This window comes from Acetobacter sp. KSO5 (assembly GCF_044094635.1).
GTDB classification, from domain to species: domain Bacteria; phylum Pseudomonadota; class Alphaproteobacteria; order Acetobacterales; family Acetobacteraceae; genus Acetobacter; species Acetobacter cerevisiae.
Map to the genome: position 1 here is coordinate 2710161 of NZ_CP172014.1, position 56591 is coordinate 2766751.

Consider the following 56591-nt stretch of genomic DNA (forward strand, 5'->3'; position numbering starts at 1 on the left):
TTGTCAGAGCATGAATCACGCGCCGGACCATTTCGTGCCGGATGCGCTGCTTTATATGCGGTGTGTCCTTTGGTAGGTCTTCGGCCAGCTTGCGGGCATCCCGCAGGGCATCCCCCACCAGCGGCACATCGACCAGATCATCCAGCGAGAGCAGGCCGGATTTCACGCCATCATCCAGATCATGCCCGTGATAGGCAATGTCATCCGCAAGAGCGGCCACCTGCGCCTCAGCCGAGGCATACGTCCCCAGATCCAGCGACCATTGCGCATCAATCTCCCGCAAACGGGCCAAGGGGTTTCGCACCGGGCCATTATGTTTAGCCAGCCCTTCCAATGTTTCCCATGTCAGATTCAGGCCATCAAACGCCAGATAGCGCCGCTCCAGCAGGGTCACCTGCCGCAGGGCCTGCGTATTATGGTCAAACCCGCCCCAGGGCTGCATCTGGGCGGCAAGGGCTTCTTCTCCCGCGTGGCCAAACGGCGTGTGGCCCAGATCATGCGCCAGAGCCACGGCTTCCGTCAGATCCTCATCCAGCCGCAGATACCGCGCCATGGAGCGCGCCACCTGTGCGACTTCCAGAGAATGGGTCAGCCGGGTACGAAAAAAATCGCCCTCATGGTTGATAAAGACCTGTGTCTTATATTGCAGGCGACGAAAGCCGGAGGAATGCACCACACGGTCCCGGTCACGCTGCCAGGGGGAGCGGGTGAGTGATTCCTCTTCCGCATGCAAGCGGCGCCCCCGCTCCGGTGCCATATGCACGGCGTAGGGTGCGAGAGACATCTGTGCGGCAGCCTGTAATCCCATAAGTCTTCCGGTCCTGCTTGCTCTGGTGTGGGCGGTTTTACCCCCGCGTCCATAGAGGAGGCACACTAGGCCATTGCGTGAAAATTGACCATGCACGCCCTCACGGCCCCTTCAAACCAGAGCCCGCGCACGCTATCTACAAAGACATGACCCAGCCCCAGCCCTTTTCCGTCTCCGATGCCGCAGCCGCGCGCATTGCCCGCGTGATTGCATCACGCACCGCTTCTGCTTCTGCAGAGGGGAAAGCCCCGCCTGCAGCGCTGCGCGTGGCGGTGGAAGCCGGGGGCTGTAATGGCTTCCAGTATCAGTTCAAACTGATCGGGCCGGACGATATTGCCCCGGATGACATCAAACTGGACAAGGGCGAAGCTCTGGTGGTGGTAGACCCCGTCAGCCTCGACCTGCTGGCCGGTGCACAGCTGGACTTTGCAGACAAGTTGATGGGCGCGCATTTCACGGTCAACAACCCGAATGCAGCGTCTTCCTGCGGGTGCGGCACGAGCTTTTCCGTCGCATGAAAATCGCCAGCTGGAACGTCAATTCAGTCCGTCAACGGCAAGACCTGATTCTGGACTGGCTGAAACGCCATGAACCAGACGTGCTGATGATGCAGGAAATCAAATGCGAAACCGCGCATTTTCCCGCCGAAATCTTTCAGAACGCCGGGTATAAATGCGCCGTTGTGGGCCAGAAATCCTACAATGGGGTGGCGACACTGGTGCGGGGTGACTTTGAGACCACCACCGACCACCTGCCGGGGTTTGAAAACCCCGCAGCTCGCTATGTTGAAGTGCGCACGCAAGGGCTGACGCTGGGTAACCTCTACCTGCCCAACGGCAACTCTGGTGGGGAAGAGGGCTACGCAACCAAACTGGCGTTTTTCGATGCCCTCGCCTGCCGCGCTCAAAATTTCCTAAATTCTGAAACTGATTTTGTGCTGGCCGGAGATTATAACGTCTGCCCGACAGCAGAAGACTACGCCCCCGGCGCGCTGGGGCCAGATGATGCCCTGGCGCGGCCTGAAAGCCGGGCAGCATGGCGGCGTCTGGTCTGGCTGGGGCTGACCGATGCTCTGCGCGCCGTCCATCCTACTGGCACCGCGTACACGTTCTGGGACTATCAGGCCGGAGCATGGCAGCGCGACTGCGGCCTGCGTATTGACCACGCTCTGCTCTCCCCCCGCGTTGCGGAGCGGCTAATTGATGCCCAGCCTGACAAGGAAGAGCGCGCCATGGAACGCCCGTCCGACCATGTGCCGCTGATTGTAACGCTGAAAGACCCGGCTCCCGCAGCCTGATCGCATACCCACGATTAAGTCGCCCGCCTGACGCGGGACGCAACACGGAGTTTGTCTGTATGAGCACTGCCCCTCAGTCCCTTCTTTCTATGGCAGAGGCTCTGGCGGACGGCAGGCTGCGCAGTCGGGATCTGGTGGAACAGGCGCTGGACCGCGTTGCGGACCCACAGGGTGAGGGTTCCCGCACGTTTGTCGCCGTGCATACCGAAGCTGCTCGCGCTGCGGCGGATGAGAGTGACCGCCTGCGCAAGCAGGGTGTCCCCCTTCCCGCTCTTTCAGGCCTCCCTGCCTCAGTCAAAGATCTGTTTGATGAAGCAGGGTCTGTGACCAAAGCAGGCTCCCGCGTTCTGGAAGACGCCGCCCCCGCCCCACAGGACGCCCCGGCCATTGCCAACCTGCGCAAAGCCGGGCTGATTTCCATTGGCCGCACCAGCATGACCGAATTTGCGTTCTCGGGCGTGGGCATCAATCCGCATACAGGCACACCCGCTAACCCGTGGGAAAGAGCAAATCGTCGCATTCCGGGTGGCTCATCCTCCGGGGCGGCCATCTCAGTCACAGATGGCATGGCTGCGGTCGGTATTGGCAGTGACACAGGCGGCTCCTGCCGTATCCCCGCTGCCCTGACCGGGCTTGTTGGCTACAAACCGACCGCCTCCCGCATTTCCACCGCTGGCACGGTTCCTCTCTCTTTTACGCTGGACTCTACCGGCAGTCTGGGGCGCACCGTGTCCTGCTGCTGGGCAGCGGATCGCGCCTTGTCCGGGCAAAGCATTAACCCGACGGATGCGCCTGTGGCAGACAGCATCAGCGCGCCGCGTCTGGGTGTTCTACGTAACTACGTAACCGTCGGCATGGACAGCATTGTGGCCCGCACTTACGAGCAAGCGCTCCAAAGGCTTGAGCAGGCAGGCGCTATCCTGACAGACGTGACCTTTCCGGAGCTGGACACGCTGCCGGAAATTAACGCGCTGGGCGGTTTCCCCGCACCGGAATCCCTCACATGGCATGAAAAACTTATTCAAGAGCACGGGGATCTTTATGATCCGTTTGTTTTAAAGCGGATTTTGCGAGGCAAAGAACAGAGCGCTGTGGACTACATTACGCTCCGGCTACGTCGCCGCGCCTTGATTACAAAAGCGACTGAAGCACTGGATGCGTATGACGCCATCCTGATGCCCACGGTGCCCGTTATCGCCCCCCGCATTGATGATCTGCACGATGATACCGTTTACGCCACCACCAATCTTCTTCTCCTGCGCAACCCAACGATCACCAATTTTCTGGACCGCTGCGCCATCAGCCTGCCCTGCCATGAGCACGGCTCCGCGCCGGTTGGGATCATGGCGATGGGGCATCACATGCGCGATGAGCATTTGTTTGGTGTTGCCGCGTGGATGGAGCCGGTTTTGGGACAAACTCTCTCTTAAATCAGCCCCGCTCTCCTTATGATTATCAAAAGAACTTTTAGAAAATTCTGTTTTAAAAACGATCAGAAGCACCTGATTACGAAAGGAAAAACTCAATCATGAGATGGTTCAGATCACGCCTCATCTGTCACCTTCTGGGCCACCAGTGGTCCCCGTGGGTGCTCCAGCGTTCATGGGATGGGAAGCAGGATTTTCTCCATCGCCACTGCACGCGACAGGGATGCCTCGCAACCGAGAAAAAAGCACCCTGACCCTGAACAGGAAGAAGCCGTTTCCAGTTCCTCGCCTTACGGCTATCGTCTTCAAAATCCCGCAGGAGGCGAATTTGAAAAGAGTTATCCCGGCAACGCTCACACTTCTTTTGGCGGCATGCGCAACGCAGGAAAAGCCCCCGGCACCTGCGGACGATATGAGCGCGTCTCAGCCTGTCCAGACTGCACCGGCTTCTCCAGAACCGACGGCACAGAACAACGCGGAAGCCACCGTTGTGATGAAGGCCGACATCAGCAGAGACGGCCACAACGTAAACTGCCGGATCATATCAAGCGAAAAGCCTGATCTGGACGATATCTCTCTGGATTATTGCCGCAATGAGCACTATCGACGCCCCATCAAAAACGGTATTCCCGTGATCGAGCATGACCACCTGGTAACCGTTAAATATCACGTGGATAAGTGACGGAGGGATCACCGTTCCCCTTACTCAGGAAGCAGGCTTGCTATCATTATTCGCGTAAGCATACTTCCCTCCTCGGTGCAGGGCGCGCTGATACGCGGGACGGTCATGAATACGGCTTAGGAACGCTTTCACATGCGGCCGACCGTCCGTTGCCTCGGCGCGGGCGGCAGCGGCTTCAAGAGGGAAGCTCATCTGAATATCCGCTGCGGTAAAGTCATTACTGGCAAACCATGCACTGTCTGACAGGCTACGTTCCCAATAATCCATATGCAGTTTGACCTGCGGATTAATGAATTTTGCCTGCGCTCCTTTCGCAATCAGGAATGCAAACGGGCGGAAAGGCAAAGGGGCCTTTTCTGGCAGCATCCCGAATATCAGTTTGAGCAAAAGCGGTGGCATAGCCGACCCTTCTGCATAATGCAGCCAGTAGATGAAGCGGATGTACTCGGGTGTATCGCGCGCAGGTGCCAGGCGGCCATTGCCGTATTTATTGATGAGATATTCGATAATCGCCCCGCTTTCTGCCAGCGTCACATTACCATCGGTATCCGTGATGACGGGAGTCTTGCCCAGGGGATGAGTGGCCCGCAGAGGTTTCGGGGCCATCATGGTTTTGGGATCGCGCTTATAAAACTTGATGTCATAGGGCAATTCCAGCTCCTCCAGCAGCCAGAGAATCCGCTGGGAACGTGAATTGTCCAGATGATGCACGGCAATCATGATAAGCGATCCTTCCTGTGGGTATGAGGCCCCGAGCGCCGCCCCAGACAGTATCTATAAGGACCTGATCATGGCTTTGGTTCCGTGCATCGGATGAGGCCTAGTGGAGGAAGGCGTGCCTTAGACAGCTTAGGTGCAACTCAGGGAAGAAGGACCTTGTCCTGCACGAAGCACTATCAGCTCCCCTGGAAGAAGCGTGTTTTCTCAAACGCCTCAGAAGCCAAAGCACGCCAAAAAACTGCTTTGGTGAAATTTTTCAGTGATGATTTCAGGAATAAGCCTGAAAAGGCTTCTCAAGATAACTCTATCAAAACAGATATTTTTTGAAGTTATCTGGCGGAGAGAGAGGGACTCTCACGCCATGAGCAATTTACCGCAGAAAACCGCCAAAAAACATGTCACTACAGCATTGTATGGCGTAGCTACACACTACAGCCTGTTGTTAGAACTGCCTCATTCACTCCTTAACGCTAACACTGTTCGCCTGTCCACGCCCCTCACAAGAGGCCACTGGCTCAAGCCACAGCCCGAAGGCACCTGTTAACGTGCTGGCGTGTGATGCCAAGCTGACGAGCGATAGCTGTCGCACCCAGCCCCTCCGCCTTCAGTTTCTTCACCTCTTCACGGTCAACCGTTGGCTTGCGGCCTTTGTAGACACCTTTCGCCTTTGCAAGCGCTATCCCTTCAAGCTGGCGTTCTTTCCGTAGGTTGGTTTCAAACTCAGCGAACACTCCCAGCATATCCAGAAAGGCTTTTCCTGCCGCTGTTGACGTGTCTACGGGCTGTTCTGTGCATTGCAGCGCAACGCCTTTGCTCTTTAGCATGCCAACAATTTTCTGAAGATCAGCAACCGAACGGGCAAGTCGGTCTATCCGCGTCACGACCAGCGTATCCCCCTCGCGCATGAATTGAAGGAGGGTTGTCAGTTCATCCCGCCCTTCCATCTTGGTGCCGGTCTTTTGCTCTGCTCTGACTTCATCACACCCAGCAGCTTCCAGCGCCTGCACCTGTGCTTCCGTGTTCTGGTCTATCGTTGAAACGCGGGCATATCCGTAACGCATTGCATGAGTGTCCTGCTGAATTGGAACATTAGGCTTTAGACCTGATGATCTATGTGGAACATAAACCCAAAGTCAATCTAAATGTTCCGCACAATCGCCCCATCATGTTCTAGCACTCACAGGTATACCCCAATGTTCCATACGCATGGACACCAGTCCATTTCAAAGACTCACAGAAGCCCGCACAGAGTCCTATCTGCATTCATGGCTGTCAGATAGCCAGAACAAGGCAGATGCGCCTCTACGGGCTTCTATGACTCTCTCAGAGCGTGGTGAGGAGCGCAGGCTGTATGTCGGTTCTTTGTTATCCAAAGACACTCAGCCTAAGGTTACAGCTAGTTAATGCTTGAGAGGCAACAGGCACACCGTCTGGCAAGGAGCACACCACGGCATCCGGGGCTATGGTCAGAGCGTAACAGGGACTCCAAACGGGCCACCGAGCGCAGTTTTCAGAGGATTTTTGGTTTCAAAACAAAGCCTAAAGTCAATCTTTGTTGCTGTTGTTCGATCGTTGTCGGAAGCGTTCACTCTATGAAAACCGGAGAAAAACCTATGGAGGGAATTTTCACTTCCCCACCCTCAAAGCCCCGTATTTGACTCCTGAGACGCTTCTAGACCTTCTCCGGCACAATGAGAGCAAGGAACCACATGATACCATTCAGCGGGCCTCTGTGAGTCTCTGAGAGGCATGCCCTGCTTTTTGTGGCACATGGCAATCAGGATCTTGATCAGCCAAAAACCTGTCTAAAGATCTCTCTGAAGACCAGTCTTTCTTTGTGTCTTCTCTCTTGAGCGAGAGCGAGAGAAACAGCCACTTTAGGGCACCTATAAAGCCCTGAGTGCAAAAATGCAGCGTATTGATACAGAACGACCTTAGAGGTTCCTAATAGGGGCCTTTAAGACCCTTAAAGGTATCCTATCCTTCTAATATAAAGAATAATAATAAGGATAACTATAAAGGACCCTTTAAGAGGGCTGCCGTGTATCGCCAAATGACTTCAAGTCAATTCATTCCCACAAAAAGGAGATACACCGACCATGACCAGAACTTCCTTACCAGCCATTGAAAGACTTCGCGCAAATTGTGTTGAAACACCTCCGCCGGAAGGCAGTCAGATCACCTCCCCTTGCCTGTCATTCAGAGGGGCAGCCCTCCCACGAGGTGGTCACGTTCGACTTAGGGAGAACGGAAAAAAAGCTCTAGCGCATCGAGTGGCCTACGAAGCCAAATACGGGGCCATCCCAGAAGGTATGGTTGTGATGCACCTTTGCGACAATCCCGCTTGCTGCAATCCTGATCACCTGATGCTTGGCACTCCCAAGGATAATGCTCACGATGCAATCCTGAAAGGCCGTTCCAAGGGTAGTCGTAAGAACGCTCTGCCCAACCTCATTAACCGAGTGTCACTCCTGCAAAAATCCGGCAAGACACCAGAAAAGATTGCTCACGAAATCGGCTACGACCTCACCGCAGTTCGATCACTCTTGGATTTTCTAGAGGACGACGAAGAACTCTACGAAGGGACGCAAGCAAGCTACGGAGACGACCTCGCGGACCACCAAAGGCTGGAGAGGCTGGTTTACGATCAGCACACTTCTACCGCTATCATAGCTATCCCAGAAAGCTATGGTCCACCACTTCCTGTTCATCTGGAATGTAACTTCACCACTCACTAATCCGGCAAGGCCACACGACACAGCCCCACAAGAAATCTTGAAGCGCAACCACGCTCCTTGGCATCTTGTGGGGCTTTTTAGCTGAGGGAAGCCAAGACCTTCTCCGGCAGCCCTTTGTCCACCATGCCCAGAATGGCAGCTTCATAGACCCGCCAAGGCATTTCTGCCTCCATATACGTGGTCTCCGTGATCGTCTGAGGCTTGTGGCCCATCAGCTTCTGAGCAACCGATAACTGGCATTCAGACACACCAGCCACAGCAGCCCTGCGCATGAATGTGCCAAAGCATTTTCTGAAGCTGTGGAACGTCACCAAACCATCCGATGCCGCGCCCAGCACATCCCGCCTGAACTCTGTAAAGCGTTTGGAGAAATAGTAACCCCGCTTCCCTGCTGGCCCTCCGGGCTTGCACTCAGGAAACAAAGGAGCGTCTGGTTCACCTGTGGCTATAGCAGCAGCCAGCCTTCTTTCGATCATGGGTCTGACCAGAGGATGCAGCGGAACCTGCCTGACGGAACTGTCTGTCTTTGCGTCCTCTTCAAGCACAGCAATGCCCAGCAGATCAGCCCCCGGAAGCTGCACAACCTTGTCCACCGTCAGGCTGCACAGTTCGTTCTCTCTGGCCCCAGTCAGGAGAGCCAAGGGCATCAGATCACGGATAGCCTGTCCCCATGTCCATCGCCTCCCTGCATCAGGATCAGCCTGCAAGAGGGCCAGCAGTTCACCTTCTGAGAACTCACGGCGCTTTGGTCTGCTGTTGCCCTGACGTGCTGCCTGCTGTTTCAGGCCTCGGGTGGCACCATCCCACGGGTTCGGGCCAGAGATGATATGCTTGCGAATGCACCAGTCCCAGAACATCTTGAGAGGACTGACCCGGCTTCCCACAGTCTTAGCAGTCAGACCAGCGCTGCCCAACAGCCACTCCGTAAAGCCCCCCAGCACCCTCGGCTCCAGTCTCTCCAGCGCTTTGGCTCTAAGGTGCTTCATAACGTCTGTTATTGGACTGGCGTGCCACTGACTGTCATGTTCGGCAAGATAACTGGCGAAGTGATTGAAAGCAGCCTTGTCCATCGCCCGTGAAGCCTTGCTGACGCTTCTGTCTCTCTCCTGTTCCCAGCGGTCCAGCAAGGGGCCGAGAGGCGTCTCTTCACCAAAGGCAACAGCGGCGAAACGGTCATAATGTGGCCCCACAGGTTTGCCTGCGTCCCGGAGTTCACCCAACTGTTCCGCTATGAGGTCCCGTAGCTGGCTTTCCTTCCGATCGCGGGGGCTTGTCCGTATTGTCGTGGAATGAATGCTTCCGTCAGCGGTCGCTGTATAGAGCTCTTCAGCCTCGTCTTCCCGGTCCGATGCCTTGGTAATCTCCCTCCGGGCCGCAAGCCCTTCTGCTACAGCTTTCTCTTCATCATCCCATGCAAAGGCCCAGTCAGGCTTCCAGCCACCATCAAGAGGCGCAAGACCGATTGCCTGAAGTTTTGCATCGATCTCTGCACGGATAGCCTCAAGAGCCTTTGGACGCCTGCCCATCGCTGCTTTACGGTCTGTGGTGCCCAGAGTTCTCACCACATCAGCCTTATGGCCGCTCTTTGTTCCGTATGCCTTGCCTACGTCAAAACGCCTGTCACGAGGGACATGAAACCGGACGCTCCATGTCTGAGCACCGGTCCGCCGGAATATACTGTGCATGTCTTCCATACCTGCCGATATGTAGCGCTGAGCATGTAACTGCACAATACAATCCTGTCGTGACAGGTTGGCTTAAGTGCTTGTTTTTTCAGGGGAAATTACATTCTGGCGGAGAGAGAGGGATTCGAACCCTCGGTACGCTATTAACGTACACACGCTTTCCAAGCGTGCGCCTTAAGCCACTCGGCCATCTCTCCGGCGCGGGAGTGGTAATAGCAATTCTGACGGATCAGGCAAGAGGGAAAACGAGCGTTTTTGCCCGTCAGGCCGAAAAAGTGACCGATCGGGCATTTTGGATGAAGCGGGCAATGGCATCCGGGCTTTTGATACCGGGCGCACTTTCCACCCCGGAGGACACATCCACCGCGGGAGCGCCGGTTATCGCCACAGCCTGCGCCACATTAGCCGGGTTCAGGCCGCCCGCCAGCATCCACGGAAAAGTCGGCAGCCAGCCCTTCATCAGTCCCCAATCCAGTTGCTGGGCATTGCCTCCTGGGCGCGTCGCGCTGGCGAGCGGCTTTGGCTCAATCAGCAGTCTTTCCACTCCGGCGGGGCAGTGCGCCGGCAAATCAGCGCACGCAGACACTGGCTGAGAGAGCCAGACAGGCAACCCAAAGCGCGCACGCACCTCAGTGGCCCGCTCAAAAGAAGCATAGATCTGCAAAATATCCAGCGAGACACCCTCCAGCACACGGGCGAGAGTCTCATCATCAGGATGCACAAACAGCCCGACGCGCGCAGGGCCTCCGGTATGCCGGGCAGAAAGCGCATGGGCCTGCGCGGCTGTCACGCAGCGGGGGGAGCGGTCAAAAAACACGAACCCCACCCAGTCCGCGCCATGTGCGATGCAGGCATCAAACCCGGCCTCTTCCGTCAGTCCGCAAATTTTAACACCACGAGCACCAGAGGCCGGATCATGTGCCATGTTACGCGGCCAGTTCTGCCGTAATGGCAGCCGCAGCGGCGGCCGGATCTGCTGCCTGCGTGATGGGACGGCCGACTACAATCCAGTCGGCCCCGGCCTGACTGGCCTGCCGGGGAGTCATAATCCGCTTCTGGTCTCCCGCCTGACTGCCAGCGGGCCGGATTCCCGGCGTGACCAGCAAAGGCGCATCACCCAGCGTATCCCGCAGGGGAGCAAGCTCATGCGCAGAGCAGACCAGCCCATCAATCCCGGCCTGCATGGCCAGCTTGCCTAGCCGCAGCACCTGCGCCCGTGCGCCGTCCATCACGCCGGTTTGTTCCAGAGCATGATCATCCAGACTGGTCAGCACTGTAACAGCCAGCAGCGCGGGCCGGGCATCAGCCGGAAAAGCCTCATCACACGCTTTGCGGGCAGCTTCCATCATGGCCAGGCCACCAGAAGCATGCAGCGTCAGCATCTTGGGCCGCAGGCTGGACAGGGATTTAATGGCCGCAGCAACCGTATTGGGAATGTCGTGCAGCTTAAGGTCCAGAAACAGCGGGGTTGCGCCCGCTACGTCGGCCACAGCCTGAAACCCTGCCGCATAGGCAAATTCCAGCCCAAGCTTTACCGCCCCGGCGGATGGCGCCACCGCCTGCGCCCATGCCTGCGCCGTCGCGGCATTTTGTGTATCGAGTGCCGCAATCAGGCCAGTCTTACGCTTCATGTCAGATACGATCTTCCTGCACGGGAGAAGGAGAGGCATGACCAGCCACGGATGGTGCGGGAGCCACAACCTGCGGAGCAACGGCAGACGCCGCCTGCACCTGCGCCAGCTGCGCTTCCAGCTCTTTGATCCGCTGTTCCGCCTTGCGGGCGCGGCGGCGCTGCACCAGCTCGGCTGCCCACAGGCAGAACGCCCCCATGATAAAGCCCGTCGCCGCGACGATCAGGGCCAGCACCCCAGCTGAACACTTCCAGCTATAGGTGAGCAGCCACATATCCAGCGGGTCCTGATTACTGGCGCTGAAAATGACAAGAGCCAGCAGGAAGGGGATAACAACAGTGAGTCTGATCATGGGTTTCTCGTAGCCTTCCAGTGTACGGAGAGCAAGGAATCAGATGAAAGAAAAGACGCAAGAGCCGACTACCTCGCTATACCCCAAATTTTTGTTAAGGTTTGATATTTTAATACTGTTCTCATGGGGCAATAAACGGACTACCCCCTCGCACATCAGGCACTAATCTGTTACTCATCCCGTACTTTGGCGCTTTTCTTCCTTACCCACCATAGATTGAAATTTGACGACAGGAGCCTTTGCACACCATGGCTGACCAGAACGATTTTATGACAGATTCTATTGGCGGTGCTGCAAGTTCCTCCGCAAAACCCGGCGTTTTGATGGGAATCCAATACGTCAAGGCCGTCACATTTCAGGTTATTGGCGCCCCGACCGTTTATGCCCTTGCTCAGGAACGGCCGCAGATTGCCATTATGGTTGATGTCCGCGCCAATCAGATTGGCGAAAACATGCCGAATTTTGAGGTCGAGCTGGTCATGCACTGTCAGGGCCAGACGGCTCCGGGCCCGAATGGTGAAGAGCCGGTGCGTTTGTTTGAAACCAAGATGACCTATGCCGGGATTTTCACACTCAATCATTCGACGGCGGAAACATTTGAGCCGCTCCTGCTGATTGAAGCCCCGCGCCTGCTGTTCCCCGGCGCGCGGAACCTGCTGGTTACGTTAAGTCGTGAAGCCGGCTTCCTGCCAATTGTGGTCCAGCAGATCGATTTTGCGGAACTCTGGCGCAACCGCCGCGCTCAGGGCTGATAAACTCCAGCGCCCTGCTCTTCTCGTTGGTTTGAAGAAAGGCTGATGCGATGACATCTCTCCAGTTCCCTCCCCTGTGGAAAGCCTTTGACCCAGAGTGGTACCGGCAGGAATATAAAACTGTTCTGGGAGACGTCATCTCGCTCCCGGATGCGGATCTCAAGGCATGGTACGAGGATCAGGGGGCGTTTTCCGGTCATTCTCCTAACCGCTATTTTGATGAAGAATGGTATCGGCGGAACTGCTCGGAAGCACTGACTGAGATTGCAGCCAACCGCTGCCGGTCAGGCTTTGAGCATTACTGCCGCAGCGGGTTCAAAACGCAGTCCCCCCACTATCTGTTCTCCGAACGGTATTATACGTCCCGCTCTCCGGATATCAGTCTGGCCAACCTGGAGAAAAACGGGTTTGCCAACGGCTATGACCATTTCCTGCGGTCAGGCGATAAGGAACATCGGTCCGGACATCTGTTTTTCAACCCGGAAATCTATATTCGCAACAGGCCGGAAAACCCGGAACTGGCGCATCTCTCCCCGTTCATTCATCTGCTGCATGCGGACAAGAGCATGCCGGATACGGTGCCGCTTTCCAGCCAGTTTGACCCTGCATGGTATCGCATTACTCAGCCGCAAGCCGTGCAGGCAGTGGAATACGGGTACACGCCCAACCTGCTGTATCAATTTCTGGCTGATTTCACCCCAGACGGTTTCTAACCTTCCCTCTGCCTTCAAATCGTGTGATTGCATGAGCATCACAGGCCGCTGAGCCTGACGTATTTGAGCCCTACGATGCAGAGGATGAAAAAATGACAGAACAGGCCGCTCTTGATCTGGCAGACAAAGGGCTGGATGACAGCCTGAAGCGTCTTTTTGACCTGCTGCGTATTCCCAGCATTTCCACCCAGCCCGACCATGCCCCCGACTGCCGCAAGGCAGCGGAATGGCTGGTGAAGGAGCTGAGCGAGATTGGCTTTGACGCCAGCACGCGTGAAACGCCCGGCCACCCGATGGTTGTGGCGCATGCCAAAGGACCGGAAGGCTCCCCGCATGTGCTGTTCTATGGTCATTATGATGTGCAGCCAGTTGACCCGCTAAACCTTTGGACTTCTGCTCCGTTTGAGCCGGTTCTGATCAAAGGCCCGACGGGTGACATGGAAATCACAGCCCGCGGCGCTGCCGATGACAAAGGGCAGGTGATGACCTTTGTGGAGGCCTGCCGCGCCCTGCGCGCTGCCGACGGCACGTTGCCGCTGAGTGTGACCATGCTGATTGAAGGCGAGGAAGAATCTGGTGGCGTGAACCTGCTGCCGTTTCTGGAAGCCAACCGGGATGAACTGAAAGCCGATGTTGCGCTGATTTGTGACACCGGCATGCTGGGCCGTGGCATGCCCGCCATCACCACCATGCTGCGCGGCATGGTGGGCGAGGAAGTCACCATTACCTGCGCAAACCGTGACCTGCATTCCGGTATGTATGGCAACGCGGCCCGGAACCCTATTCAGCTTCTGTGCGATATCCTGTCTGACCTGCGCGATGGCGCAACGGGCCGGGTCACACTGCAGGGCTTTTATGAGGGCGTGCCGGTCATCCCGGAAGAAACGCGTGCCCTGTGGCGCAAGATCGGCCCGAGTGACGAAGAAGGTCTTGCTCCGGTTGGCCTGAGCCTGCCTGCTGGCGAGATTGGCTATACGGCTCTTGAACAGACATGGTGCCGCCCGAGTTGCGAGATTAACGGTATCAGCGGCGGCTATGAGGAAAAGGGCTTCAAGACGGTTCTGCCCTCCAAAGCCATGGCGAAAGTCTCCTTCCGTCTGGTCGGCGATCAGGACCCGGAAGCCATTCGTGCAGCCTTCCGTGCCCATGTTGAAACCCGCCTGCCGGCAGACTGTAAGGCAGAATTCACGGCACATGGTGGCTCCCGCGCCAGCATTGTCTCTGCGGATATGCCGTTCCTGCCGCCTGCCCTGAAGGCGCTGGAAGAAGAATGGCAACATCCGGCAGCCGTCATCGGCTGTGGTGGCTCCATCCCTGTGGTGACGGAAGTACAGGAAGCGCTGGGCATGGACTCCCTGCTCATTGGCTTCGGGCTGGAAGATGACCGCGTCCATTCCCCGAACGAGAAGTATGACCTGACCTGCTTCCACAAAGGCATGCGCTCATGGATCCGGGTGCTGTACGCACTGGCTGCCCGGAAAACACACTGACAAACCACTGAGGGACTGACCACCATGCTGGTGCTGACACAAGGTGACCCGGCAGGCATAGGCCAGGAAATTACCGTGAAGGCCTGGCAGGCGCTGCGGGAAAGCGGACCGGCCTTTGTGTTTCTGGGAGACCCGGCTCTTCTGGAAACAGAGGCTCCTGTTCGTGTTCTTGGAGACATTCATGAAGCCCGAACGGTTTTTCGGGATGCCATTCCGGTTTTACCGTTATCTCTGGCTGTGCCGGTCACCCCCGGCGCGCCGGACAGCCGGAACGCAGGCAGCGTGATCGACAGCATCACGCAGGCCGTGCGTCTGGTGCAGGCTGGTGAGGCCTCTGCGGTAGTCACTAACCCCATCAGCAAGGACGTGGTGAAGCAGGCCGGGTTCACGCATCCCGGCCACACGGGGTATCTGGCTGAACTCTGCGGCGTGCCCGGTCAGGATGTCATGATGCTGGCGGGCCCGTCCCTCAAGGTTGTGCCGGTAACCGTGCATGTGGCGTTGCGCAAGGCGATTGAACAACTGACGCCGGAGCTGATTATCCGCACGGCCCGCACCACGGTGCAGGGATTAAAGCGCGATTTTGGCCTGACCAACCCGCGCGTGGCAGTTGCGGGCCTCAACCCGCATGCAGGCGAAGGCGGACTGATGGGGCGGGAAGAGCTGGACTGCATCATTCCGGCCATCCGCACCTTGCAGGACGAAGGCATGACCATTTTCGGCCCCCTGCCGCCGGACACCATGTTCACGCCGGACGCACGTGCCCGGTACGATGTGGCGTTGTGCATGTATCATGATCAGGGTCTTATCCCGCTCAAGACGCTGGATATGGCGGAAGGTGTGAATATCACGCTGGGCCTTCCTATTATTCGCACATCTCCTGACCATGGAACGGCTTTTGATATTGCAGGCACTGGAAAAGCTGACCCGAGCAGCCTGCTGGCCGCACTCAGGCTGGCCGCAGAACTGGCCGAAAACCGAAGGAAGGCATCATGACGACCACATCTCGCCCCGCCATTCGGCTTGGAGTGAATATTGACCACGTCGCCACTGTTCGGAATGCGCGCGGCGGTGCCCACCCGGACCCGGTTGCCGCGGCCCTGCTGGCTGTGCAGTCCGGCGCGGATGGCATTACCGCGCATTTGCGGGAAGACCGCCGCCATATTCGGGACGCCGACCTCCTGCGCCTGCGCGCAGAGGTTGAAGCGCCGCTCAATATGGAAATGGCTGCCACGGATGAGATGGTCGCCCTCGCCTGCAAACTGCTGCCGCATGCGTGCTGCATTGTACCGGAACGGCGGGAAGAGCTGACCACGGAAGGCGGCCTGGACGTTGCCGGACAACTCGCCGCTTTGAAACCCCGTGTTCAGGCTTTAGTGGAAAAAGGCATTCGCGTTTCTCTGTTTATTGACCCCGACCCCGCGCAGATTGAGGCCGCCGCTGCCGCAGGCGCACAGGTGGTGGAACTGCATACAGGAGCCTATGCTGAAGGTCGCGCAGGTGAGCTGGAGCGTTTGCGCGCCGCAGCAACACAGGCTGCCGCAGCAGGGCTGGAAGTGCATGCTGGCCATGGTCTGACTTATGAAAATGTCGGCCTCGTTGCAGCTCTTCCCGAAATCATGGAGCTGAATATCGGGCATTTCCTGATCGGGCAGGCCATTTTTGATGGGCTACCGACTGTGATCCAAACCATGAAGCGCCACATCCAGACCGCCTCGGCGCGCTGAGCAGAGACAAGCAGGACAGACTATGGAACAAACGCCGGGCACGCCCAAAGCACTGATGGCAGCCGTCATCGGGATGGGTATTCTGATTGTGGTGGGCACCCTTGGGCTGGTGGGCGTGATTATCCACCGGATGGGGTCTCATACGCCCCCCACCAGTGCCGCTCTTTCTGCCCCGGCTGTTCCCTTGCAGGATGCCCCCGCGCGTCCGGTTCTGCCTGCTGGCACACATCTGATCAGCATGGCCCGTGTGCGGGATGACCTTCTGGCCCTGCATGTGTCCACCAATGGTGAGGACCGTATTTTGCTCTGGCAGGTCAGCACGGGGCGCATTTTGCCCGGCATAGACAGTGCAGCACCCTTTGCTGGTGCTACACCATGACAGGGACTGATTCTTCAGCTGATCTGTCTCTCTCCGCACAGGATGCACAGGAAGAGACAATGCGCACGCCGCTGACAGCCATCGGCCTGATGAGCGGCACCTCTCTGGACGGCGTGGATGCCGCGCTCATTACAACAGATGGTATCAGGGTTTTTCATCACGGACCGTCTCTGACAGTCCCTTATGATACCGCCCTCCGTGCCCGCCTGCGCGATATTCTGGACCGCGCAGCCAGCCTTTCCGCGGATGATGCAGACCTGCTGGACGCAGAACAGGCACTGACCGACGTGCACACGCAGGCCGTGCAGGCTGTGCGTGCCAAAGCAGGAAACACTCCTGTGGATGTTATTGGCCTGCATGGACAGACCATTCTGCATGCACCGGGCCGCACATGGCAGATTGGCAACGCGAGCCGCCTCTCTGCCGCGACGGATCTGCCCGTCATTCATGATTTCCGCACCGCTGACGTTCAGGCTGGGGGCGAAGGCGCACCACTTGCTCCGCTTTACCATGCAGCCCTGCTGCACGGGCACGCCACGCCCGCTGCTGTGCTAAATATTGGCGGCGTCGCCAACCTCACACTCATGACCCGCTCTGGCGACGTACTGGCGTGTGACACCGGGCCGGGAAACGCCTTGCTGGATGACTGGATGTTCCGCCATACCGGCCAGCCCTGCGATTTTAGCGGCACCTGTGCTGCGCAGGGAACGGTTGATACGGGCCGCCTCTCCACCCTTCTGGCGCATGACTTCTTCCACAAACCGCCGCCGAAATCACTCGACCGGCTAAGCTTCCATCAGGCGCTGGAACAGATTTCCACTCTGAGCGTTCAGGACGGGGCTGCTACTCTCACCGCCTTTACTGCTGCCGCGATTGCCAGCACCCCGCTGCCAGAGCAACCACTACACTGGTTTGTCTGCGGCGGTGGGCGACACAACCCGACACTGATGCATATGCTGGCGGAAAGACTATCCGGCACGGTGCAGCCCGTCGAAACTCTGGGATGGGATGGTGATGCACTGGAAGCTGAATGTTTCGGGTTTCTGGCCGTGCGTAGTCTGCGCGGGCTGCCCCTTTCCCTGCCCGCGACGACTGGCGTGCCCTGCCCGATGCCCGGCGGTCGGCTGACCTGTGGCGGCATCAGCCCCGCAGGCCGCAGGCTGTAACCCTATCTATCCCTTTGCCAGAACAGGGCGGAATTGATCTTCCTGTTCTGGCAAGGCACCATGCGCCCAGCATGCAAGAAGGACCTGACCATGAAACGTGCCCTTATTCTTTGCCTGAGCCTGCAAGGCCTGTGTCTGCTCCCCTCCGTGGGCGCAGCACATGCGCAGACGGTGGTTGATGGCAGTGACAAGAATGCAAGCCCGTTTGTAAAATCTACCCTGCATATGCTGAGCACCCGCTTTGCAGAGGACCACCCGAAGTTCCGAAAAATCAGCACCCATAGCTCTGGTGACAAACAAATTGTCTGCGGTGAAATCAGCCTGCAGGGCAGCAAGGTGCCGGCGGCTGAAAATTTCATGCCGTTTGGCGCCACACAGGGGGAAGAAAACCCGCTGGTGTTTGAGGCGCACACCATCCCCCCCGCGCTGGACTTCCGGGAAGTGAACACATGGATCAACCATGGGGCAGACCTTGAGGATCTGGAAGAAATGGGCTGTGTGCCGGAAGGCAGCTACCGCCAGTACAGTGACCGCCTCAATACAGTGTTACAACACAGAAAAACCAACTAACGCAGCCTCCCAATATTACTGGTCTTTCAGAGCGCTCTCCTGAAAGACCAGAACTGAAAAGGGGCCAGCTATCCCCTTCGTGTTATGACAAGGCTGGCAAAAATGCCGCTTTCCTGCTGGAAAAACGCACTCTGGGCATCAATTCCCCCTGAGCCCCCAACAAGCAATTGACACCCCCGCGCCTGCGTGCATGACTATTCGGGTCCAAAATAAAAAATAACAAACCCGGTCGTTTTAAAATGAAAATCCTGTATCTGCTGCTCCTGCTGCCCTTCCTCGGGCTGCTCTGGACGCCCCTGTACGACCGCTACACGCCCGTACTGTTTGGCTTCCCCTTTTTCTACTGGTACCAGCTTGCCTGGGTGCCGGTAACCTCCGTTCTCATCTGGATTGTCTGGAAAAAGGGGCATGACGCATGACCGGCATTAACCCCTGGGCGCTGGGCGTCTTTATCCTCTTTTTTGCGGCAACCATCATCATCGGCAGTTCCATCCAGTGGCTCCGCGGCCTGTTCGGCGGCGGGAAAAGTGCGACTGTTACGTCTGATGAGGAATGGTCCCTCGGTGGCCGCCAGTTTGGCGCGTGGGTCACATGGTTTCTGGTCGGGGGCGATTTCTATACCGCCTATACCGTCATTGCTGTGCCAGCACTGGTCTATGCAGCGGGTGGGTATGGTTTTTTTGCGCTGCCTTATACCATCATCGTCTATCCGTTCATTTTTCTGGTCATGCCGCGCCTGTGGAAGCTGGCACATGCCGGGGGCCATGCCACGGCAGCGGACCTTGTGCGGGCCCGCTTTAACAGCCGTCCGCTGGAAATTGTGGTAGCCATCACCGGCCTGGTGGCGGTTATGCCCTATATCGCTCTCCAGCTGATCGGCATCCGTACGGTCATTCAGGCTCTGGGCCTGCCGGGCGATATCCCGCTGATCATCGCCTTTGTCTCACTCGCCGCCTATACATGGCTCGGCGGCCTGCATGCTCCTGCGCTGACGGCCTTCATCAAGGACATCATGATCTACATCGCCGTTCTGGTGGCGGTTACGGTCATTCCGCTGCACATGGGGGGCTATGCCGCGCTGTTTGCCGGGGCTGATACCAGCCAGCCGGTTCTGCATGCCGGTCAGGGCCTGCCTTATGCCACGCTGGCGCTTTCCTCCGCTCTGGCGGCCTTCCTGTATCCGCATACGCTCACCGGTATTCTGGCGGCAAAATCTGCGGACACCATTCGCCAGAATGCCGTGTTCCTGCCCATCTACACCATTGTTCTGGGGCTGATTGCCATGCTGGGACTGATGGCGCACACCGCAGGCATCAAGACGGACAATGCCACCATGGTTGTACCGCTGCTGTTCCAGAAGATCTTTCCGGCATGGTTCAGCGGCTTCTGCTTTGCCGCCATTGCAGTGGGCGCGCTGGTTCCGGCAGCTGTCATGGCCATTGGGGCGGCCAACCTTGTGACTAACAACCTGCTGCCTCCGCAGAAAGACCCGGTTCGCACCAGCCGCATCACGGCGCTCGCCGTTAAAGTTGGCGCTCTGTTGTGCGTGCTGTTCCTGAACGCCAAATTCGCCATTGATTTCCAGCTGCTGGGCGGCGTGATTATCCTCCAGACTTTCCCGGCACTCATCCTTGGCCTGCTGCGTGTCCGCTTTTCGGCTGTTGCCATGCTGGCGGGCTGGGCTGTGGGCGGCATTTTCGGGCTGGGCCTGTGCTGGATGGACGGGCTGAAACCCATCCATATGGTCGCACTTGGTCCGCTCTCCGGCATGATCTCAACGGGGCTGTTGTCTCTGATGGTCAATCTGGTGGTGGTCGGGCTGGTCACACTGATTAAACCGGCTGCCGAAGTCCCGAATATGTCGGGAGTTGAGCCTCAGAAGCGCACGCTCGTTTCCTGATCAACGAAACCAGCTGACGGCTTCCTGCTTTACAGTGCCCCGCAGAGACAGTTTTGCCTCTGCGGGGCATTTGTCTTTTTACGGAAATAATTTCCATTGCTCCGGCAGCTCTGGTTCGGCACCCTTTGGTCTCATTCTGCCAGAAGGGTCTCCTCATGCCAGACAGCACGCCGCCGCAGATGGGTTTTGGCCAGATGGATCTCGGGCTGACGGACACCCGACCAAAACGTGTCACGCTCAGCCCGGGTGCCACTCTGCTACGGGGTTTTGCGCTGGATCAGGCAGAAGACATCTTGCGCGCCCTCACCCCGGTTCTGCACGCAGCCCCCCTCCGCAGGATGCTGACACCCGGAGGGCGGCAAATGTCTGTCGCCATGACAAGCTGCGGCACATGGGGCTGGATTACCGGTCAGGCAGGCTACCGCTATACGCGCACAGACCCGACCACACAGGCCCCATGGCCGGCCATGCCGCCCCTCCTCTTTCAGCTTGCCAGCCGCAGTGCTGCCGCTGCGGGCTTTGAAGGCTTTCAGCCCAATGCCTGCCTGATTAACCGCTATGAAGCCGGTACGCGTATGACAGCACATCAGGACAAGGATGAAGGCGATATCACCCAGCCGATCGTCTCTGTCTCACTCGGTTTGCCCATCCTGTTTTTATGGGGCGGCCTGCAACGCACCACGCGCGCGCATCCCATCTTGTTGGAACATGGGGATGTTCTGGTGTGGGGTGGCAAAGCCCGGCTGCATTATCATGGGGTCAAACCACTGGAACAAGGTTTGCACCCACTAACCGGCCCTGCCCGCTTTAATCTGACGTTCCGGTACGTGAAGCAGGCTGCCCTTTGACTGATGGTGTCTGGGCGTGCGCGCACCTTTTCAGCACTTTTCCGTACAACATCTGCCATCACGCTAGCGCAACAAGACACTTCTCTTTTACACTCTCGCCTCTGATGCCTGTTTCCTTTGCTCCGGACACTTGTTCATGCCTGCTTCCTTCCGCCTCTCCCGCCGTATGGCTCTGAAAACCGGTACATTGGCCACCGGACTTGGTCTGCTCGGCATGAACGCCGCATGGGCACAAAACGCGCCCACAGGGCGCTTTGCCACTCTCGATCCGATTTTCCAGAAAGCGGTTCAGGAGGGCAAAACCCCCGGTGCGGTCGCGGCCATCGGTCAGGCCGGACAAACGCTGTGGAAAGGTGTTTTTGGGAACCGGGCGCTGGTTCCTCATAAAGAACCGATGACATGGGACACCCTGTTCGACATGGCATCTCTGACCAAGGTTCTGATCACCGCCCCGGCCATTATGCAGCTGTATGAACGCGGCCTTGTAAAACTGGATGAACCGGTCAGCACGTATCTTCCGGCCTTTGCTGCCAATGGGAAACAGGCCATTACCGTCCGCCTGCTGCTGACCCACTATTCCGGTCTGGCCCCGGACCTTGATCTGTCCACGCCCTGGCACGGCAAGGAAGCTGCTGTTCAACGTGTGATGGACGCTCGCCCCGTCAATCCGCCGGGTGAGCGGTTTGTTTACAGCGATATCAACTTCATTACGCTGGGGCTGATTGTTGAAAAACTTTCGGGCCTCTCTCTGGATGTTTATGCAACGCAAAACATCCTTCAGCCTCTTGGCCTCTCCCGCACCTTCTTTTTACCGGACAGCGCTCTGCACGACGCCATAGCTCCCACCCAGTATGATGAACAGAACCAGCTGCTCCGTGGCGTGGTGCATGACCCCACCACGCGCCGCATGGATGGCGTTGCCGGGCATGCCGGCCTGTTCTCCTGCGCGGATGATATGCTGACCTATGCGCATGCTCTGCTGGCTCGTCGGGCCGGACTACCCTCAGCCTTCCCGCTGCGCCCGGAAACGCTTGTGCTGATGTCCACCCCCCAGCAACCTGCCGGAAAATCTGATCTGCGCGGGTTAGGATGGGATATCGCAACCCATTATTCCTCGCCTCGCGGCGAGCATTTCCCGGCGAATTCCTTCGGGCATACCGGCTTTACCGGCACCTCTCTCTGGCTGGTGCCGGACAAGGAAACATTTGTCCTGATCCTGACCAACCGTGTCCACCCGGACGGGAAAGGCAATGTTATCGCCTTGCGCAGAGATGTAGCAACCGCTGCCGCTCTTGCCCTGCAAACATCCTGATTTTGACTTAGTGGATTGTGCCTGACGGGCTTTTTTCAAAAACGCCCGTCAGAGTCAGCTTCACATCATCCCCCACAGCGGCCATGGCGTTTCTGATCCCAAACGCGCTGCGTTGAATGGTTCCGTGGGCTTCAAACCCGACGGTATAATCGTGATCCATCGGGTTTTTGCCTGCCCCGACAAAATGGACATGCAGTGTTACGGGCCGTGTCACGCCATGCAGTGTCAGACGTCCGGCTACTTTGGCCTGTGACAGACCCTCCGACACAATCTGTGTCGAAACAAACGTGGCATCCGGATATTTGCGGACATCCAGCCAGCCTTCATCCCAGAGCGTTTCTGTGACGGAACCGGAAGTTGTCGTCAGGGATTGCACAGGCAAGCGCAACGCGACATGGGATTGTTCAGGATGGACCGAATCAAGCTGGAGAGAACCCGACACGCCAGAAAACAAGCCATGATACCAGCTGACACTCAGGCAGGAGACTGAAAAAACCACCTGCGTACGCAGGCCATCCACGTGATACAGACCGCCTTCCACAGCAGGAACTTCCACCACAGCGGGCATCACGTCTGATGCCCGCACCGGCTCGGCAAAGCTGAGCGTCAGCAGAGTTCCCATCCCAACCAGCAGAAAAAAGGCGGCACGTTTCATTGCGCTCTCCCTGTTTTATCATTCCTCCGATTGAGTGTGTAAGCGGGTTAGCTGGCTGCGAGTTCCCTCACATGTCCGCGTGCGTAAGTCTGCGTCAGAGGCTGCCTTCGCTTTTGCGCCACATTTTGACCTGCCGTTCTATCCACTTCTGGGCAGAAACCTTACGAGACGGGTCAAGCATGCGGTACAGGCGCAGGATATCATATTCATCCGGTGTGACTGTCAGAACGATATCTTCCTGCACATAACCCGTGAGGAAAATTTCCGGCTCTACACCAAACAGAGCGGCCAGTTTGGGAATATGCTTTCTGGCACTCCCTTCCCGTCCCGTCTCCCAGAACGCAATGGCTGGCCGTGACACGCCCAGCGCATCCGCAACCTGCTGCTGCGTCAGCCCGGCGGCTTTACGCAGGATCTTCATTCTCTGCCCGAGATCAGCCCCGGGAGAGACAATATCCCGTTCTTCACTATCGTTTACATGGTCCTCAGACTGGTCAGACATACTGGGTATGTTCCGTCTTGATTGTACCATTTCGTGCTCTCCCAAACATCCGATACGGTTTCCGTATGCGAATGTGGCTCTTACTCTGCCCTAAGCGTGTTTACAATTAACAGGCTGCTATGCCGCATAGTACAGCAGACGCTTGCACAATCCTGTGCAGAAAAATGTTGCCATGCTGAACAGATAGTCCTCTATCACCCGTTCAGGATGGTTAACAGAAATTTTTTATGGATTTTATTACAAAAACCCCCAATCCGTAAAAGGACTGGGGGCTAAATTCATTATACAGAGCGTATGAAGTCAGAAAATATTTTACGTATTAGAGTAAATTATTTTCTGACACCTGATATTTAGAAGCTTTGGGTAATACCCGTCAGAATAGTCCGGCGCAGACCATATTGCGGCGCTCCCACACCAATACCGCTGCCATCACGCAGCAGATAGGCGCGGTCAAACAGGTTGGTAACGTCCAGCCGAAGCTGCGTGTTGCCAAGGAAAGAATGCCCAAACAGGTTCTTGAAAGTCTGCACCGCGGCAAAGTTGAACGTTGCATATTGCGGCACAACAGCTCCGTTCGGCACATCACCATCAGCGCGAAGGCCACTGCCATAAACCATGGTGGCGGAAACACGCAGCGGGTGCCAGCTTTTGTGGAAGAAGCTGTAAGCCGCCCCGGCAGAGGCCGTCCAGCGCTGGTCGTGATCCAGATGAATCCAACGATGGCTGATGTAATTCAGATCATCCTGCCCGAAGTTGAACTGCGCGCTGGTGATATCTTTGCCGATCGCGCGAGACCATGAGAAATTCCCGTAAAGAGACAGCGGCCCCTTATCATAGGAGGTGCTGACCTCGTAGCCGTTCACCTGGCCCTTACGGTAGTTAAAGCCACTAAGCACGATTGGCGCGCCAAATTGCCCTTCATCAATCAGGTTATCGGCCAGCTTGTAATAGGCATCAAAAGACACGCGCCAGCCTGGCAGGATCTGCTGCTGAATGCCGGCATCAAAGTAATGGTCGCGCTCTGCCTTAACTGTTGAGTTCTGCGTAACCTCTGCAGCAGAGCTTGTGTTTGCAAATTTATAAAGCGCAGAGCTGCTGACCACTTCAAACGGCGGCGGGGTGAAGTAGCGGGAATAACCTGCGTGCAACGTGGCCCCTTTCCAGGGTTTCCAGACAACGTTCAGGCGCGGGCTGACCTGCTTCTGGCTGGTATATTCGCTCACCCCGTCAAAACGCAGACCGTAGTTAATGGTCAGGTTGCGCAGAGGCGTCCATTCATCCTGTGCATACAGGCCGTAAACCGTGCCGGTCTTACCGCTGCCGTCATAGACTTTGACAGGCGTTGAATCGAAGGTCGGGTTGCCATCCTCATCAACACCGTTTGCCCCGAAGACCGTGGAATCAGTTTTGGAGACCGTGCGTTCCACAAAAACCTGGAAGCCAAAGCGCACGGTATGATCTTTTGCAGCATGCCAGGTCACGTCATGCTGCGTGCCGGTGGAGAAAATGGACCGTGCCGCCCGCTGGGCAATACCATTATAGACCAGATCACCCAGTTCATCCGGTGAATAACGCAGGCTGCTATAACGAGTAAAAACGGAGCTTTGCAGGCTGAACGCGCCAATCTCTTTCTGGAGAGCCAGAATAGCAAAATCCGTAATCTGCTTCTGGTGTTCATTCAGACTGGCACTATCCACACTGCCATCAAGCTTTTGCGCCAGATTACTCCCAGTATAAGAGGGTTCTGCAAACTGCGTCTGTTGACCGGGGTTATTTGGCAGCTGATACTCCGCGTTAGACACACCCGCAATAAAGCTGATCCGGGTATTTTCATCCGCTGTGTACCGGAGATGCCCGAGGAAGTGATACTGATTGCTCAGATCATGCACGGCGTTAAAGGATTTGGTCGTGTTTTCAATCCCTACGCGATCATGCACAAAATCTGCAGTCGCGAAGTAATCCCACTTCCCCTGATGGCCGCCATACTGAAGCGAGGGGAAAAAGTAATCGCGCGCGCCACCGTAAATGGAGGCGTTCCCGCCTGCATTGGTCGTGCCGTTCTTGGTGGTGATATCCACCACGGCAGCCTGCAGAAATCCGAACTCACTTGGCAGCGCACCCGTGGTCAGGGACATACTATCTGCAAAGCGCGTCATCAGAGCCTGACCGAACACATTCAGACCTTCAGGAAGCTGTACGCCATCCAGCCGGAACTGCACTTCGTTATGGTCACCACGCACATGGATCTGACCATAGCTATCCTGCGCCACACCGGGAGCCTGCAAAAGCACCTGATTCAGCGGGGTATTATCCCCGCCCGGAATAGTTTCCAGCGCCTTACGGTCAAAACGGTAAACCGTGGCCCCTGTATCGGGCTGGAGTTCTGATCTGGCGCGATCCAGATGGGCGGTGACCGTCACGCGCTCCGGCGTGTTTGCCAGAGCCGGCTGAATAGAGACGGTTTCCTGCCCCGTGGGTTTTCCTTTAACCGTATCGTTCTGCTGCACATTGCGCGCAGAGGTCTGTGTCGTCTTTTTTTCCTGAGCGGATTTTTTCTCAACTGTGGGCTGAAGTGTTTGCGCAGTCTGCGGGGTACCGGCAGGCAAAGCCTGAGCCTGGGCTTTTTCGATACAGAACAGAAAACCGGCTGTCGTGCAGACAGTTGAGCATGCCAGCAGAAAAGAGAGACGAGACACCAGCATAAGATATCGGCCTTTAAGGGTTGGGGAATGAACTAATTTCCGCCTCTTATACGTTATGATATAACGTATCAACGCAATTCTAAGGAAAGTCTTAACCTTACCCGCCCCCTGTTACCTGCAAACCACACTCCCCTCTCCTGCTTTTTCTCCGCTTGTGCCCGCTCAGATTTTCTCGTAGTAATCCGCTCAGCCCTCTGCGTCCCGTTCGTCTAGAGGCCTAGGACATCGCCCTCTCACGGCGGCAACACGGGTTCGAATCCCGTACGGGATACCATACGTCTATAAGGCATTGATTTTTCAACAAAAATCAAACTTGTCTTCCCTCACTGTGTAACCTGTTCGTGTTACATAAGGGACGCCAGTTTTGCCTACTCCATACATGGTTCGACGTTACCATACCTGGTATCTCAGAATGCGTGTCCCTGCTGACCTGACACCCTTCGCTGGTCAGCATATTGTTCGTTCCCTCAAAACCAGTGATAGAACAGTCGCAAGGGCAAAAGCTCTCGGACTTGCTTCAGCGTTCAATGGTATCTGGATGGAACTCAGACAAAGACTGGCAGAAAAGCTTCAAGCCTATTTCAACAGGGAAATCCCTGTTGAAGAGATGAAAGCCTTTGTGCATGAGCACGCTTCGGAAATCGAAGCCATGCCAGAGAACGTCAAAAAACACTTCTCCGACTGGCTGAACGTTGTCATGCAACGCAAGACACAGGAAGCACAGGATGCCCGCGAGAGTGCTGACATGACAGCAACCCTTGCAGATATGTGGAAACAGGCCAAACAACAGGGAATGCTGGAAGGGATGGAAAAAGCCATTTCCCTTGGTGGACTGGCGACACAGGCTCCCCCGGTTCCCTCTGCTCTCCCTACTCCCCCTGCAAGCACAGACTGTTCCGAACCATGGACAAACCTGATTGAACGTTTCCATGACGATAATCCGGGACAGACAGAAAAAACACGTGTCAGTTACCGCATTACCTTCACGCAGTTTCAGGAAATTGTTGGCAATAAAGCTTTGAACCTCCTGACCAAACAGGACATTAAAGCCTATGCGGACTGGCTGAAAAACAAGCCTTCCTTACGTGGGGGAACATTGGGTCATGGCACGATTGTCAGACATCTTGGGGAAGTAAAATTTTTTCTGAAATGGTGCGTCCAGTCCGGTCTGATTGAGGATAAAGGCTTTGCAGATGTCAAAGCCAGAGCCAAGACCCAGAAAGAGAAACTGACCAGACAGGAAGAAGTTCGCAGGGCGTTCACCAATGACGAACTGAAACAGATTTTCAACAGCCCCCTGTTCTCCGGCTACCATAGCAAGCACTTCAAAAGCAGACCCGGCCACCAGACAAAACGTCTGACTGACTTCTGGTTTATCTGCGTTCTTGCCCTGACTGGTGCCAGAATTGGGGAAATCTCTGACGTTCCTGCCAAGCTCTATGACCTGGAAGGCATTCCCTGCCTTGATTTACGCCAGACAGGAACAAAAACAGGAAACAGCCCCCGTCTGATTCCCATCCTGCCAGAACTGCGAAAAATTGGCTTTCTCCACTATGTCCAGAAACAGGCTCAGGCTGGTCTGGGGTTAATGCAGTCACGCAGAGGGGAAATTATCAAACCTGAATCATGGTCAAAGCGTATCAACCGTTATCTTGAAGATATTGGACTGACAGACAAAAACCTTGTGGCTTATTCCTTCCGTCATACCTTCAGGCAGGCTTTAAGAACCTCTGACCTGAACATGGAAATCATCAATAAAATTTTTGGACATGAAACGGATTCTGTTGGGGCTGGATATGGTTCCAACCTTTCCAGAGGGGAAGCACAGGCTTTTCTGGATAAGGTGAAATACCCCATTTTCCTTGACCATCTGGCAGACAAAGATGGGGTATTCCTTAAATAGCGTCCTGCTTCAGTGTCTCAAAAATACTGGTCTGGCGTGTGAACTGGTTTTTCTGTTGCATGGCCTGAACACGTCTGACCAATGTGGCTAAAGAGACACCCGCAATGGAAGACGCATGTCTGTAGCTTTTTCCAGAGGCTAAAAGGTCAAGGGCATGTTGCACCTTTGCTGAACTGGCTTTGGGTCTCCCTATGGGACGACCTGTTTTCGTTCCATATTTCTGGGCATGGTCTATGCCACTCCTGATGCGCTCATTAATCGTCTCACGTTCATTTTGAGCAATGACAGACATCAGCAGATAACTGACACGGCTTGACCTGTCTGACGTATCCACACCTTCTGTCAGACTTCTGACTGTTATTCCTTTCTGGTCAAACTCTTCCAGCAATCGTGCCAGATGGGCTGTTCGTCTTCCAAGCCTGTCCACCTTCCAGACTGTCAGAACGTCCCCCTTGTTCAACAGGTTCAGCAAACTGTTTAACTGTGGCCTGTCTTCTGTTGCACCGGAAATGACATCCATAAAAATTCTTTCTTTTGGAATCCCGGCTTCCAGCAATCGACTGACCTGCATATCAGTCGATTGGTCTCTGGTGCTGACACGTGCATATCCATAAATCATTGCACACCGCCAAAGACATGCAGGGCTGTCACTCTGTCTGCAAGGAAATAGCGGGCCAGATAATCTCCCAATGCATAATCATCAGGAAAGTAGCTCTTCAGGACAGAAGCACAGCTACAATCAAGGTCACGATTGAAATAGGACAGGTGATTTTTGCCATCTCCCTTTATGATTTCAATGTCCCTTAAAACGCCTTCCAGAAAAGCCACTATGAAAACGGATAACTGGTCTTCGCCATATTTTTCAATAATCTGTGGAGCGAGCACGTCCAGAATAGTCTGGATGCCATCAGAATGATATAAATCTAATAATTTATAGGCTTGGTCTTCTATCGTGCCTTCAAGCTTCTTGCTTCCGGGATATGTCGGGAATTCACGCAATGCGGAAATATAGGCTTCCTGCATTGTTTTTGTAATTTTGGATGATTGCAGGAATGTCCTGAAGTCTTTCACATATCCTGGTGCGATGTCATCAAACCCCTCAACAGGTGAAAAAATATGATGGACGGTCAGGTTTTTAGTGCGGAATGTAATTTCACTCATAAAATATCTCCTTAAATTGTTAATCAGGGATTATTTTCTAAAATACTTTTGAATATACAATATTGAATACGATTTTCCCTTTGTATATTCATGGTAAGGGTTATGTATTCAAAAAGTCAAGTTTTTGAAACAGTATTTATTTAAATATTTTAAATGGAATAGATTTATTTCCAGTAATCGTGTTTTTTGCTTTTTGGCACTCTCTTACAAGGAAGAAACTCTGTTTCTGACTTGTCACGCACAAAGCAGGGGAACAGGAGATTTGTAAAATCTCCGGCGTGCGTATGGTGCTAGATTTTTAAAATGTTCTCATGGCTTTCAACCTCTGAATTATTCTGTCTCATCCATGCCATGGTGTCATTTGTGTCTTGAAGAATTTTCGCATTTTTTGCGTCAATCTTTCTGTTCTTCCAGTTAATAACTTTGTCTTCCAGATAATCTACGTTTTTGTAAATCATTTGGGTCAAAATATCCTTTCCATGCAGGTTCAGGAAAGACTCAAACGTGACAGGAACCCTGTCCTGTTGCTCATGAAGCTTCTGATAATTTTTGTAGGAAGCCCTGTATAAAAGATAGCTCTGGAACAGCACTTCGTCCTGTTGGTCATCGCTCATCATGTTCCATGTGCTGTCACTGATAGGAGCAGGAAGCCCAAAATTAATAGAAACAGGATAAGGCTTGTTTTTGATGGTTACAGACCCACCAAAAAACAGGCTGAGGAACAGTTCCACCAGCAAAAGAAGGATGTTGCTGTCGATGCTGTTGTTCCATTGGTCAAGCCAGTATTTCTGGTCTTTAAGGTTCTGATATGCCCTGCGATAGAAATACCAGTTTGCTTTCTTGGCGTCTGCTAATTTATCTTTGATGTCCCTGATATAATCCGGGGTAATAAGAACAATATGGGACAGGCTGGCAACATGGGTGATGCGTCTGTTCAGTGTTCCAGTGCAGACAATCTTTTTAATATCTGGCTTTGTGATGACAGGATTTGAACCTGTTGCTGTGCGATGGTTTCGAGTAACTGCTGTATCTGGTCGATGGGCGAGGGTTTGTCTCCCACCTCTGCCAGCAAGCCCAGGATTTCCTTTGCGGTGCTGTTGGCTCCTGATGCTTCCTGATAAGTCTGTTGATAAAGAGTGATTCTGTTTTTCTGTTCGTTTTCTTTCATGATTTTTCTCCTTTTTTGCATTTGAATAGAGGGGTAAATTAATATGGTTAAAATAGGCTCTGGCTTGTTCCATGGTCATTTTTAAAGGACGTTTATGTCCACTGGCTTTAGAGCCAAGATTCACCAGTCTGTTAAAGGCATGAACATTACCTGACTGGTCAATCACAACAGGACCTTTTTCACCCAAACAGATATGGCAGTTAAACTGTGCCAGTTTTTGCATGAGTAATTCGGGCTTATATTTTTTACAGCCAGTCAGAACAAGACGTGCAAGACCAGCCTTATCAATGTGGGTGCGTTCCTGTTGGGCACGTTCCTGGGGCTTTAATCTGGCTTTAGGCTTCTGGATGTCCCAAAGTCCTGCATCTCTTAACCGTTGGGCTTGGGCTGTTTTCCCTTCTGCTTCCAGAGCCTTGATAACAGCACGATTATGGGCACCTGGAGTTATGGTTTCCCCTGTGCGAAGTTCAGCCAGTCTGTTGATTTTCTCGCGTCTGGCATGGTCATTGTCCATGCGAAGACAGGAGCCAGATGGCAACAGCAGGGAATAAACCCTGTGTCTATGTTCCCGGCCATATTTGACATGAATAGATTCAGAGAAGGGCTGTTTTGTGAGAAAAAATTCTTTTTCGTAATCCTGCCAATAGGCTTGCCATTCCTGAGCCGTCCAGTCCTTCGCAGGGTCAGCGTGAACATGGTAGAGAGGTTTGGAGTGGCTGGCATATTTGCCTATGCTGGTAAGCTCTTTAATCTGGTCTGTAATGCCCTGCTGAACCAGACCACGTGACGCACCGGCAAAGGTGGCATCGTTCTGCTTTTTGGCATCGCGGAGATGACGCCAGAGGTTAGACCCTCCCTTGCCTCGGGTGGCTCCTCCAATCATCCATGTCTCTCAAGCTTTCTGCGTAGCGTATCAAGATTGAGCACAGCCTGACGCACATCAGGAATAAGCTTCTCGGCCTCCTCATGCGCCATGACATGACCATCCTGACGGGTTTTGATGGCATACTGAACCAATGCCCCACACAGTTCAGCCGTGCTTTCCCTGAGCCTGTAAAGTTCCTTGATGTATTCCGGTTTGGGTGGTGTGCGTGGACTATAGGCTTTGACTGGCTTGACCATCTGATATGTATCAGAGGGAGAAAGAGCACCAGCCAGACACTCACGTACAAGACTGTTGGCTGTGATGTCACGCTGTCTGGCATGGTTTATGATGCACGCATATTGCGCATCATCCAGACGAACCAGTAACGATTTTTTCAGTTTTCTTTTTTCACTCATGTAATGGGTCTCCTGCTTAAATGGGGGTCAACGGGGGAAAAGCATTTTCCCCCTTGCCAGCTACCAGAAGACGCGAAGCGGATACTGGTATGGCTGGCTATAATCAAAAGATAACAAAAGAGATGGCAAACAAGATGAGAAAACAGACAATAAGAAGAAAATGTATTTTACGGGTAAAATACAGGTTCTTTACATAAAATGTGTTACAAGAACGAACACTTAAACAGTATTTTGTGTTGATGTGATTTTATAAAAATAGGGGAATAATCAACATAAAACCCTGTTGACTATGAAGGGGAAAACATAAGGAATGGTCAAGCGGGAACGCTGTTGACTGTTTCCTGATTTTTCTGTTGTCGTGACTTCCTGCGAACAACCTTGCTGACAGCATCCTTGAACGCATAGGCATGGTTCTTGATTTCTGCGAGGTCTTCAGGACTATCCTGGATAACATCCAGCAGGGTTTCAAGGTCTTTGAAGATAACAGGAAGCGTTGTTATCTGACTTCGGATACGTTCTTTGTTTACGGCTTCACTGGTGACACGCCACCATTCCAGCACCTCTGCTTTTTCCTGCGTGGTGCATTTGTCCAGAATGGCACTTGAAACCATGGAAAAATAGCAGGGGAAAGAGCCAAGGGTTTCCTTGATGGCTCGCTTCTTTTCAGGACTATATGTCCAACGACTGATTTCCCATTTGGGTCTGGCTTTGTTCTCTAATAATCTAAATTGCATAGTTAAAATCTCCTTATAAAATGGCTGAAAAACTCCTTGTGAATTTTGTCTATTTAAATGGTTGGGGGTAAGAAAATCAGCATTTCTTTTTCTTGATTTCCACGACAACAGGGGCTTTCCTGTGTGGAGCCTTTGGGAGTGTCAAAGTCCTGCGTTCTGGCTTCTGAGCATCAGTCTTCTGTGTTTTCTGCTCCTGAGCCTTGGCTTTCTCTTTTCTGCGCTTTTTGTTTTCCATGGACTGAGCAGAAAAAATGCCACCATCAGGGAAAATATTGAACAGCCATTGCTTGTCAGTGCCATCCAGATTGGCTTTGTAAAACGCCAGTTTGTCATTGCCTACATAGCAATACATCTGTTTCCCATCATCCAGTGTGACGCAAAACGTCTTGTCAGACTTGCCCCCCTCTGGTGTGGCTTCAAAGAACGCATTACCTTCATTCAGTACCTTGCGTTCCTGGAAATTGAGCAAACCAAACGATGTAAATAATGCTTTTTTGGCTTTTTCCATAATAGTCCTCCTTTAAATTATGTTGCTGTATTATTAAACATTAACACAATATTAAACATAAAATCAAGTACAATGTTAATCTATATTTATACATATCGTATTTTATTATTGATTTTGAATGGCTGTTATGTTTTTTGTGAAATGGTCAACAGAGTTTTGTGTTGACTATGAAAGGAAAAAACAGCGCGTTATTCAACATAAAAACCTTTTGAGTAATGGTGCGAAAAAGGAAAACATCCAAAAAACCAGAGAAAACCAAGGTTCTGATATAATCCCTGTATATCCATCATGCGGGATAGCCCGGAAAACGTGGAATAAGACACATGGAGCAACGAAAAACCTTCAAGGGGTATGATGATATGCCTGAAGGAACAAATGGTCATGACGTGGCAATTCTGCACGTTTGCCGTTGGATGGTTGGTTATATGTAGGGACAGACCAGTATCACAAAAAAGCCAAATCGATACTTTGGTCAAAAAATCGAAAAAATCCCCCCAGACCCCCCGGTCCTATGGGACCTAAGATTAAACCTACTTACCTACCGGAATGGGCTTCACTTCGTTCATTGCCCTTTTTATTCTGTTTCAGGCGTGAGACAGTTTTCTTTCAGGTTTATCCTTTTGTCGCTTCGCATACGCTACGCTTGAGGTTTTGTTGGTTCCTGAGCAAAACGCTTTAATTCACTGTTTTCTAACAATTGCGTTTTGCTGGTTGTAAGGTTTCTATGTATAAAAATTATTGGAAACCCGCAAAGCGATTAATCTCTGGGCTACGCAGATTATATGTAGGGACACACTTGCGACATTTTTAAAATGTTGGTGATAGGGGTAATGTGAAGGAGAGTTATTGTGACGAAAACGCGGAAAACAAAATTTCATGAGTGTGGCTTTTTATCAGATGATGTTGAGGACGTGAAAATAAACATTACAACGCAATATGAAGAAGAGTTCGAAATATTATCTAAATTAAACATTATCCTAATGGAAATGTTTGGAGAATTAAATGCCAATAATTCCAGAAAGGAACGGTTGGCAAAATTATTGACCATTAGGTTCTGTCAAAGCTTGCAAGCGTGCTCCATTCTTCTAAGGCATGGCTTAAATTCAGAATTTTTTTTGATAATAAGAAACTTGCAAGAGTGCTACCTAGCACTTGCTTGCCTTTTAAAAGATGAAAGCTATTTTTGTGAAATTTCTTCCTACGATGAAACGCGCTTTAAGAAAACTGGGATGTCATCAATAGAAAAAAATGTGTACAATAACAAAAAACCGGACTATTTAAATAAAAAATTTAACACACAAAGAAAATATTTGGCCGATGAACAAAAAAAATTACAGGATAAAGACAAGCCAACAGCTGGAATTTTTTTCAAAAAAACAGAACAAGAAGAAGAAAGCCAATTAGCTTATTTATATTACACATTTTTATCAAACACTAAGTGTCACATTTCAGTTAACTCCTTGGGCGATTATTATAATATCAAAGGCGATGAGAAATCTATCACATTTAGAATGATAAATAGCGATGAAATCTGCTCTGGTGTAGAGGAAATTGTAAGAGTTTGTGGTTTTTTTGCATTAAAGTTGGATGTATCTTTTTTAAATAGAAAGCATGAAAGTCATATAAATGAAATTTCCAAAAATTTCTTTGAATATTATATTCAAATAGGAAAATTGGTACATAAAAATAAAATATGATTTTGTATATATTTTGTGAAAAATTACAATTTATTTTTCGACTTCCAGCGTTCCCATGTTCTACGGCACACACCATGAGTTTCCCAAGGTTTTGTGGCAGATAAGTTATTTTTCTCCAACCACTCTACACGCTCCATAACACCCGCTTCTCTGCGTTTATGCATAGTGTTTTCCCTGTCTCTCCTGCGTTTCTCGTCTTTGTCGATTAACACCTTGAGATTGAAATTTCGCATGTCATCAGACGTGATGCCAAGCCTGTCGATGATGGTCTGTGTTTTATAACGATAAGCCCCTTTACGATGAAGTCCGGCTTCCTCGTTCCTTTTACGTTCTTCTTCGCTCATATTGGCAACCTGCTTCGCTTTCTTGAGCAGGGTGGACGAATGAGCTAGCAGGTTCCTTTTGTCATTCACATAGGATGCTGGAAGGATGAGACCAGCCCATGTCCTGATTTCCGGCCATAGCTGTTGGGATGGGATGATATTGCCAAGCATGGAAGCCCCGATATGGGCATACATGTCAGGACCAGCCACATGCCCGGATTCCTCACAATAGGGAATGACACCCCCATATTTTTTGTCAGCAATGGTTCTGATGTCCTCTACAACACGCCAGCACCAGTCAAACCTGTTGAATGCCTTTCGGTTGCCAGCTTTCAGCCTTTCCCTGGCTTTCTCACGTGCCAGGTGGATGACCTGTCCCCTGGCTTCATAGCGTTGCTTCTGGGCTTCTCTCCACTCGCGTATCTGCTCAAGGGAATAGGGTAGAACCTCGTCTGCAAAATCATCAAAGACGTAAGTGATGGCATGACCATCCCTGTCAGTCTGGTGCAACAATTCCACCGGCTGGTTGTTCTTGCTGTTCAGGGTTCCCACAACACGCAGGATTCTGGATACGTCCACACAGGCCGGGTCAGCACCAAGAGGGGCAAACAGGGATACAAGCTGTTTGTTGAGGGCTACAGCACGTCCTACAGCTTCTCTTGGGATAGGTGAGGCCCAATACCATTTGAGATAGATGCCACGCCCTGATGAGATGATGGCTGAAGGAACAGGAATAAGATTGTCATCACAATAGGAGAGGATGCTTTGCACCTTCTGCTGTTTGGTCATCCAGTCGGGAAAGAACTCTGTCTTGTAGCAGTCGATATCCACATAGGCGTGTGTCATGGTTTCTATGAACAGGGCACGTCTGCATGGTCTGGAAAAGAAGCCCTGAGCCATGTAGGTATCTCTGTCATTGGCAATATTGGACAGGACAAACTCAAGCTGATCCAGCTTGTAGGCTTTCTGGGTCATATGCCCATTATTGATACGATTGAGAGTGAAAAAGGCTTGCCCGTTATAGGGTAATATTCTGTCTTCACTTGGGTCTGTATAAATATATTTCTTTAAAATTGCGCCCATAAAATTTTTCTCCTTAAATAAAATGGAGAAAAATTACCAACAACCACATTTTTTACTTGACTAATTCATTTAAATCTCGCATAATCAATTCATAAAACGTAGTGAGTGTATTTGGGGGTTTTCTCCATTGTAGTTATGAAAGTCAGATGTTGTTGCATCTGGCTTTTTTCTTATTAAAGCATATTTATTTAAAAAACTCAAATAAAATTTTTTATTATTGATTTTTACATGCCATATGAACTTTTTATACATTTGAATATGAGTCTAAATCTACAAAAGTAAAATTTCACAAAAATAGATTACTCGATATAATATTATCACAGAAATTTATGGATACTATAAGATGAAATATGTTCTGATCCTTAATGTATTGTTTTTATTGATATTTTCTCTGAATAAGGAGGCATTTTCAGAAGGTATCTCGGTGCAGGCACTTACATCTGATGGGCCTTGGGTTGTATATCAGAGTTATAATGATGTCCTTCTTGATAACCGTATTACAGATGTAAACTGCAATATTCAAAAGACCACTGATAAGCAGACTATCAATATTTCAACATCTCCGACTAGGACAATTTCTCATGCATGGCTTTTGACTTTGAGAGAAGATGAAATGGAAGATAGGACTGGTGAGATATTATCTGTACATATTAAGACAGGGGTAGATGACGTTGACAAAACATTAGAAAAACAATCTTTTTCTGCCATACAAAGACTCCATATTTTACGAATAACTCTTACTGACGACCTGATATCAAAAGTGGTTTCTGGGTTAAGAAAATCCGGAAAAATATTATTAGAAACTGATAGAGAGACGTTTTCTGTTAATGGAGAAGGATTTCTAACGGATATCAATCGTTATGAATTTGCTTATTGTCTGGCACAAGATATTTCAAAAAAACCTCAATGGTATTCCATAACCCCTCCCGGTTTAAATTAATTATAAATGGAATTTAATCTACAAAATTGAAATCAATGATGTGTCAAAATACAGGTTACTTACATCTCTTTCTTAGTTAGTTCTTTCTAAAGGAATATATTTTTTACAATCGGATTACCTAAGTTTAACTGGCTGTTGAACCATGACGTGCAACAGTCAGTCTTCCTTGCCTGTGTTCCTGTCATACTGGTTGGACAGGTCTGTTCAACAGGGAAGGAAACATATGGAAGACAACACAAAAACATGGGGTATCAGGGGGATTTCTGCTGATGTCCGGCAAGCTGTGATTACACAGAGCCAGAAGCAGGGGATAAAAGCCGGAGAGTGGCTGACAGTGGCTATTCTGGAAAAATCAGACAGGACTGAAACGCAGGGAAAGCCCTGGTGTCTTCCAATGGGAAACCTGCTGTCAGTGCAGAGGATGCCTCTGCTGTTCTGGCTTTGCTGGAACGTCTTCAAGGGATGGGAATTGAACCTCCTGACAGAATGAAGAGACAGGCAACCATTCTGGTCAGGAAGTGCATGGCCTCATTTAAGCAAGAAAAAATCTGATAGAAGAAAAATTTTAAATTCGATTTAATGCCTAAAAACTCATTGCAAATTAAACCTTGTAGTTAATGTTGAATTGCCATTTTTATCCAATTTACCAGGAAGTTGTTGATCAGACCATGCTGCGCGAGAAAAATAATCTAATGTTGCATTAATAAACTGTGTTCCTCCCTCATAAGAAATAATAGTGCATCTATCTGAATACCATAAATTATCTTTCTTTTTATAGAAATGACACGTATGCGTAACAGAACCTTCTATCTCCTCTTCTTCATATTCGGGTGGATAAATAAGTTTTGCCTTTTGTCCTCGTGGTAAAATAGGTTGTAAAACAGAATAATCCCATTTTATGCCCCACATTATATTTTCATTTTCCAACTCAAGTGGAGTGGAGGGTCTCCGATTTTTTGCATCTGCTCTCAGAGCTTGAGGGGAACACAAATTGGAGCGCTCTAAAAAAGCAACTTCATCATCATAAATTGTCAGTCCACCAGCAATAAAACTGGCCCGGATACCACACTGAGAGCCGGGCTGATGATGCATGGCCCATGCTCCCCATTTGGCTACTTCTGGAATAACTCCATGATTTATTAAATTAATTTCGTTTTGATATTGAGCACCTGCATCTAATTTTTCAAGACGCTCTTTTTCTGTTTCCGCTTTTGATACATTGATATTTATAAAAAGAAAAATAATACTTATAGAAATATTTATGCTTACGGTGGTTTTTAACATGCGTGGAAGCATTAAGTAAAATCCTCGCCAAGTCTCTATGGAGAAAATGTGTACGTTATCTTGGTTCTATTGAAATGTCTTTAGGGGATAAAAAACGAACATCGCTAAGCAAGTAAAAAAACAAGGAACAGCATTACCCCCTTACGCTTCTAGCGCGGATGTGCTACACATGTGTTGCACAGTGACTAAAAAACAAGATTTTGTGATTTTTTGTTCATAAAAATCAATATGTTGTAGCATTTGGTAAAAAAGCTCCCGTACGGGACGCCACTGACTTTATTGGGGTTTCTAGAAAAACACCTCTGAAAAATATGGGTTTTTGCACCATTTTTGTACCATCACGAGGAACGTCGTAGTGTCCTCTCATGGCGGAAGAAATCAACACCCCGGCAGGTGATGTCATGAGCAGGCGCACGGATTCCGCCACAGACACGACGCTGGCTGAATGAAACGACTGCCAAGGCAGAACTTGCCCAGTTCACAGATACGCGCCCTCTCGACAAGATGACAATTGGCACACTTGTTGAACAGTATCGCGATGAATGATGGCGACAGGATCGGGCATATCCCTGCCATTCTGCGCGACACCACACTGCCTTCGGTGCGATTATCGAAATTCTCAGCCGCGACTGTGGTGAAGCGCCTTAATCTTTTGGCCTCCATTATCCAGCATGCCATCTCGGAATGGGATATCACCATCGTCAATCATGCTTCTGGCCGCGTTGTGAAATGACCGGAAGGGGCTAACAAAAAGCGTAACCGACGCCTCAAGGAAAGTCGGGCCTCTTCTCTTCCTGAGAAATTTGAACGCCTGATTGAAGCCGTCAGTGCCTCCAGATCGAGAAACGTGCCACTCTTCCTCATCAGCCTAAATCAACACAGTTGATCTTTGATGCGGGAACTGAAGCCGCTTTCAGCGTCCGATATGGGTGTATGATTCGAAATGCCGGACTGAAAGATCTGATTTTTCATGATCTACGCCATGAAGCGACCAGTCGCCTGGCAAAGTTTCTGCCCAATCCCCTGGACCTAAAACGCGTGGCCGGTAACCATGACCTAAAATCACTGGATCGATATTATCAACCCGTTCCTGAGGATATCAGGCGGCAGAGTGAAGAAGCTGAACGTGTATTGGACATGCTGCCAGCAGGATGAAGATCCAAAGGAATAGAGTCTTTATTTCCATGAATAATCAAAACTTTTCTGCAAACCTACAATCAACTGACTTAAGTTAAGGACTCCCTCCACCTGATCATGAGATTTTCAACGTTTTGATGTGCTTTCAAAATGCAGGGTTCCAGCCAGCTGCGCCGGCTTTCCAGTATCGTTCGGATGATTGGCCCCATCCATCACCGGGACTTCCGGAAAGTCAAAAGGACTAACTCCGTCCAGGCAGGCCACGTTGACCGCATGCCGGTTCGGATCAGAACGACGTTGATGATGCGTGTGTATGCCGCAGCGAGAACAGAAGAAATGCTGTGCTTTTCTCGTATTAAATCGGTAGCTTGTCAGTATGTCATTACCCTGAAGAATGTTTATTCCATCCTGCGCTACCGCCGCGACAACTGATCCACGCATCCGGCAATAAGAACAGTTACAACGGCGAACTGATTTAAGGTCGTCGCTGAGTGTCACTTCAAAACGGACCGCGCCACAATGGCACCCTCCTGTTCGATTGTTCATAATGCCTGCCATGGTACATTTCTCCTGAACAGAAATAGTTTGTGTCACCAGCCTGGGTTACCGTCTGCGCCTGTCAGGACGAGACAGGCCTCATGAACGATCCCAACCGAAGCACCATCGGTACTATAAGCAGAGCTGTCGCGGCAGTTGCCAATTGGCCTGTTGTCCGGCTGAGATGATCAGCAATGGCACCATAAACAATCGGTGCTAGTCCGCCCGTACCAATCACTCCGGTGTAGAACACTGCAAATGCCCGTCCAGTATCACCACCAGGTGCCAGTTCCGGGACTGTTCCGTACAGGGCCGATGACGTACCGTTCAGGACAATGCCAAGCAGAGGAAGAAGTATCAGTGTGCCTGACAGCGGCGTAATCAGCGTGGCGATGATCAGGAACGATGTTGTCATTTCTGTCACTATGACACTTCTGACGATACCAAAATGATCAACGAGCCACCCGCATGTTGCCTTCCCCAAAGCACCGCCAGCAAAGAGAAGTGCCAGAGCAATCCCGACCGTCGCCGACGAACCTCCACACGCATGAATGAGAAAAGGCAGGAACAGCAGATAGCCCATCCGTGTCGCGGTATCGAAGGCACCTATCGCCAGCAACCAGGAAAAACCGGCACTGTCACCTTCAGCCTGCCGGTGCTGAGAGGCCAGTATGGGAGGCGCAATATGTTGTGGTATGAGCCTTATCAGCACAAAGGACAGAACCAGCCCCAGCAGCGCCAGAAAACCTGCGACCGGACGCCAGGCAAAGATGGGTAGCAGAAGCGCGATAAAGGCTGGCAGGATAGCTTTGCCGAGATCCCCAGAGAAATTATAAAAGCTCAGCGGACGTCTTACTGCATCGCCATAGCACTCAATGATCAGCTGAGATGCCCTTGGATGCTGGATACTCGACCCGATACCTGCAAGAACAAGCCCACAGCACAAGCCCGCAAACCCCATTGGAACCGCCATTATGGCAAGGCCGCCAGCCGCAATCACTGTGGACAGGACGAGCGTGTTGCGCGGCGAGCGCCCCTTCAACAGCCGATCCGCAGGTACCTGCAGACCACCCATTGTGCCGAAATAGAGTGCGCGCACGATTGCAAGCGCCATATAGGAAAGCCCGAACTGTGATTGCCAGACTGGAAAGAAAGCATAGAGCCCGTCTGTATAACCATCGTGCAGAGCATGGACGAAACAGGCTGCTATCAGTCCCCGCCGTTTTTCCTGAGCAGAGACAGGCTGGTGCGCAGGTTCCGTTATGGTGCTCATCTGCATGTCATACGGTCCTTTCACAGACCATCTTAAACATGTGACTTTTCAGAGAATAGATGGAATATTCTCACCATACCTGTCAGCTTTTATCACGGTTTTCATGCGTCACCTCCCTCCCCTCAATGCTCTGCGTGTTTTTGAAGTTGCTACACGAACAGGCAGCTATACTGCGGCAGCATCTGAACTCGGCCTGACACATGGCGCTGTCAGCCGTCAGATTGCGTTATTAGAGAACTGGCTGGGCCAGCGCCTTTTCAGCCGCTCCGGGCGACGCATGGTCGCAACGCCAATGGCGCGCATTTTCGCAGCTGAGGTCAGCGGTGCTTTCGAAAGGATGACAGCCGCCGCTGAAGCATGTGGACGACCTGATGCGCGGCGGATCCTGCGCGTCAATGCGCCGGTTAGCTTTGCCATGCGCTGGCTGATCCCAGGACTGGAAGTTTTCCATGCTGCGTATCCATCGATAGAAATTGTCGTAACAACTGTTTCAACGGTACATGAGGAACTCCGTGGTGGCTTCGACGTGGCTATTCGACGAGGCGTGGCCGGTGCGGGGGCATGGCCACACCACCACGCCACGCATGTGCTGGACGATGTCGATACGCTGATCATGAGCCCATCGTTGTTTTCTCAACGACCTATCCTTGGTCCTGCCGATCTTGAGGGGCATAGGCTTCTGGCGAGTGAAACACGACCGGGGGACTGGATCGACTGGCTTGAAGCCGCAAAACTGCCCCATCTCATCGGCCGCCCACGTACCGTGTTCGACCATTTTTTCATCACCCGGCAAGCCGTGATGGATGGGCTGGGTGTCGGGATCGGTCCTTTGCCGATGCTCGATATCGACATTGCGCTCGGGCATCTTGTAACACCCCTTCCTGACATCCAGGTACGCCGCACCGGTTATGTCGCGTTACTTCCCAAAGGGGCAGACAATGCCACCCCCTCCACGCGCTTCGTTAAATGGCTGGCAGCAGAAGGAATGGCCCGACACCAACAGCCAGCTGGCAGAAAGATGCTATGAACGTCTGGGAAAAAGGGGCTTCCTGGAATTTGAGAAACTAAAATTCACTGCTTCAGAAATGTTTTTTCGATACCGTGGCAATGAAAGTGCGCAAATCAGCCAACATCAGATCTGGCTCTTCCAAAGCAGCAAAATGGCCACCTCTGTCCATATTGGTCCAATGCACGATATTATAGGTTTTCTCGGCAAATGAGCGGCACGTTGGCAGGAACACGGGATCTGGAAACACAGCAACTCCTGCCGGCACATGTATGCGCGTGCCAGCCGGAAACCGATCCGAACCTTCCAAACGCCTGCCCAGGTAAATCCATGTTGCCGTTACGAATGCCGAAGGCGCAACATAAAGCATGATATTCGTAATAAGTTCTTCTTCCGAGAACTTACTCCAGATATCCGGGCTACCATCGGCAGTTGCCGGAAGGTCCGCCCACTTACCAAACTTTTCGAGTATCCATCCAGCCATACCAACCACGCTATTAGCCATTGCAATCCCCAATGTCTGCGGGCGCGTTGACTGTTCGTGACTGTAGCCGGTTTCCCTGTCAAGGATCGCGGCACGATGGGCGAACAGCTCTTTTTCCTCAAAGGTTTCCGGGATGGCGTCAGCTGCGAAAATGCTCATCGTATTGAGATGGAAGCCAAGCAATGTCTCAGGATGTGTAAATGCCATCCAACTCGCGATATGCCCACCCCAATCACCGCCCTGAACAACGTAGCGCGTCTGACCAAACAGACGAACCATCAACGCGTGCATCAGTGCGGCCACCCGACGCGGGCCCATGACACCGGTGATCGGATTAGAAAAGGCAAAGCCGGGGAGCGAAGGAACAACAACATCATGCCCCTCAGATGTCAGAGGCTTTAACACCTGTTCAAACTCAAGATACGACCCTGGCCAGCCATGGAGAAGCAGCACAGGTGGTTTGGAACCATCACCTCTCATATGAACGAAATGGAGATGCTCGCCCTCAATATCAGTCATAAAGTTGGGCAATGCATTAAGACGCTGCTCGACTGCTTGCCAGTTATAGTTATTCGTCCAGTAGGTCATGAGGCGCTTCAGGTCATCAATTCCAACACCTGCTGACCATCCGCCCGCATCGGGAAGCTGGCTCCAGTCGTAGGCTTCGATATTGGTCCTGATCGTGGCAAGCCGTTTCTCAGATATGTTGATGATGTAGGGCGAGATCATGACTTTCCTCACCTGGCTCTGTGGATGAAGCGTTACGCTGTTAACTACCTGGGGTCATCATGGTTCATGAATATCGCTATATTCCGTGCGCTGCCTCATAGCAGAGCGGGAACCCGACCCAACCGGCATGGTCGCCTCAGGCGCAGCATGACGTGATGGGGCGCGCAATAATCGCCAGCTGTTCCCGAACACCTGGACGTTCCTGCATTCTGGCATACCACGCCAGAAGAGCCTTGCACTCCTGAGGAATAGGCAGATCCACGATTGCAGCAAATATAAACCCTCCAATCACAGCGATATCCGCCATTGAGAAAGCCTCTCCGGCAATAAAAGGCTGTTTCCTCAGAACAGCATCAAAGTAATGCATACCGCCCAAAGCCTTGTCACGCTGATAAAGGCCCCATTCCCTGTTCTGATAACGCTCCACTTCAGGACCAAGGCCAGCCGTCGCATGGTGAAAGTAGACGCTGATAGCATCCAGCATCTCGATTTCAGCCCGTTTGGTCATCATCTGGATCACGCCTTTTTCAAGGGGCGTTCGGCCGGTCAACGTTGGGTTCCCGTCAAGTGTATCCAGATAGACTGTGATTGCTGTACATTCAGCAAGAAAGGTTCCGTCATCCAGTTCAAGAACAGGCACTGTACCCGAATAATTCCTGCTCCTGAAATCAGTTGTTTTATGCTCTCCTTTCCACAAATTGATCCGAACAAACTCTATCCTGGACAGCATCTGCTTTTCAGCCAGAGCAATCCGCACACGCGCTGGATAGGGCCCTGTAGGCCAATCATAAATTTTCATAACAACTCACCTCATTCTGACGGAAACAAGCCTCTTGCAGCGCACATTACGAATCTACCTGTCACATGGTAGGTATATTTTGATATGCCTTCCATTTCTGGCCGTCAACGCTTATCTATCAGGAGGTAGGGAGACGATCGTAAAACGATGACCACAACGCATACGAGTTCCAGAGAGGCTATCCTGACGGCAGCCAGAAAGGCTGCCCAGACACGAGGCTACCATGGCCTGAATTTCCGTGATCTGGCTAAAGAAGTAGGGATCAAACCAGCAAGCATCTATTATCACTTCCCTAGTAAAGCCGATCTGGGAGCCGCAGTGGCACAACGCTATTGGGAAGATACCAAGGCCGATCTTGAAACCATGCAGAGGGAAACTCCAGATCCTCTTACATGCTTACGCCGGTATCCGGGAATATTTCGTCGCTCACTCGAAAACGGTAATCGCCTGTGTCTTGGCAGTTTCATGAGCGCTGAATATGATGATCTGCCTGATGCGATAAAACACGAAGTTCAGATCTTTACTGACATCAATGTGGCATGGCTGAACACGATCCTCTCCCGGATCAATCCTACGCCACTCCAAAACACTGGGCGGGCACGAGCCATCTTTGCTGCTGTGTCCGGGGCACAACTCATGGCAAGAAGCCAATCGGATGTTGCTCTTTTCGACGAAATTATTGAGAGTTATTGCAACGCCGGCCTATTGGGATAGAATTTCTGCCACGACATCGTTCCCTCATACTCCGGTATGGTGTTTCACACCAAAATTGCATGACGAGTACGTACAAGACTTTAATACGCAGGAATAGAAACCGCAGTCACTTAATATACCGAACTCATTTAGCTAAAATGCGTGAGATTTTAATGAGCATCTCAGAGAAACTCTTCAAGCCGCTTGAGGAGTTCTTCTGGAGCTTCTTCCTGTGGGCTGTGTCCACAGTCAATCGGGTATCCCCGGACATCCATGCCTTTTTCGCGCCATGTCTCCACAACGTCATATAGCGCGCCCACTGTGCCGCGTGCGCCCCACAACGCCAGTAATGGCGCTTGGATCCGCTTATCCGCATCGGCTGCATCATGCACAAGATCTATACCGGCAGCGGCCCGATAGTCTTCACATCCCGCATGCCGCATTGCCGGATCAGCGTAACAGCGACGATATTCAGCCATCACGCGGGGATCGACTGACCCCGGTATCTTGATCTGTCCCGCTATGTGGTTTTCCAGAAAGAAATCAGGATCCCCATCAATCAGCTTTTCCGGCAATGGATAGGGCTGGATGAGGAAAAACCACCAAAAACAGCTTCGGGCGAACTCCATATTGGTTCGGGCATACATCGTTGCAGTGGGGGCGATATCGATCACTACCAGTTTTTCCACTGCCTCTGGTGCGTCCAGCGCCATGCGATGCGCCACCCGCCCTCCCCGGTCATGCCCGACAACCCTGAACCGTTTAAACCCAAGTGCTTTCATGACACCAACCTGATCAGCTGCCGTCGCACGTTTGGAATAATTGGCGAGATTTACCCCTCCTTCCGGCTTGGCGCTATCGCCATAACCGCGCAGATCGGGGGCCACGACGGTAAAATGTTCCGCCAATGTGGGTGCAACCTTGTGCCACGTCAGGTGCATTTGCGGATAGCCATGCAGCAGAAGCAATGGTGGCCCCTTCCCGCCAATAGCCATACGGATCCGCACGCCTTCCACCTCAATATCCTGCCAATGAAAGCCGGGGAACAATTCTGGGAACGTTCTGATCGGGCTCATGATCATACCTATCCTTATTGAATCAGACACATCATGATGGAGTAGAATATTTTCGTTTTTCTTATCCTGTTTACGGAAGATCAGCCTTCGCCGATGCCTTCGTGTGAAAGGGAGACAATCCGGGTGCGCTCGCCTTTGCGCACATTCAATGTTTCAGGCACCCAGAAGAGAGTGACAAAGAAACCGATCAGGCACAGGCCCATAGGGTAGAGCAAACCTGCGTAGGGGTTCCCTGTCTCTGTAACCAGCCAGAGGCTGATTAACGGTAGAAAGCCACCGAAAATCCCGTTACCAATATGGTAGGGAACAGAAATGGACGTGTACCGCACATTGGCAGGAAAGCTCTCCACAATAAACGCACCATAGGGGCCATAAACTGCTGCGGCGATGACCACCAGAGCAAACACACAGGCGGAAATTGTCGCATAACTCGTGTTTTCTGGCGTGATAGCGTGGCGGATGATGGAAAAGATGGGAATGTACAACAGGACAGCGGCTGCCATACCGACCAGAGATAGGCGTTTACGCCCAATCCGGTCAGACAGTGCACCAAACAGCACAAAAAAAGGCACTCCCAGAAACGCTCCCACAGCAACAGACAAAGTTGCAGGCAAGAAAGGGACCTTCATGAACGTCTGGATATAATACAGCGCATAAAACTGGGCCGTGTAGAACGTAACGGCCTGTGCGCACGCTACCCCAAAGAGGAACAGGAGAATACGCCGTGCATTTCCGGGGATACGGAAAGCATCGCACACCGGAGATTTGGATAGTTTGCCCTGCTTATGCATTTCCACAAATACAGGAGATTCAGACAACCGAAGGCGAATACGTAAAGAGACGGCCACCAGAATAAAGGATACCAGAAACGGTATCCGCCAGCCCCATGTGCCAAAAGCATCCTCACCCAACCACACCCGCAGGATGAGCACCATCCCCAGAGACAGCACAAAACCACCGGAGGCCATGGCCTGAATGTAGCTGGCCCATTTCCCGCGTTCACCAGGTGGAGAATGCTCCGCCACATAGGTTGCGGCCCCGCCATATTCCCCACCGAGGGCCAGTCCCTGCACAATACGCAACAGAATCAGCAGAACAGGCGCTACATAACCGGCAGTTGCAAATGTGGGCAGCAGGCCAATAGCCGCAGTAGAACAGCCCATGATAAGCAGCGTAATTAGAAAAGTTGTTTTCCGACCGACACTATCGCCCATGTACCCAAATATCAGGCTACCCAGCGGGCGTACGGCAAATCCGGTAGCAAAGGTTGCGACACTAATGAGCGTTGCCGCGACATCATCACCCGGCGGGTAAAACAAGCGGGCAAAGAAAATGGCCAGACTCCCGTAGAGAAAGAAATCATACCATTCAATAACTGTGCCAACACTTGAAGCCAGCACCAGAGAACGCATAGAACGTTCTGTTTTTTCGCGGGATATCATGACTCTATTCTCCTGACAGGAGTTTTTTGATTTTCTGGCTATAGTCAGGCCCAGACTTTTCGATACAGATCAATAATCTCTGTCTGCCCCGGCACACGCGGGTTGTTGGCGGGCGAGCCAGACGCCAATGCCTGCTCAGCCATAAGGGGCAGAAGATCGTTCCAGCGGCTTTCCTGAAGCCCGTAGGAACTGGGAGAGGGGACATCCAGTTCCCTGTTACGTTCACGGAGTGCTGCAACAAGTGCGGCACAGGCCGCCTCGTCTTCCGTGCCAGAGGGCACAATCCCCATCACACGAGCGCAAGTCGCATAACGTGACAGCGCCCCCGTCACAGACCACGCCGTAATTTCCGGCAGCAACATCGCGTTTGAAAGCCCATGGGCAACATGAAAATGTGCACCGATGGGGCGACTCATGCCATGCACAAGGGCTACAGAAGCATTAGAAAATGCCATGCCCGCTTCAAACGCCCCCTGCATCACCTGTTCTCGCGCTTCGTGATTGGAAGGGTCTTTGCAGGCGATGGGAAGTGCGTGCCAGATACGTTTCATGGCTGCCAGTGCCAGAGCGTCCGTAAACGGAGAGGCTCGTTTGGACACATAGGCTTCGAGTGCGTGGGTCAGCGCATCAATGCCCGTATCAGCCGTCAGACGACGCGGCATGGTTAAAGTGAGTTCGTAATCGACAATGGCAATATGTGGCAGATAGACGTAGCCCGTACACAGCATTTTCTCATCGGTTTTTTCATCCGTGATGACTGTCACGCGCGTAGCTTCAGATCCTGTGCCCGCCGTAGTGGGAATGGCAATAATGGGAAGGCCAGCCTCATCCTGCACGTGGGGCACCTTAAGGTGTGAAGGAGCGCCCCCATGTCTGGCCAGAACCGCTACCATCTTGGCGGTATCAATGGGGCTGCCACCACCAAGACCGATCACACAATCATAAACGCCGCATTTCAACGCGGCCAATGCGGCCTCCACTGATGTGACTGTGGGATCGGGCACGGCATCAGAGAACGCGCCTGACTGAATATCTGCTTTGGCCAGCAGAGTTTGCACTCTCTCCAAAAGGCCAGACTTGGCCATGAATCCATCTGTAATGATGAAAGGGGCTGAAAGCCCGGCCTGCTTTAATGCTGCGGGAAGCTCATTAAGAGCGCCACCCCCGATACGCACCAGAGAGGGCAGATAAAGTGCTGTCATAGCCTTATCTCCTGTGAAAGGTTACGGCGAGAACCGCTCCTTTCCAGCTGTTGTTCTTGTTCAGAGAGTGAACGCGCAAAAGGCATCACAAGAAAATCAGGAGATTTCGCCCACTTGATGTGCAAATCTGCACAGAATACAAAAAACAGGAACTTTTTATTCCATGAAACGCAGCCTGGACTGGAGAGATCTGCAGTTTTTTCTGGCTGTAGCGCGATCGGGATCACTCTCAGAAGCAGGTCGTTTGCTAGGCGTTGATCACGCAACTGTGGGCCGACATATTGTTTCTTTAGAAACATCGGTCGGCAAAACGCTGTTTGAACGGCATCTGCGTGGCTATGCACTAACTCGTTATGGCGAAGACCTGTTAACTACGGCTGAAGCCATGGACCGTGAAGCGACGCGCCTGGCGCAAGTGACCGGCCCGGCTCATGGATTAACGGGCACCGTGCGCATCAACGCGCTTGAAGGGTTTGCCAGCTTCTTTCTGGCGTCCCGCATTGGCTCACTGTTGGTGGATAACCCTGCCCTGACACTTGAAATTCTGACGATCCAGCAGATTGTCGCACTCTCGCGCAGGCAGGCCGATATCGCCATCACCGTGACGCCGTCAGAGGATGATCGATTTGTATGCGAGAAGCTAACGCCGTATTATCTGTGCGTTTACGCTACTCGTTCATACCTTGACCGAGAAAAACCTATCAAAAAACCAGATGATTTTTCTTCCCACCTGTTTTCTGGTTATGTGGATGAAATGATTTTTATGCGGGAACTGGATTATCTTGGCCATCTTGGCGTCTCACGCAAAATGGTGCGTCTCCAGAATTCCAGCGTGCAGGCACAAATGGAAGCCGCCTGTTCCGGCTTGTGTATGGCAGTCCTGCCGACCTTTGTTGCCGCCACACGCCCTGAACTGGTCCCCGTTTTACCTCAGCAGGTTAGGCTTGAACGTCATTACTGGCTGATCACACGTGTTGAAGAGCAGACCAGTGTTCGCATAAGTCAGCTCTGCAGCTTTATACGGAACGAGGTAAAGAAAGGCGAAAGCCTGTTTAGGTTATAAAAGCGAGGAGAATGATAAATTAAAGGGCACTCTCTTCATTTGTCGCAATAATATGTCCCAGCCAGGACGAGCCAGTATGATCTGAAAACCCAAACCTCTCCCAATTCACTGTAACGATTTATACTGGCATGATGGCACGACCAGCATAAACCGTTATCAAGTGATGTTTTACGATACGTCCCTGACACCGCTAAAGATGTCATTCTTCTCAGAATTTTTATGAACGCGGCATTTGTTCTCTAAAAGCATCTGACTCCTTACGCGCTCGCATAAGGTCGATATGATCGAAGGATCGCTCAAAGCTGAAAGGTCGCCCAGTGTCTCGGTTTCGCCGCTGGCAATTTTGCGAAGAAGACGCCTGACGATTTTTCCAGAACGGGTACGCGGCAGGTCAGGCACCAGATACACTGCCTCTGGCGCAGCATATCGTCCAATCAGATTGACAATAAGACGAGTGACATCTTTTTCATCCACACTGGTAACAGCGGCCCTGTTCGGGATAGCAAACACAACCAATGCCTGCCCTTTAACAGAATGCGGCACGCCCACAGCAGCACATTCTACAATACGATGATCTTCACCTAAGATATCCTCAACTTCTGCTGTTCCCAAACGGTGTCCGGCAATGTTGATGACATCGTCCATGCGGCCAGTAATCCAGTAATACCCATCCTCATCACGTCTTGCCCCGTCTCCTGTAAAATACAGTCCTGGCGCCATAGAGAAATACGCCTGACGGAAACGCTCATGGTCTTTCCAGAGAGTAAGACACTGGCCGGGCCACGAACGCGCAATGCATAATGCGCCATCGGCAGCACCCATTTCTGCTTTACCAGCGGAATTAAGAATAACCATTTCCACTCCGGGTAAGGGCATAGTGGCAGATCCGGGCTTGAGGGCCTGTACACCCGGGATTGGCCCAAGCACCACACCAGCCGTCTCAGTCTGCCACCACGTATCTGCTACCGGACAACGCTTCTTGCCCACAACATCATGGTACCATAGCCATGCATCCGGGCTTATTGGTTCCCCCGCAACGCCAAGCAACCGCAAAGAGCTCAGATCACGCTTTTGCGCAACAACCTCTCCTTCCGCCATCATCGCCCGAACAGCGGTGGGGGCTGTGAAAAGTATGGTCACTTTATAAGCATCTATCAGGTCAAACCAACGCCCCGGGTAAGGAAATGTCGGCAGGCTGTCCGAAATCATGGTCGTGCCACCATTAGCCAAAGGCCCGTATACAACCGATGTATGCCCTGTAATCCATGCCACGTCTGCGGTGCACCACAGTACATCGTTTGGTCGGTGGGTATAAACCATGCCCATTGTATAAGCGGCCCAAACCATATAACCGCCCGTCGCATGGACCACAGCCTTCGGTTTGCCAGTGCTGCCAGACGTATAGAGCATGAACATGGGATCTTCCGCACGCATAGCAACTGGCACAAAGTCAGCCTCGAAATGATCCACAAAATCATGATAATCATAGTCACGACCAGGCAGCATGGGTACGGCTTCATCAGATGTACGAACAACCAGCATGAACTGCACGCTGCTATTCTCACCTGCTTTTTTCAAAGCCTCATCCAGGGTATCTTTGTAAGGTACAGCCTTGTCCCCTCGCCATGCCATGTTCCCGGTAATGACTGCGACCGCGCCGCTATCAACCAGCCGCTCGGCCAGACCCTCAGCAGAGAATCCACCAAACAATACGACATGAATCGCACCAATCCGTGTGCAGGCCAGCATAGACACAATCGCTTCTGACACCATGGGAAGACAGATCGCAACACGGCATCCTTTCTTCACGCCAAGGTAGGTCAATGCGTTGGCCAGCCGACAAACACGTTCATGCAGGTCATGATATGTCAGGCTTTCAGAACGGCCTTCAGCCTCACGTTGGCTAATCAGGGCGACCTGATCTCTTTTTTCAGTCAGATGCCGGTCTATGCAACAGACTGACGCATTCAGTTCCCCATCTGCAAACCAGCTGATGGAAACATCTTTTCCAAAACTTCCCGAAAATCCTTGCGTTGGTTTTCTGAACCAGTGAACACGTTGTGCCTGTTCCAGCCAGAACGCATCCGGATCAGTTCGCGCTTTTTCTCGCATAAGCTGCAACTGCCCGGACGTCATGATCGCCGGGTAATCCGGATAGGCCCCTGCGGAAATGACTGTGTGGTCGGTCATGTTTGCGTACCCCTTGTTTTTTATATTTTCTGAGGGATAAAGCTCAGCGCTTTCAGGCAGCAGAACGGTCGCTCTGCCCGACATGGGGGAGAACCGTGGCCACAATGCCTGCATCGAGCGTTTCATAATCATAATACCGAAGTGTTTTGTACAGTTCTTCCCGCGTCTGCATGCGCCCCAGCATTTCTTCGGTGCTGCCGTTACGTGCAAGAGCGTCATACAGATCAGCCTGCGCCTTGTTGGCGGCACGGAGAGAGCTGACCGGCCATATGATCATGCTATAGCCCATCTGCTCGAACTCTGAGGCGGTAAAATAAGGTGAACGTCCGAACTCCGTCATATTGGCAAGAAGCGGGACGTCCGGAAGTTGTCTCGAAAACTCTCTAAACATATCTTCAGAAGTCAGAGCTTCTGGAAAAATAGCATCGGCGCCTGCCTCATGATACAGGCGGGCACGCGCAACGGCCCCTTCCAGCCCTTCTGAACCAGCGGCATCTGTCCGGGCGATAATCACCATATCCCGTCGGGCACGGGCAGCGGCCGCAACTTTCTGCGCCATCTCGTAAGGTGAGACGAGCTTCTTGTCATTCAAATGCCCGCATTTCTTAGGGAGAATCTGATCTTCAATGTGCACGGCCGCAGCACCGGCTTCCTCAAATGCGCGCACCATATTCATCACATTCAGGGTTTCCCCATACCCTGTGTCTCCATCCACAAGCACAGGCAACCCGGATGCTCTGACGACCTGACGAATGAAGAAGCAGACTTCATCTATCGTAATAATTCCGAGGTCAGGCAGACCCATGCTGGCCGTCATGGCGGCACCAGACAAATAAAGTGCATCAAACCCACGGTCTTTTGCCTGAAGTGCCGCCTGCCCGTTATGTGCTCCCGGAATCTGCATGATCCCTTTTGCAAGCATCATGTCTCTAAAACGCTGCCCCGCTGGTGTTGCGGGAAAATTTGCGCCTACCAGATAGGTCATGCTGCGTACTCCAGTCCATCACGTTCACGCAGGGGGATCAGGGGGCGTGCATCCGGCCCTGTATAATTTGCTGAAGGACGAATGATTTTTCCGTCCTGCCTTTGTTCCATAATATGCGCGCACCAGCCTGTAACGCGGGCAATCACAAAAATCGGCGTAAACAGACTCGTGGGAATATCCATGGCGTTATAAGAAACTGCACTGAACCAATCGAGGTTAGGAAACATCTTCTTCTGGTCCGCCATCACGCGTTCGATCCTTTCAGCAACATCATACAGCCGCATTGTTCCATTCCGCCGAGAAAGGTTTCTTGCTGTTTCCTTGATAATCTCGTTGCGTGGATCAGCTAACGTGTAAACCGGATGGCCAAAGCCGATCACCACTTCCTTTGCTTCCAGCCTGCGCCGGATATCGGTTTCAGCATCATCCGCTGTCAGGTACCGTTTCTGGATATCCAGTGCGACCTCATTCGCGCCTCCATGCTTGGGGCCACGCAAGGCCCCTATGGCTGCTGTGACCGCAGAATACATGTCAGACCCTGTCCCTGCCACCACACGAGACGTGAAAGTGGAAGCATTAAACTCATGTTCTGCGTACAGAACAAGCGAAGTATGCATCGCCTGAACCCAGTCATGGGGCGGGGTATGACCGTGCAAGAGATTCAGGAAATGTCCACCAATACTCTCATCATCCGTCATGGTTTCGATCCGCCGTCCATGATTGGAATAATGATACCAATACAGAAGCATAGAGCCCATTGAGCCGACCAGCCTGTCTGCAATTTCCCGCGCACCGGCTACCGGGCAATCGCTCCGCTCTGGCAAGGCGCAGCCCATGACAGAAACTGCCGTGCGCAACACATCCATCGGGTGTGTGGACGCCGGGAGGCGCTCCAGAGTGGCCCGCACAATATCAGGAATATCCCGCATGCTTGCCAGATGCCGTTTATAGCTTTCCAGTTCTGCGGTGTTGGGCAGGTAGCCATGGATGAGAAGATAGGCGACCTCTTCAAACAAGCAGTTACGCGAAAGGTCTTTAATATCATACCCTCGGTAATGCAGGTCATTCCCACTATGACTGACAGTGCTGAGTGCTGTGTTTCCCGCCACAGTGCCAGACAGAGCAACTGATTTCTTGGGTTTCGTGCTGTGAAGTTCGGTATGCATGAGTCTCGCTCCCTCACCTTACTGGATACTGTGTCAGGTCATCAGAACTGCGCATTGACGTGCTCCTTCAGACCCAGACCCAAGCTGACCGAAATTAAAAATGCTTTCCACACGATTGAACCGCATATCTTGTGGGGGAATGCTCAGTTCAATCTGATGCAGTTCGCCCGCTGCAAGGTCAGGTAGTTTCTGCACAACACTCAGAAACCGCTCCGCCTCTGATTTTGGGACAATGCCTTCTGAAAGAGTCAGAAATTTTCTTATATAATCATCCCGGCTCCATGGCGTAACCCCAAGAGTGTGCGCGTTGGCAACAGCCAGTTCATCCGCCAGCACACGGCCATCTTTCATGCGGATTATAATACGCCCCCCAAAGGCTTTTCTATCCGGATCACTTTCATGATACCGTTCTGTCCACTCGGGTTTTTCAACAGTGTGTATTTTCTTCCATAAGCGCACAGTATCTTCCCGCCGAGCCCGTTCCGGCTCATAGGAGCGGACGTGATGCCAGCATCCATCCTGCAAAGCCACGGCCACGATATACATAATTGAATGATCCAGCGTTTCACGCGATGCCTGAGGATCGAACTTCTGCGGATCGTTCGACCCGGTACCGATCACATAATGCGTGTGGTGGCTGGTTTCGATCAGCACATCCTCGACATCATCCCAGTTCGTAATGTTTTCACCCATACGAAAGGCAAGGTCTATCAAAGCCTGGCTTTGATATTCTGCTGAATGCTCCTTGGTAAACGACGAAAGGATAGCGCGCTTTGGTTCACCCGGTTTAGGTAAAGGAACCTGATACAAGGCATTTTTCCCACCCAGCACCCAGGCTATAACGCCATCTTCTCCTTCATAGATGGGGGCCGGTGCAGTTTCACCAAGCATGGCGCGATCAACTGATTCGACTGCCATTTTCCCTGCATGCGCCGGCGCATAAGCTTTCCAGGAGGATATTTCCCCTTTTCGGCTTTGCCGCGTGGCTGTGGTGACATGCAACGCCTGACCAATTGCCTGATAAATGATCGAAGGTGGCAGACGCAGAAGCGTGCCGATACCCGCAGCAACAGAGGGGCCGAGATGCGCAACATGGTCAATTTTATGCTTGTGCAGGCAGATGGCACGCGCCAGATCAATCTGGATTTCGTATCCCGTGGCGATGCCACGGATCAGGTCTGCTCCACTCCGGCTACACTGCTGGGCCACAGCCAGAATACCCGGAATATTGTCCCCCGGATGGGAATATTCAGCGGCCAGGAACGTATCATGAAAATCAAGTTCCCTTACGGCCGTTCCATTGGCCCAGGCGGCCCATTCTGCATGCACACGCACATCCGGCCCCATGCCGAACACTGTGGCACCGGCCATTCTGCGATGCGCGAGAGCCTCTGCGCGGGCGCTCATGACAGAATGGCGATTGACTGAGGCCATCGCGACAGCCGCATTATCAATCATCCGGTTGATAATCATATCGGCCACAGGAGCCTCGACCCCCACAGGATCCGCCGCAACCTGTGCAATTTTCCACGCCAGCTGCTCAGCGCAGGCCAACCTGTCGCTTTCCGGATGTACTCTTACCGCATGGTTTTGCATGGTTTAGTCCCTTGCCGTTTTGTGATCTGGAAGAGACATTCGCAGACTGTTCTATAAATCGGCAGGGGAATAAGAGTAGAAAGAAGCAAATGAATTTGCACCGGTTGCAAAGTTTGTGAAGGTCTATCGGCATGTCCAGAACAAAAATAAAACTTTTTGCCGGAAACCGTCTGCAACAATTGCGCAAGCGTGAAAGCCTGACGCAGGCTGCCATGGCTGAACGCATGGGGATTTCGCTCAGCTATCTGAATCAGCTTGAACGCAACCACCGCCCACTGCCCAACCACCTCTTGCAGACCCTTTGTGAACGTTTTGCTCTAACGCCCGACTGGTTCAGTGATACGCGGGAAGCCCACACCATACAGGCTCTTCGCGAGACAATGGCTGACCCTGTTTTTAAAACGGCCCCCCTTCCATTTTCCAAAATGACAGAGGCTGCAAATCAGAGTCCGGAACTCTGCCAGGCTTTTTTAACTCTCTATCGCGCTTATAGTTTTCATCAGGAAAGGCATTTTGAAGCGGCCTTGCCTTCCTCCCCCGCTCTCGAACCATATGAAGCTGTGGGAAACTGGGTGCAGGAGCATGGAAATTATTTTCATGAACTGGATCGAGCTGCAGAAGAATTTTATAAAACTCTTACCGTTGAAGATAGGCAGCCAGACGCCGCACTGACCCAGCATCTTTACGCGCGCCACGGGCTGCATATTGTTCAGAATGCCGATATGGAGAGCCGGGGGCTCGTCTGGCGGATTGACCAGCATACACGTCAGATCCACCTTCCCCATAATCAGCCTCATGAAAGCACTTTATTTTTTCTGGCTCAAATTATTGGCCAGCTTGAACAGAGCCGACTGATAACAGATATCCTGCGTCGCGAAGGGCCCAAAGACCATAATGCTCAGGAACTCGCTCGTGTCTATCTTGGCAATTACTTTGCTGGCGCATTGATCTTACCCTATGCCCAATTTCTGGAACGTGCTGAAAAATTGCGTTATGATATTGATGAATTACGCCGCCATTTTTCCGTTAGTTTTGAGCAGGTCTGCCATAGACTGAGCACTTTGCAACGCCCTGG

General features: G+C 52.2%; 55 protein-coding genes, 2 tRNA genes and 1 pseudogene (2 of these 58 cut by a window edge). 28 read left to right on the top strand and 30 right to left on the bottom strand.

The window, feature by feature from the left end:
* Window positions 1–784 carry the 5' portion of a deoxyguanosinetriphosphate triphosphohydrolase gene (locus tag ACHQGU_RS12235; protein ID WP_395496434.1) on the bottom strand. It extends 386 nt beyond the left edge of the window, so 784 of the gene's 1170 nt are visible here — the first part of the coding sequence; the start codon lies at window positions 782–784; the stop codon falls past the left edge of the window.
* 170 nt (window positions 785–954) lie between these two features.
* On the opposite strand from ACHQGU_RS12235, the gene ACHQGU_RS12240 reads away from it, so the two are divergent.
* From ACHQGU_RS12240 to ACHQGU_RS12255, 4 genes are all read left to right on the top strand, one after another.
* A complete protein-coding gene (locus tag ACHQGU_RS12240) occupies window positions 955–1326 on the top strand; it encodes an iron-sulfur cluster assembly accessory protein (protein WP_062249385.1) in 372 nt (123 codons plus the stop codon).
* On the top strand, window positions 1323–2105 hold the full coding sequence (locus tag ACHQGU_RS12245) for an exodeoxyribonuclease III (RefSeq protein ID WP_395495194.1): 783 nt from the start codon (window positions 1323–1325) through the stop codon (window positions 2103–2105). Before ACHQGU_RS12240 ends, ACHQGU_RS12245 begins: the two co-directional genes overlap by 4 nt.
* A 59-nt stretch (window positions 2106–2164) precedes the next feature.
* A complete protein-coding gene (locus ACHQGU_RS12250) occupies window positions 2165–3535 on the top strand; it encodes an amidase (RefSeq protein WP_395495195.1) in 1371 nt (456 codons plus the stop codon).
* 325 nt (window positions 3536–3860) lie between these two features.
* Complete coding sequence (locus ACHQGU_RS12255) at window positions 3861–4214, top strand: energy transducer TonB (protein WP_395495196.1); 354 nt, start codon at window positions 3861–3863, stop codon at window positions 4212–4214.
* A 24-nt stretch (window positions 4215–4238) separates the two neighbouring features.
* On the opposite strand, the gene ACHQGU_RS12260 is transcribed toward ACHQGU_RS12255, so the two are convergent.
* Both ACHQGU_RS12260 and ACHQGU_RS12265 read right to left on the bottom strand, forming a co-directional pair.
* Window positions 4239–4934 (bottom strand): glutathione S-transferase, encoded by a 696-nt coding sequence (locus tag ACHQGU_RS12260; RefSeq protein WP_395495197.1) that lies wholly within the window; start codon window positions 4932–4934, stop codon window positions 4239–4241.
* 515 nt (window positions 4935–5449) lie between these two features.
* Window positions 5450–5995 (bottom strand): recombinase family protein, encoded by a 546-nt coding sequence (locus ACHQGU_RS12265; protein WP_043553669.1) that lies wholly within the window; start codon window positions 5993–5995, stop codon window positions 5450–5452.
* A gap of 1038 nt (window positions 5996–7033) precedes the next feature.
* On the opposite strand from ACHQGU_RS12265, the gene ACHQGU_RS12270 reads away from it, so the two are divergent.
* Entirely contained in the window at window positions 7034–7672 is a 639-nt protein-coding gene (locus ACHQGU_RS12270; protein ID WP_395495198.1) for an HNH endonuclease, read from the top strand.
* Window positions 7673–7749: 77 nt separating this feature from the next.
* On the opposite strand, the gene ACHQGU_RS12275 is transcribed toward ACHQGU_RS12270, so the two are convergent.
* The 5 genes from ACHQGU_RS12275 to ACHQGU_RS12295 all read right to left on the bottom strand — a co-directional run bounded on the left by ACHQGU_RS12275 (window position 7750) and on the right by ACHQGU_RS12295 (window position 11340).
* The gene (locus ACHQGU_RS12275) at window positions 7750–9357 is read right to left on the bottom strand and encodes a tyrosine-type recombinase/integrase (protein WP_395495199.1); all 1608 of its coding nucleotides are present in this window, start codon (window positions 9355–9357) and stop codon (window positions 7750–7752) included.
* 106 nt (window positions 9358–9463) lie between these two features.
* Window positions 9464–9554 (bottom strand) — tRNA-Ser (locus tag ACHQGU_RS12280).
* Between the two features lie 65 nt (window positions 9555–9619).
* The gene (locus tag ACHQGU_RS12285) at window positions 9620–10282 is read right to left on the bottom strand and encodes a phosphoribosylanthranilate isomerase (protein ID WP_395495200.1); all 663 of its coding nucleotides are present in this window, start codon (window positions 10280–10282) and stop codon (window positions 9620–9622) included.
* 1 nt (window position 10283) lies between these two features.
* Window positions 10284–10988, bottom strand: coding sequence for an orotidine-5'-phosphate decarboxylase (gene pyrF, locus ACHQGU_RS12290; protein WP_395495201.1), 705 nt, complete (start codon window positions 10986–10988; stop codon window positions 10284–10286).
* 1 nt (window position 10989) lies between these two features.
* A complete protein-coding gene (locus ACHQGU_RS12295) occupies window positions 10990–11340 on the bottom strand; it encodes a lipopolysaccharide assembly protein LapA domain-containing protein (RefSeq protein WP_395495202.1) in 351 nt (116 codons plus the stop codon).
* 248 nt (window positions 11341–11588) lie between these two features.
* Here ACHQGU_RS12295 and ACHQGU_RS12300 point away from each other — a divergent pair, with 248 nt between their 5' ends.
* The 12 genes from ACHQGU_RS12300 to ACHQGU_RS12355 all read left to right on the top strand — a co-directional run bounded on the left by ACHQGU_RS12300 (window position 11589) and on the right by ACHQGU_RS12355 (window position 22197).
* On the top strand, window positions 11589–12092 hold the full coding sequence (locus tag ACHQGU_RS12300) for a protein-export chaperone SecB (protein ID WP_082779356.1): 504 nt from the start codon (window positions 11589–11591) through the stop codon (window positions 12090–12092).
* Window positions 12093–12142: 50 nt separating this feature from the next.
* Window positions 12143–12805: a glycosyl transferase gene (locus ACHQGU_RS12305; RefSeq protein WP_395495203.1), complete on the top strand. Its 663-nt coding sequence runs from the start codon at window positions 12143–12145 to the stop codon at window positions 12803–12805.
* Between the two features lie 92 nt (window positions 12806–12897).
* Window positions 12898–14295: a dipeptidase gene (locus ACHQGU_RS12310; protein WP_395495204.1), complete on the top strand. Its 1398-nt coding sequence runs from the start codon at window positions 12898–12900 to the stop codon at window positions 14293–14295.
* A 24-nt stretch (window positions 14296–14319) separates the two neighbouring features.
* The gene (gene pdxA / locus ACHQGU_RS12315; RefSeq protein ID WP_395495205.1) at window positions 14320–15291 is read left to right on the top strand and encodes a 4-hydroxythreonine-4-phosphate dehydrogenase PdxA; all 972 of its coding nucleotides are present in this window, start codon (window positions 14320–14322) and stop codon (window positions 15289–15291) included.
* Window positions 15288–16022 carry a pyridoxine 5'-phosphate synthase gene (locus tag ACHQGU_RS12320; protein ID WP_395495206.1) on the top strand — a complete coding sequence of 245 codons (735 nt, stop codon included), beginning with the start codon at window positions 15288–15290 and terminating at the stop codon, window positions 16020–16022. The genes pdxA and ACHQGU_RS12320 overlap by 4 nt, the downstream gene beginning before the upstream one ends.
* Before the next feature lie 22 nt (window positions 16023–16044).
* A complete protein-coding gene (locus tag ACHQGU_RS12325; RefSeq protein WP_395495207.1) occupies window positions 16045–16401 on the top strand; it encodes a hypothetical protein in 357 nt (118 codons plus the stop codon).
* Window positions 16402–16460: 59 nt separating this feature from the next.
* On the top strand, window positions 16461–17567 hold the full coding sequence (locus tag ACHQGU_RS12330; RefSeq protein ID WP_395496435.1) for an anhydro-N-acetylmuramic acid kinase: 1107 nt from the start codon (window positions 16461–16463) through the stop codon (window positions 17565–17567).
* A 90-nt stretch (window positions 17568–17657) separates the two neighbouring features.
* Entirely contained in the window at window positions 17658–18137 is a 480-nt protein-coding gene (locus ACHQGU_RS12335) for a hypothetical protein (protein ID WP_395495208.1), read from the top strand.
* 239 nt (window positions 18138–18376) lie between these two features.
* Entirely contained in the window at window positions 18377–18556 is a 180-nt protein-coding gene (locus tag ACHQGU_RS12340) for a DUF3311 domain-containing protein (RefSeq protein ID WP_062142706.1), read from the top strand.
* Complete coding sequence (locus tag ACHQGU_RS12345) at window positions 18553–20037, top strand: sodium:solute symporter (RefSeq protein ID WP_395495209.1); 1485 nt, start codon at window positions 18553–18555, stop codon at window positions 20035–20037. The genes ACHQGU_RS12340 and ACHQGU_RS12345 overlap by 4 nt, the downstream gene beginning before the upstream one ends.
* Window positions 20038–20192: 155 nt before the next feature.
* Window positions 20193–20885: a DNA oxidative demethylase AlkB gene (gene alkB / locus ACHQGU_RS12350; RefSeq protein ID WP_395495210.1), complete on the top strand. Its 693-nt coding sequence runs from the start codon at window positions 20193–20195 to the stop codon at window positions 20883–20885.
* Window positions 20886–21021: 136 nt separating this feature from the next.
* On the top strand, window positions 21022–22197 hold the full coding sequence (locus ACHQGU_RS12355; RefSeq protein ID WP_395495211.1) for a serine hydrolase domain-containing protein: 1176 nt from the start codon (window positions 21022–21024) through the stop codon (window positions 22195–22197).
* A 7-nt stretch (window positions 22198–22204) separates the two neighbouring features.
* Here the strand turns inward: ACHQGU_RS12355 and ACHQGU_RS12360 are convergent, their stop codons facing one another.
* The 3 genes from ACHQGU_RS12360 to ACHQGU_RS12370 all read right to left on the bottom strand — a co-directional run bounded on the left by ACHQGU_RS12360 (window position 22205) and on the right by ACHQGU_RS12370 (window position 26053).
* Window positions 22205–22852: a YceI family protein gene (locus ACHQGU_RS12360; protein WP_395495212.1), complete on the bottom strand. Its 648-nt coding sequence runs from the start codon at window positions 22850–22852 to the stop codon at window positions 22205–22207.
* Between the two features lie 94 nt (window positions 22853–22946).
* Window positions 22947–23354: a helix-turn-helix domain-containing protein gene (locus tag ACHQGU_RS12365; RefSeq protein ID WP_395495213.1), complete on the bottom strand. Its 408-nt coding sequence runs from the start codon at window positions 23352–23354 to the stop codon at window positions 22947–22949.
* Between the two features lie 350 nt (window positions 23355–23704).
* Window positions 23705–26053: a TonB-dependent receptor gene (locus ACHQGU_RS12370; RefSeq protein WP_395496436.1), complete on the bottom strand. Its 2349-nt coding sequence runs from the start codon at window positions 26051–26053 to the stop codon at window positions 23705–23707.
* Window positions 26054–26254: 201 nt separating this feature from the next.
* On the opposite strand from ACHQGU_RS12370, the gene ACHQGU_RS12375 reads away from it, so the two are divergent.
* The 3 genes and pseudogenes from ACHQGU_RS12375 (at window position 26255) to ACHQGU_RS12385 (ending at window position 27959) form a co-directional block, all read left to right on the top strand.
* A tRNA-Glu gene (locus tag ACHQGU_RS12375) sits at window positions 26255–26330 on the top strand.
* Window positions 26331–26468: 138 nt separating this feature from the next.
* Window positions 26469–26549, top strand: a pseudogene (locus ACHQGU_RS12380) (DUF6538 domain-containing protein); the annotation flags it as partial.
* Window positions 26550–26594: 45 nt separating this feature from the next.
* The gene (locus tag ACHQGU_RS12385) at window positions 26595–27959 is read left to right on the top strand and encodes a hypothetical protein (RefSeq protein ID WP_395496455.1); all 1365 of its coding nucleotides are present in this window, start codon (window positions 26595–26597) and stop codon (window positions 27957–27959) included.
* Here ACHQGU_RS12385 and ACHQGU_RS12390 read toward each other — a convergent pair.
* From ACHQGU_RS12390 to ACHQGU_RS12415, 6 genes are all read right to left on the bottom strand, one after another.
* Window positions 27952–28578, bottom strand: a complete 627-nt coding sequence (locus ACHQGU_RS12390; RefSeq protein ID WP_395495214.1) for a recombinase family protein — start codon at window positions 28576–28578, stop codon at window positions 27952–27954. The genes ACHQGU_RS12385 and ACHQGU_RS12390 overlap by 8 nt on opposite strands.
* The gene (locus ACHQGU_RS12395) at window positions 28575–29120 is read right to left on the bottom strand and encodes a hypothetical protein (RefSeq protein ID WP_395495215.1); all 546 of its coding nucleotides are present in this window, start codon (window positions 29118–29120) and stop codon (window positions 28575–28577) included. The genes ACHQGU_RS12390 and ACHQGU_RS12395 overlap by 4 nt, the downstream gene beginning before the upstream one ends.
* Window positions 29121–29410: 290 nt before the next feature.
* Entirely contained in the window at window positions 29411–31171 is a 1761-nt protein-coding gene (locus ACHQGU_RS12400; protein ID WP_395495216.1) for a hypothetical protein, read from the bottom strand.
* A complete protein-coding gene (locus tag ACHQGU_RS12405) occupies window positions 31168–31569 on the bottom strand; it encodes a hypothetical protein (RefSeq protein WP_395495217.1) in 402 nt (133 codons plus the stop codon). Before ACHQGU_RS12405 ends, ACHQGU_RS12400 begins: the two co-directional genes overlap by 4 nt.
* Before the next feature lie 314 nt (window positions 31570–31883).
* Window positions 31884–32411, bottom strand: coding sequence for a hypothetical protein (locus ACHQGU_RS12410; protein WP_395495218.1), 528 nt, complete (start codon window positions 32409–32411; stop codon window positions 31884–31886).
* Complete coding sequence (locus ACHQGU_RS12415; RefSeq protein WP_395495219.1) at window positions 32380–32811, bottom strand: hypothetical protein; 432 nt, start codon at window positions 32809–32811, stop codon at window positions 32380–32382. The genes ACHQGU_RS12410 and ACHQGU_RS12415 overlap by 32 nt, the downstream gene beginning before the upstream one ends.
* A gap of 118 nt (window positions 32812–32929) precedes the next feature.
* Between ACHQGU_RS12415 and ACHQGU_RS12420 the strand changes: the two genes are divergently transcribed.
* Window positions 32930–33166 carry a hypothetical protein gene (locus tag ACHQGU_RS12420; RefSeq protein ID WP_395495220.1) on the top strand — a complete coding sequence of 79 codons (237 nt, stop codon included), beginning with the start codon at window positions 32930–32932 and terminating at the stop codon, window positions 33164–33166.
* Between the two features lie 493 nt (window positions 33167–33659).
* Window positions 33660–34508: a DUF5677 domain-containing protein gene (locus ACHQGU_RS12425; RefSeq protein WP_395495221.1), complete on the top strand. Its 849-nt coding sequence runs from the start codon at window positions 33660–33662 to the stop codon at window positions 34506–34508.
* A 23-nt stretch (window positions 34509–34531) separates the two neighbouring features.
* On the opposite strand, the gene ACHQGU_RS12430 is transcribed toward ACHQGU_RS12425, so the two are convergent.
* On the bottom strand, window positions 34532–35914 hold the full coding sequence (locus ACHQGU_RS12430) for a hypothetical protein (protein WP_395495222.1): 1383 nt from the start codon (window positions 35912–35914) through the stop codon (window positions 34532–34534).
* Between the two features lie 343 nt (window positions 35915–36257).
* On the opposite strand from ACHQGU_RS12430, the gene ACHQGU_RS12435 reads away from it, so the two are divergent.
* Window positions 36258–36854, top strand: a complete 597-nt coding sequence (locus ACHQGU_RS12435) for a hypothetical protein (protein WP_395495223.1) — start codon at window positions 36258–36260, stop codon at window positions 36852–36854.
* 591 nt (window positions 36855–37445) lie between these two features.
* On the opposite strand, the gene ACHQGU_RS12440 is transcribed toward ACHQGU_RS12435, so the two are convergent.
* A complete protein-coding gene (locus ACHQGU_RS12440) occupies window positions 37446–38150 on the bottom strand; it encodes a hypothetical protein (RefSeq protein WP_395495224.1) in 705 nt (234 codons plus the stop codon).
* A 508-nt stretch (window positions 38151–38658) separates the two neighbouring features.
* On the opposite strand from ACHQGU_RS12440, the gene ACHQGU_RS12445 reads away from it, so the two are divergent.
* Window positions 38659–38871: a hypothetical protein gene (locus ACHQGU_RS12445; RefSeq protein WP_395495225.1), complete on the top strand. Its 213-nt coding sequence runs from the start codon at window positions 38659–38661 to the stop codon at window positions 38869–38871.
* Window positions 38872–39401: 530 nt separating this feature from the next.
* On the opposite strand, the gene ACHQGU_RS12450 is transcribed toward ACHQGU_RS12445, so the two are convergent.
* Window positions 39402–39833: a GFA family protein gene (locus ACHQGU_RS12450; RefSeq protein WP_395495226.1), complete on the bottom strand. Its 432-nt coding sequence runs from the start codon at window positions 39831–39833 to the stop codon at window positions 39402–39404.
* Between the two features lie 61 nt (window positions 39834–39894).
* Complete coding sequence (locus tag ACHQGU_RS12455; RefSeq protein ID WP_395495227.1) at window positions 39895–41091, bottom strand: MFS transporter; 1197 nt, start codon at window positions 41089–41091, stop codon at window positions 39895–39897.
* Between the two features lie 97 nt (window positions 41092–41188).
* Between ACHQGU_RS12455 and ACHQGU_RS12460 the strand changes: the two genes are divergently transcribed.
* Entirely contained in the window at window positions 41189–42112 is a 924-nt protein-coding gene (locus ACHQGU_RS12460; RefSeq protein ID WP_395495228.1) for a LysR substrate-binding domain-containing protein, read from the top strand.
* Between the two features lie 52 nt (window positions 42113–42164).
* Here the strand turns inward: ACHQGU_RS12460 and ACHQGU_RS12465 are convergent, their stop codons facing one another.
* Window positions 42165–43304, bottom strand: coding sequence for an epoxide hydrolase family protein (locus ACHQGU_RS12465; RefSeq protein ID WP_395495229.1), 1140 nt, complete (start codon window positions 43302–43304; stop codon window positions 42165–42167).
* 136 nt (window positions 43305–43440) lie between these two features.
* The gene (locus ACHQGU_RS12470; RefSeq protein ID WP_062271302.1) at window positions 43441–44103 is read right to left on the bottom strand and encodes a glutathione S-transferase; all 663 of its coding nucleotides are present in this window, start codon (window positions 44101–44103) and stop codon (window positions 43441–43443) included.
* Window positions 44104–44250: 147 nt separating this feature from the next.
* Here ACHQGU_RS12470 and ACHQGU_RS12475 point away from each other — a divergent pair, with 147 nt between their 5' ends.
* Window positions 44251–44817 carry a TetR/AcrR family transcriptional regulator gene (locus tag ACHQGU_RS12475; RefSeq protein WP_062271304.1) on the top strand — a complete coding sequence of 189 codons (567 nt, stop codon included), beginning with the start codon at window positions 44251–44253 and terminating at the stop codon, window positions 44815–44817.
* Window positions 44818–44978: 161 nt separating this feature from the next.
* Here the strand turns inward: ACHQGU_RS12475 and ACHQGU_RS12480 are convergent, their stop codons facing one another.
* From ACHQGU_RS12480 to ACHQGU_RS12490, 3 genes are all read right to left on the bottom strand, one after another.
* Window positions 44979–45872: an alpha/beta fold hydrolase gene (locus ACHQGU_RS12480; RefSeq protein ID WP_395495230.1), complete on the bottom strand. Its 894-nt coding sequence runs from the start codon at window positions 45870–45872 to the stop codon at window positions 44979–44981.
* A gap of 80 nt (window positions 45873–45952) precedes the next feature.
* The gene (locus ACHQGU_RS12485; RefSeq protein ID WP_395495231.1) at window positions 45953–47314 is read right to left on the bottom strand and encodes an MFS transporter; all 1362 of its coding nucleotides are present in this window, start codon (window positions 47312–47314) and stop codon (window positions 45953–45955) included.
* A gap of 44 nt (window positions 47315–47358) precedes the next feature.
* The gene (locus tag ACHQGU_RS12490; RefSeq protein WP_395495232.1) at window positions 47359–48516 is read right to left on the bottom strand and encodes an iron-containing alcohol dehydrogenase; all 1158 of its coding nucleotides are present in this window, start codon (window positions 48514–48516) and stop codon (window positions 47359–47361) included.
* A gap of 163 nt (window positions 48517–48679) precedes the next feature.
* Between ACHQGU_RS12490 and ACHQGU_RS12495 the strand changes: the two genes are divergently transcribed.
* Window positions 48680–49579: a LysR family transcriptional regulator gene (locus tag ACHQGU_RS12495; RefSeq protein ID WP_395495233.1), complete on the top strand. Its 900-nt coding sequence runs from the start codon at window positions 48680–48682 to the stop codon at window positions 49577–49579.
* Window positions 49580–49747: 168 nt separating this feature from the next.
* Here ACHQGU_RS12495 and acs read toward each other — a convergent pair whose 3' ends face one another.
* From acs to ACHQGU_RS12515, 4 genes are read right to left on the bottom strand one after another with little or no spacing between them, the layout of a single operon-like run.
* The gene (acs, locus tag ACHQGU_RS12500) at window positions 49748–51769 is read right to left on the bottom strand and encodes an acetate--CoA ligase (protein WP_395496437.1); all 2022 of its coding nucleotides are present in this window, start codon (window positions 51767–51769) and stop codon (window positions 49748–49750) included.
* A gap of 52 nt (window positions 51770–51821) precedes the next feature.
* Window positions 51822–52754 (bottom strand): methylisocitrate lyase, encoded by a 933-nt coding sequence (prpB, locus tag ACHQGU_RS12505; protein ID WP_395495234.1) that lies wholly within the window; start codon window positions 52752–52754, stop codon window positions 51822–51824.
* Window positions 52751–53920 (bottom strand): 2-methylcitrate synthase, encoded by a 1170-nt coding sequence (gene prpC / locus ACHQGU_RS12510; protein WP_395495235.1) that lies wholly within the window; start codon window positions 53918–53920, stop codon window positions 52751–52753. The genes prpB and prpC overlap by 4 nt, the downstream gene beginning before the upstream one ends.
* Before the next feature lie 33 nt (window positions 53921–53953).
* Window positions 53954–55516: an MmgE/PrpD family protein gene (locus ACHQGU_RS12515; protein WP_395495236.1), complete on the bottom strand. Its 1563-nt coding sequence runs from the start codon at window positions 55514–55516 to the stop codon at window positions 53954–53956.
* A 131-nt stretch (window positions 55517–55647) separates the two neighbouring features.
* Between ACHQGU_RS12515 and ACHQGU_RS12520 the strand changes: the two genes are divergently transcribed.
* Window positions 55648–56591 carry the 5' portion of a short-chain fatty acyl-CoA regulator family protein gene (locus ACHQGU_RS12520; protein ID WP_395495237.1) on the top strand. The gene runs 475 nt beyond the window's last position, so 944 of the gene's 1419 nt are visible here — the first part of the coding sequence; it begins with the start codon at window positions 55648–55650; its stop codon lies off the right edge, out of view.

What these genes read in the sequence shown, in the direction of transcription:
- ACHQGU_RS12340 (WP_062142706.1), top strand. Translation starts at nt 18,377, where the DNA reads ATGAAAATCCTGTATCTGCTGCTCCTGCTGCCCTTCCTCGGGCTGCTC.
- ACHQGU_RS12470 (WP_062271302.1), bottom strand. Translation starts at nt 44,103, where the DNA reads ATGAAAATTTATGATTGGCCTACAGGGCCCTATCCAGCGCGTGTGCGG.
- ACHQGU_RS12395 (WP_395495215.1), bottom strand. Translation starts at nt 29,120, where the DNA reads ATGAGTGAAATTACATTCCGCACTAAAAACCTGACCGTCCATCATATT.
- ACHQGU_RS12300 (WP_082779356.1), top strand. Translation starts at nt 11,589, where the DNA reads ATGGCTGACCAGAACGATTTTATGACAGATTCTATTGGCGGTGCTGCA.
- pdxA (WP_395495205.1), top strand. Translation starts at nt 14,320, where the DNA reads ATGCTGGTGCTGACACAAGGTGACCCGGCAGGCATAGGCCAGGAAATT.
- acs (WP_395496437.1), bottom strand. Translation starts at nt 51,769, where the DNA reads ATGACCGACCACACAGTCATTTCCGCAGGGGCCTATCCGGATTACCCG.
- ACHQGU_RS12465 (WP_395495229.1), bottom strand. Translation starts at nt 43,304, where the DNA reads ATGATCTCGCCCTACATCATCAACATATCTGAGAAACGGCTTGCCACG.
- ACHQGU_RS12430 (WP_395495222.1), bottom strand. Translation starts at nt 35,914, where the DNA reads ATGGGCGCAATTTTAAAGAAATATATTTATACAGACCCAAGTGAAGAC.
- ACHQGU_RS12260 (WP_395495197.1), bottom strand. Translation starts at nt 4,934, where the DNA reads ATGATTGCCGTGCATCATCTGGACAATTCACGTTCCCAGCGGATTCTC.
- ACHQGU_RS12265 (WP_043553669.1), bottom strand. Translation starts at nt 5,995, where the DNA reads ATGCGTTACGGATATGCCCGCGTTTCAACGATAGACCAGAACACGGAA.
- ACHQGU_RS12285 (WP_395495200.1), bottom strand. Translation starts at nt 10,282, where the DNA reads ATGGCACATGATCCGGCCTCTGGTGCTCGTGGTGTTAAAATTTGCGGA.
- ACHQGU_RS12345 (WP_395495209.1), top strand. Translation starts at nt 18,553, where the DNA reads ATGACCGGCATTAACCCCTGGGCGCTGGGCGTCTTTATCCTCTTTTTT.
- ACHQGU_RS12485 (WP_395495231.1), bottom strand. Translation starts at nt 47,314, where the DNA reads ATGATATCCCGCGAAAAAACAGAACGTTCTATGCGTTCTCTGGTGCTG.
- ACHQGU_RS12385 (WP_395496455.1), top strand. Translation starts at nt 26,595, where the DNA reads ATGGAACTCAGACAAAGACTGGCAGAAAAGCTTCAAGCCTATTTCAAC.
- ACHQGU_RS12270 (WP_395495198.1), top strand. Translation starts at nt 7,034, where the DNA reads ATGACCAGAACTTCCTTACCAGCCATTGAAAGACTTCGCGCAAATTGT.
- pyrF (WP_395495201.1), bottom strand. Translation starts at nt 10,988, where the DNA reads ATGAAGCGTAAGACTGGCCTGATTGCGGCACTCGATACACAAAATGCC.
- ACHQGU_RS12245 (WP_395495194.1), top strand. Translation starts at nt 1,323, where the DNA reads ATGAAAATCGCCAGCTGGAACGTCAATTCAGTCCGTCAACGGCAAGAC.
- ACHQGU_RS12450 (WP_395495226.1), bottom strand. Translation starts at nt 39,833, where the DNA reads ATGGCAGGCATTATGAACAATCGAACAGGAGGGTGCCATTGTGGCGCG.
- ACHQGU_RS12355 (WP_395495211.1), top strand. Translation starts at nt 21,022, where the DNA reads ATGCCTGCTTCCTTCCGCCTCTCCCGCCGTATGGCTCTGAAAACCGGT.
- ACHQGU_RS12330 (WP_395496435.1), top strand. Translation starts at nt 16,461, where the DNA reads ATGCGCACGCCGCTGACAGCCATCGGCCTGATGAGCGGCACCTCTCTG.
- ACHQGU_RS12390 (WP_395495214.1), bottom strand. Translation starts at nt 28,578, where the DNA reads ATGATTTATGGATATGCACGTGTCAGCACCAGAGACCAATCGACTGAT.
- ACHQGU_RS12360 (WP_395495212.1), bottom strand. Translation starts at nt 22,852, where the DNA reads ATGAAACGTGCCGCCTTTTTTCTGCTGGTTGGGATGGGAACTCTGCTG.
- ACHQGU_RS12365 (WP_395495213.1), bottom strand. Translation starts at nt 23,354, where the DNA reads ATGTCTGACCAGTCTGAGGACCATGTAAACGATAGTGAAGAACGGGAT.
- alkB (WP_395495210.1), top strand. Translation starts at nt 20,193, where the DNA reads ATGCCAGACAGCACGCCGCCGCAGATGGGTTTTGGCCAGATGGATCTC.
- ACHQGU_RS12405 (WP_395495217.1), bottom strand. Translation starts at nt 31,569, where the DNA reads ATGAGTGAAAAAAGAAAACTGAAAAAATCGTTACTGGTTCGTCTGGAT.
- ACHQGU_RS12250 (WP_395495195.1), top strand. Translation starts at nt 2,165, where the DNA reads ATGAGCACTGCCCCTCAGTCCCTTCTTTCTATGGCAGAGGCTCTGGCG.
- ACHQGU_RS12435 (WP_395495223.1), top strand. Translation starts at nt 36,258, where the DNA reads ATGAAATATGTTCTGATCCTTAATGTATTGTTTTTATTGATATTTTCT.
- ACHQGU_RS12515 (WP_395495236.1), bottom strand. Translation starts at nt 55,516, where the DNA reads ATGCAAAACCATGCGGTAAGAGTACATCCGGAAAGCGACAGGTTGGCC.
- ACHQGU_RS12460 (WP_395495228.1), top strand. Translation starts at nt 41,189, where the DNA reads ATGCGTCACCTCCCTCCCCTCAATGCTCTGCGTGTTTTTGAAGTTGCT.
- ACHQGU_RS12310 (WP_395495204.1), top strand. Translation starts at nt 12,898, where the DNA reads ATGACAGAACAGGCCGCTCTTGATCTGGCAGACAAAGGGCTGGATGAC.
- ACHQGU_RS12335 (WP_395495208.1), top strand. Translation starts at nt 17,658, where the DNA reads ATGAAACGTGCCCTTATTCTTTGCCTGAGCCTGCAAGGCCTGTGTCTG.
- ACHQGU_RS12440 (WP_395495224.1), bottom strand. Translation starts at nt 38,150, where the DNA reads ATGCTTCCACGCATGTTAAAAACCACCGTAAGCATAAATATTTCTATA.
- ACHQGU_RS12415 (WP_395495219.1), bottom strand. Translation starts at nt 32,811, where the DNA reads ATGGAAAAAGCCAAAAAAGCATTATTTACATCGTTTGGTTTGCTCAAT.
- ACHQGU_RS12475 (WP_062271304.1), top strand. Translation starts at nt 44,251, where the DNA reads ATGACCACAACGCATACGAGTTCCAGAGAGGCTATCCTGACGGCAGCC.
- ACHQGU_RS12490 (WP_395495232.1), bottom strand. Translation starts at nt 48,516, where the DNA reads ATGACAGCACTTTATCTGCCCTCTCTGGTGCGTATCGGGGGTGGCGCT.
- ACHQGU_RS12295 (WP_395495202.1), bottom strand. Translation starts at nt 11,340, where the DNA reads ATGATCAGACTCACTGTTGTTATCCCCTTCCTGCTGGCTCTTGTCATT.
- ACHQGU_RS12320 (WP_395495206.1), top strand. Translation starts at nt 15,288, where the DNA reads ATGACGACCACATCTCGCCCCGCCATTCGGCTTGGAGTGAATATTGAC.
- ACHQGU_RS12420 (WP_395495220.1), top strand. Translation starts at nt 32,930, where the DNA reads ATGGCTGTTATGTTTTTTGTGAAATGGTCAACAGAGTTTTGTGTTGAC.
- ACHQGU_RS12305 (WP_395495203.1), top strand. Translation starts at nt 12,143, where the DNA reads ATGACATCTCTCCAGTTCCCTCCCCTGTGGAAAGCCTTTGACCCAGAG.
- ACHQGU_RS12480 (WP_395495230.1), bottom strand. Translation starts at nt 45,872, where the DNA reads ATGAGCCCGATCAGAACGTTCCCAGAATTGTTCCCCGGCTTTCATTGG.
- prpC (WP_395495235.1), bottom strand. Translation starts at nt 53,920, where the DNA reads ATGCATACCGAACTTCACAGCACGAAACCCAAGAAATCAGTTGCTCTG.
- ACHQGU_RS12495 (WP_395495233.1), top strand. Translation starts at nt 48,680, where the DNA reads ATGAAACGCAGCCTGGACTGGAGAGATCTGCAGTTTTTTCTGGCTGTA.
- ACHQGU_RS12400 (WP_395495216.1), bottom strand. Translation starts at nt 31,171, where the DNA reads ATGATTGGAGGAGCCACCCGAGGCAAGGGAGGGTCTAACCTCTGGCGT.
- ACHQGU_RS12455 (WP_395495227.1), bottom strand. Translation starts at nt 41,091, where the DNA reads ATGCAGATGAGCACCATAACGGAACCTGCGCACCAGCCTGTCTCTGCT.
- ACHQGU_RS12240 (WP_062249385.1), top strand. Translation starts at nt 955, where the DNA reads ATGACCCAGCCCCAGCCCTTTTCCGTCTCCGATGCCGCAGCCGCGCGC.
- ACHQGU_RS12275 (WP_395495199.1), bottom strand. Translation starts at nt 9,357, where the DNA reads ATGCACAGTATATTCCGGCGGACCGGTGCTCAGACATGGAGCGTCCGG.
- prpB (WP_395495234.1), bottom strand. Translation starts at nt 52,754, where the DNA reads ATGACCTATCTGGTAGGCGCAAATTTTCCCGCAACACCAGCGGGGCAG.
- ACHQGU_RS12325 (WP_395495207.1), top strand. Translation starts at nt 16,045, where the DNA reads ATGGAACAAACGCCGGGCACGCCCAAAGCACTGATGGCAGCCGTCATC.